The organism is Nonomuraea sp. NPDC047529 (assembly GCF_040642995.1).
Taxonomy (GTDB): domain Bacteria; phylum Actinomycetota; class Actinomycetes; order Streptosporangiales; family Streptosporangiaceae; genus Nonomuraea.
This window is the reverse complement of sequence record NZ_JBEYTJ010000028.1, coordinates 1-56,167: the sequence shown is the minus strand read 5'-3', so window position 1 is coordinate 56,167 and position 56,167 is coordinate 1. Positions and strand designations below refer to the sequence as shown.

The window sequence follows — 56,167 nt, the reverse complement described above, 5'->3', positions numbered from 1 at the left end:
GTGACGCCATAGTGACGTCATAGCGCGGTTGCGATGGCGTCACTCTGCATGTCATGATGGCGTCATGGACCTTGCGCCGTATGTGGACCAACTCCGGCGCGAGCTCATGCTCGCCGCCGGCACGGGCGGCGAGGAAGCTCGTGCGCTGGCCGAACACTTCTCCGCGACGCTGGCGTCGGCCGCCCGCCTCGCCCTGCTGGAGGCCCTGTCGGCCGCCGCGGACGAGATCACCCAGGACCTCGCGCCCGGGTCGGTCGAGGTGCGCCTGCGCGGGCGCGACCCCGCCTTCGTCGTGACGCCACCGCCCGCCGCCCATCCGTTCGCGGAGGAGGGCGAAGCCGCCACGGGTGGTGCCATGGGTGCGGCAGGGCCGGGCGCGCACCCGCCACCGCCACCGCCCGCGCCGCCGCCTTCCGACGCCGACGAGGGTGGTACGTCCCGGATCTCGCTCCGGGTCCCCGAGGCGCTCAAGCCGCGCATCGAGGAGGCCGCCGCGCGCGAAGGGCTGTCGGTCAACGCCTGGCTGGTCCGCGCCGTCTCGGCGGCCCTCGACCCCGGCGACGCCGCCCGCCGCACCCCCCGCGGCCCCGCCCGGCAGACCGGCAACCGCTACAGCGGCTGGGTGCGCTGATGACCATGCCGACCGACGACAAGGAGTCCGGAATGCCGGCCTTCGACACGCCCCGACCCATCGTCGTCCTCCTCGACCTGGGGACCGCCGCCGTCCGCGTCGTCGCGGGCGACCGTGCGGACACCGTGGTCGAGGTCCGCCCGAGCGACGAGCACAACGACGCCGACGTGCAGGCGGCCCGGCACGTCCAGGTCCATCACGCCGACGGCAGGCTCACGGTGGCCGCCGACAAGGAGCAGGGAGCGCCGGTCCTCGGCTGGGGGCTCTCGCTCGGCAAGCTCGTCGAGTCGCCCGCCGACTGGGCGCGTTCGCTGCTGCTCGGCACGGGCTCGGTGGACGTCACGATCGAGCTGCCGGCCGGATCCCGCCTCGACGCCAAGACGCCCGGCGGCGTCTCCTGCCGCGGCCTGCTCGGCGAGGTGACCGTCACCACCACGTACGGCGACATCCGCGTCGAGGAGGCGGGCCGGCTGCGCCTGAAGAGCGCCCACGGCAACGTCTCCGTCACCCGCGCCCGCGGGCACGCCGAGATCACCACGAACCACGGCGACATCCGGGTCGGCGAGATCGACGGCGCCGCCGCGGTCAAGACCGCCCACGGCGAGGTGCGCCTCGGCGTGGTGACCGGCGAGCTGCGGCTCAACAGCGCCCACGGCGACATCACCGTCGACCGCCCGCTGGCCGGCGTCGTCGCCAAGACCGCCTACGCCGGCGTGCAGATCCACGAGATGTCCTCCGGCGCGGTCGTCATGGAGACCACCGGCGGCGGCCTCGACCTCGGCGTCCGGGCGGGCACCGCCGCCTGGCTGGACGTCAGCTCCAGGTACGGCACGGTCGACGTCACCCTCGACCCGGGCGACGACCCCGGCGACGGGGCGGCGATCGTCGAGGTCCGCGCCCACACCACCCATGGGGACATCGTCATCCACCGTTCCTGACGAGCTAGGAGACCGACATGCCTGACGCGATCGTGGCCGAAGGACTGACCAAGAGATACGGCGACGTGGCCGCCCTCGACGGGATGGACCTGACCGTCCCCGAAGGGACGGTGCTGGGCCTGCTGGGCCCCAACGGCGCCGGCAAGACCACCACGGTGAGGATCCTCACCACGCTCCTGCGACCGGACGCCGGCCACGCCACCGTGGCCGGGCTCGATGTCGTGCGCGACGCCCACCGGCTGCGCGCCCGCATCGGCGCCTCCGGCCAGTACGCCGCCGTCGACGACCACTTGACCGGCGCCGAGAACCTGGAGATGGTCGGCCGCCTCTACCACCTGGGCACCAGGCCCAGCCGCGAGCGCGCCCGCGAGCTGCTGGAGCGCTTCGACCTCACCGACGCCGCCGACCGCCCGGTGCGCGGCTACTCCGGCGGCATGCGCCGCCGCCTCGACCTGGCCGGCGCGCTGGTCGCCAACCCGCCCGTGCTCTTCCTGGACGAGCCCACCACCGGCCTCGACCCGCGCGCCCGGATCAGCCTGTGGGACGTCATCGCCGAGCTCGTCCGGGAGGGCACCACCGTCCTGCTGACCACCCAGTACCTGGAGGAGGCCGACCGGCTGGCCGACCGCATCGCGGTGGTCGACCAGGGGCGGGTGATCGCGCGAGGCACGGCCGAGGAGCTGAAGGACCAGGTCGGCGGCGACCGCATCCAGGTCTCGGTGACCAGCGCGGCGAACCTGGAGACCGCCGCCCGCGCCCTGGCGCCGCTGGCCCTGGGGGACGTGCAGATCGACGCCGCCGCGCTGCGGATGACCATCCCGGTGACCGGCGGCGCGGCCGCGCTGACCCAGGCGCTCGGCCACCTGGCCGCCGAGCGGATCGCCGTCCGCGACGCCGGGCTGCGCCGGCCCACCCTCGACGACGTGTTCCTCACCCTCACAGGACGCCAGGCCGACGAGAAGACCAAGGAGACCGTCCGATGAACGCCCTCCAGCTGGCCGCCGCCGACGGCCTGACCATCGCCAAGCGCAACGCGCTGAAGATCCGCAGAGCCCCCGACCTGCTGGGCGGCGTGATCATGCTGCCCATCGTGTTCGTGGTGCTGTTCACCTACGTCTTCGGCAGCATGATCGAGCTGCCCGGCATGTCCTACGGCGAGTACCTGCTCCCCGGGATCTTCGTCATGACGATCGTCACCAGCGCGCAGATCACCGGCTACACGCTGACCCAGGACCTGCAGAAGGGCATCTTCGACCGGTTCCGCACCCTGCCGATGTCCCCGACGGCGGTGCTCACCGGCCAGACCCTCAGCGACGTCATCATGAACGTCACCAGCATCGCCACCATGGCGCTCGTCGGCCTGCTGGTCGGCTGGCGCGTCCACAGCTCACCGGCGCAGGCGGCCCTCGGGTTCGCGATGCTGCTGCTGTTCGCCTACGCCTTCTCCTGGGTGACGGCCACGGTCGCGCTGGCCCTGCGCACGCCCGAGGTGTTCAACAACATCGCCACGCTGACGTCGTTGCCGCTGGTCTTCCTGTCCAACGCGTTCGCCGACAGCTCGCGCCTGCCCGGCCCGCTGCGGCCGATCGCCGAATGGAACCCGGTCTCCACGCTCGTCCAGGCCGCGCGTGAGCTGTTCGGCAACACCAGCGCCGCCCTGCCCCAGCCCGGCGCCTGGCCGCTGCGGCACGCCGTGCCGGTGTCGCTGCTGTGGTCGGTCCTGCTCCTGGTCGTGTTCGTGCCGCTGGCGACGCGGCTGTACAAGAGGGCCGTCAGCCGATGAACACAGTCTCGGGCGCTGACCGCGAGCGGGCGGTCGAGCTGGTCCAGCAGGCGTACGCGGACGGCCGGCTCGACCCCGCCGAGCTGGAACGCCGGCTCGAACTGGCGCTCACCGCCACCTCCTCCCACGAGCTGGCGCCGATCGTCGGCGACCTGCCGGACGAGGCGGTCCATCTGTCCTCCACCGGCGGCAGCGTCACACGCACCGGCGACTGGGCGGTCCCGCGACGGCTGCGCGTCGACTCCAAGTACGGCAAGGTGCGGCTCGACCTGTCGCGGGCCCACGTCCCGTACGCGCGGATCGACATCGAACTCCAGCTGGCCTACGGCAGCGCCACGATCATCCTGCCGGTGGGCGCCACGGCGAACACCGACGGGGTGCGTTCCGAATGGGGGCGCGTGACCTGCAAGGTCCCCGGCCGCCCGAACCCCGGTCATCCGCACGTCCAGGTGACCGGCGACCTGCCCCACGGCCGCCTCGTCATCCGCCCCGCCCGCCGATGACCCAGGCCGGGCGTCCGCCATGCCCGTCGCGGTGAGCATGGCGGACCGGCCGTGCCCGCCTCGGCCGTGGAAGCCGGCCGGGCCGGTCCGCCCGCCAGGGATGGGGCCGGGCCGGAACACGCGGGTCGTGGCCCGTCAATCGGATGGTGATCGTGCTGCCAGCCGGCCGGGTGAGTATGCCGGCATGACCAGGGGAACGTTGAAGATCATCTTCACCGGGGAGGACCTGGCCCGGGTACGCATCGCCTCCCGCGTCGACGAGCTGTGGGAGATGGCGATGAGCCTGCACGTGCTGCAGCGGCCCGGCGGCGGCCAGGACATGGCGGCCTGGCGGCGGCGGGCGCGTGCCGACCTGTCCGGATCGGGGCTGCTGCGGCCGGTGCGCGAGACGCTGGTCCCGCTGATGCCGATCAAGGCCTACTTCCCCGACTTCCTGACCCCGTACGAGGCCCAGGCGGGGTTGCGGAACGGCGTCGAGGTGCTGGCCGACACCCCGGCCGTCCGGGTGCGCCACGAGATCGACCGGCTGCGCCGGCACGTCAGCCTGCCCGCCGCCCTCGACGGCCTGGCCCGCGGCCACCGGCGTGCGCTCCGCCACCTGGCCCACCTGGCCGGCCGCTACTGCGAGGTCGCCTTCGACCCCCACCGCGCCACGATGGAACGCGCGCTCGGCCGCGAACGCGCCAGGCTCACCCGGCTGCTCACGGACCAGGGCGTGGACGCCATGCTCTCCGCTCTCACGCCGAGCACCCGCTGGCGGCCGCCCGTCCTGGAGACCGACTACGCCCCCGGCCGCTACGAGATCCACCTCGGCGGCCGGGGACTGACCCTGATCCCGTCCTACTTCTGCCGTTGCACCCCGGTCGCGCTGGCCGACCCCAGCCTGCCTCCCGTCCTGATCTTCCCGGCCCCGCGCCGCGCCCCCGAACCCGGCCCCGGCGACCCGCTGCCCGACCTCCTCGGGGCCAACCGGGCCCGCATCCTGCGCTGCGTCGCCGCCACCACCGGCTGCACCACCAGCGAGCTGGCCCGCCGTACCGGCACCTCGCTGTCGTCGGCCAGCGCCCACGCCCAGGTGCTGCACCGCGCGGGCCTGATCGCCAGCACCCGGCACGCCAACATGGTCATCCACCAGCTCACCCACCTGGGCGCGGGCCTGCTCACCGGCCGAACCCCCTCCTGACGGCACAGCCGGGCCGCTCAAAGCGGGGCTCGGCGGGCTACGGGGTCAGGTGCCGGCGCAGGAAGTCGAGCTGGAGGAGGAGCAGGCCCTCGAACACGTCCTCGTCGGAGGTCGGGGCGTGGGAGGCGCCGGACAGCGGAAGCACCTCGTGCGGGCGTCCCGCGGCCAGCAGTGCGGACGACAGGCGCAGCGTGCCCGCCGGGAACACGTTGTCGTCGGACAGGCCGTGGGCGAGTTGCAGGGGCCGGGACAGGGTGTGCGCCTCGACCAGCGTCGAGCAGGCGTCGTAGCGCTCGGGGTGGCGGTCGGGGTGGCCGAGGAAGCGTTCGCGCCAGTGGGTGTCGTACAGGCGCTGCTCGCTCGGGGCGGCCCCGGCGACGGCGGCGTGGAAGACGTCGGGACGGCGCAGCACCGCCATGACGGCCAGCGTGCCCGCGTACGACCAGCCGCGTATGGCGACCCGGCGCAGGTCCAGCCCGGGGTGGCGCTCGGCGACCGCGTGCAGGGCGGCCACCTGGTCCTCCAGCACGGGGCCGAACATGTCGCCGTGCACCTCGCGCTCCCAGTCGGGGCCGCGGCCCGGCGTGCCGGCCCCGTCGGTGACCAGGACGGCGAACCCCTGCTCGGCGAACCACTGCGAGACGAACATCATCGGCGCCTGCTCGTCGGTGACGCGGCGCGCGGCCGGCCCCGCGTACGGGTCCAGCAGGACGGGCAGCGCCGGGTCGCCGGGGCGGTGCCAGGAGGGCAGGTGCAGGTGGCTGCGCAGTTCGCGCCGGGTGGTGACGAGCGACAGGCGGCGCAGCGTCAACACGGGCCGCTGCGCCACGGACACAATCTCGACCCCGGCCTCGACCCCGGCCTCGACCCCGGCCTCGACCCCGGCCTCGGCCTGCGATGCCGCGCCGGGCGGGTCCTGGCGGATCACGTGGGTGCGTTCGCCCGGGTGCTGGGCGGTGCGGGTGACGTGGACGAGGGTGCCCGCTCGCCGCGTCCCGCCGTGCACGCCCGGTGCGACGCTGAGCCGCCGGACGCCCGTCGCCGGGGTGTGCAGCCACAGGTGGGTCTGGACGGGGTCGTCGGAGGCGGTGAAGAGCACGTCGTCGCCGTCCACGCCGAGGACCGCCTCCAGCTGCAGACCGGGCGGCGTGACCGGGACGCCGCCGACGGTGAGCCGCCGGGTGCCGTCCAGGTCGGCGTGGGTGACCAGGCGGCCGGAGCCCGTACGGGCGGGCGTGCCCGGGACGAGCTGGACCCAGCGCGCATCGTGCTGCTCGGCCAGCAGCCGGGTCCGGCCGGAGTCCGGGTCGGCGGCCAGCACCCGGACCGTCCGCTGGTCCCGGCTCTGCACCGACAGGTACGGGCCGTGGGTGTCCCAGCCGGCCGCCGTCACGTACTCGAAGGCGGTCCGGTCCCAGGAGACCTCCACGCGTTCCCCGTCCGGGCGGGCGATCCAGAGGGTGACGTCGGCGTTGGCGGTGCCGGCCGCCGGGTACCGCACGGCACGGGGCGGGCGCGCGGGGTCGGCGGGGTCGCCCACGTGCCAGAGCGCGACGCGGGACTCGTCCACCCGGGTCGTCAGCAGGCGGGCGCCGTCGGGGGACCACCAGTGGCCCCGGGAGCGTCCCATGGAGCCGGACGCGGCGTACTCGGCGACGCCGAACCGCACGTCCGGCCCGTCGGGCTCGGCCACGGCGCGGTCGTCCGCGCCGTCGGCGCCGATCACCCGCAGCGCGCCGCCGGAGAGGTAGGCGACCAGCCGCCCGGACGGGTCGGGGCGCGGGTCGCGGGCCCCGGCGGGCACCGGCAGCGCGCGGGCGACGCCGGTGGCGACGTCCACCGCCCACAGCCCGCCCGCCAGGGTGAACACCGCCAGGGACGCCGCGTCGTCCGTGGCGTAGGAGGCGAGCCCGTGGGCACGGCCGCCGGTCAGCGCGGCGGGGTCGGCGAGCAGCCGCTCCCGCCCGGAGGCGGCGTCCAGGGCCCACAGGCAGGTGACCGGGTCGTCGCCGGCGCGGCTGCGCAGGAACAGCACGAAGGAGCCGTCCGCGGAGACGGTGAAGGCCGAGGGGGCGCCCAGGGTGAACCGCCGGGTGCGGGCGAACTGCCGGGGCAGGCTGATCTTGTCGTCGTCGTGGTGCTGCATGTGTGCCTGGTTTCCTCTCACTGCGGTCCGGTTTTCGGGCACAGCAAAAAGCGCACACCATGGCGGTGCGCGCTTCGTCTGTGTCAGATGATCGGCGGGATGCTGTCGTGCGGCTCCCGCGGCCGCTTCCCGCTCGCCGGGACGATGCCTGCGGTCGAGCTCAGAGACATTCTACTGCATGATCATCGAGCGGGTGGATCCCCGGGAGGCCCCCACGTTTCCGCGAAATCGGCTCTGGTACTGTGACGGTCTCTGGCCGAGATCGTCCTTGGGAGGTGAGACCCATTACCGCTTCGTCAGGCTGGGGCTCCCTTCCGGCACACGTGCGGCCCGCCGGGGCCAGGTGACCGCGGGGAGCGCCCATCGGCATCCCGAAAGGCTCCCCATGCATCCCTCCCCGATCCCCATGCACTCCTCCCCGATCCCCATGTCCACCGTCGTCACCCGGCTGCGCGCCGCCGGCTGCGTCTTCGCCGAGGACGAGGCCGAACTGCTGGTCTCCACCGCGCGTACCGCCGCCGAGCTGGCGGAGATGGTCGAGCGCCGGGCCGGCGGGCTGCCGCTTGAGCACGTCCTGGGCTGGGCGCGGTTCTGCGGGCTGCGCGTCGCCGTCGAGCCCGGCGTGTTCGTGCCGCGTCCGCGCACCGAGTTCCTCATCCGTCAGGCCGTCGCGCTGGCCCGCCGGATCGGCCGTCCGCCCGTCGTCCTCGACCTGTGCTGCGGCACGGGCGCGATGGCGGCCGCGGTCGCGGCCGCGCTAGGGGAGGCCGAGGTGCACGCGGCCGACCTCGATTCCGCCGCCGTGCGCTGCGCCCGGCGCAACCTGCCCGGCGGCCACGTCCACCAGGGCGACCTGTACGACGCCCTGCCCGCCTCGCTGCGCGGCCGCGTCGGCATCCTGATCGCCAGTCCGCCCTACGTGCCCACCGAGTCGGTCGGCCTGCTGCCGCCCGAGGCCCGTCTGCACGAGCCGCTGATGGCGCTCGACGGCGGCGACGACGGGCTCGACGTCGTGCGCCGGGTGATCGCGGGGGCGTCCGGCTGGCTCGCGCCGGGCGGTCACCTGCTGGTGGAGACCAGCGAACGGCAGGCCGCGGCCACCGTCGAGGCCGCCGTGGCCGCCGGGCTCTCGGCGCGCGCCACGGTCTCGGAGGAGCTGGACGCCACCGCCGTCGTCGGCACCCGTCCCGCCTGAAGGGTCCTGGCGGGAAGTCGTCGGTACCCGTCCCGCCTGATGGGTCCTGGCGGGTGCTGGCGGGGAGACGTCGTCGCGGGCAGCGCGGTGCCCGGCGCGCCGGAGCGTGCCGGGCACCGCCCGCGTCCTTCCTTACGGACGCTGCGGGCGAGTGGGGTTGGCGGTGGTCCCCGTCGTGCCGGTGGTGCCGGTCGTGCCGGTGGTCCCCGTCGTGCCGGTGGTGCGGGTGGTGGTGGACATGTGCTCAGCCGTCCCCACCGGGTTGCGGCCCTTGCGCAGGCCGGCCAGCCCCAGCAGGCCGAGCAGCCCCAGCAGGCCCCACAGACCGCCGTTGCCGCCGCCCTCTTCGTGTCTGGTCTCGGTCGGTTGCGGGCTCGGCGTCGCCTGGCTCTGGACGACGGGCGTGTCCGCCACAGCGGTGGCGGCCGGGGCCAGCGCCAAGCAGAATGCCATCCCCAGGCCGGTGAGCGTCTTGCGCATGTGGGTTCCCCCGGATCCGGCGGCTCTCAAGGCGGAGAGGCCGCCTGTCGCGCCTCCCGGGCGACGGCCCGGAAGGTTCCCCCGAAATGGAGCGAGAACTCCATACTCGCCGGTAGACATACCCTCACCCGCGAAAACAATCCCCTTAAACCGGGGCATACCGCCGCATTCGGGACGCGAGGCGTCAGCCGATGGCCGCCAGGAGGCCGGTGAGCGCGTCGGCCTGCGCGAGCCCGCTGGAGGCCGCGATCTCGTCCAGGGTCTGCGCCGGGCGGACCTCGCTCAGCCGCACGTCGCCGTCCGCCGTGACGGTGAAGCCGTGCACGGCCGGATAGGGCAGGCTGTTGTAGGCCCACGGGGTGGAGAAGTAGTAGGCGCCGGTGTCGTACAGCACGACGATGTCGCCCTCGGCCAGCTCCGGCAGCTCCCTGGCGTGCGCGACCACGTCGCCGGCGAAGCAGCACGGGCCCGCGACGTCCTGGGCGAGGAGGGGGCCGTCCTTGGGGTCGCCCGCCGGGCCGTACGCGCCGACCCGCAGCGGCCAGGCGTCCGGCATGAGCACCGTGCGGGTGGCCACCTGCGCGCCCGCGTGGGTGATCGCCACCCGCCGCCCGCCCGCGTCCTTGGTGTACTCCACCAGCGCCGCGACGAAGCCGTTCTTGGCCAGCAGCGACCGGCCGAACTCGGTGACCAGCGCGTACCGGCCGTCGAACAGCCCGGGGACGGCCGCGCGCAGCGTGGCGACGTAGTCGGCGTAGGTGGGGGTCACCTCGTCGTCGTCGAAGTTCACCGGAAGGCCGCCGCCGATGTCGATGCTGGTGATCTGCCGCGCGCCGATCGTCGCGTTGATCTCCTCGGCCAGCCGGTACGTCTCGGCGATGCCCGCCGCGATCAGCTCCAGCGGGCACCCCTGGGAGCCGACGTGCGCGTGCAGGCGGGTCAGCCAGGGCCGTTCGGCGAAGGCGCGGACGACGGCCTCGCGCGCCCCGGGGTCGCGCAGCGCGACGCCGAACTTGGAGGTGGCGGTCGCGGTGCTCATCGCGCCGATCGTCCCGGTGCCGACCTGCGGGTTCACCCGAAGGCCCAGCACCGAGGAGGAGTCCGGCGCGCGCAGCTCGTCGATGCGGCGCAGCTCGTCGAGGCTGTCGGCGTTGACCGCGACGCCCAGCGAGAGGGCCTGGCGCAGCTCCTCGCGGGTCTTGGCGGGGGAGTCGAAGACGATCGTGCCCGGCGCGAACCCGGCGTCCAGCGCGATCCGCAGCTCGCCGGGGCTGGCGACCTCGCACCCCATGCCCGACGCGGCCAGCAGCCGCAGGACGGGGATCAGCGACGCGGCCTTGGCGGCGAAGGTGTGCAGCACGTCCGGAACCTCGCCGAACGCCTCGTGCAGGGCCCTGACCGAGTCCCGCACGCCGGCGGTGTCGAGGAACCCGGCGACGGGCTCGCCGGGGCCGAGCGCGCCGGCGCGCACGGCGTGGCGCAGCACGTGGGCGGCGCGTTCGGCGGTGGTGCCGCGGGCAGGGGCGGGCGCGAGCGTGGCACTGCTCTGGATCACGTCCAAGGCTCCTGGGTGCATCGGGAAAGAGGGAGTTTCGGAGGGGGGCCAGACGAGATTCGGGCATGACCGCAGGCTGAGTCTTCATCCGGTGGGCCAAAGCCCGCCTCCGGCTTTGTCCGTCCGGCCAAGGAAAAGCCGGAGCCCCAGGTCAGCCCGCCAGGCGGACGGCGAGGGTCAGCAGGAGGCGGGTGTCGGGATCGTCGAGGTCGACGCCGAAGCGCTCGCGGACGCGGCGCAGCCGGTAGCGCAGGGTGTTCGGGTGCAGGACCAGCCGGCGGGCGGCCCGGCCGACGTCCCCGGCGGCGTCGAGGTAGGCGGCGATCGAGCGGACCAGCTCGCCGCCCGCGGCCAGGTCGGTGCGCACCAGGTCGTACACCGGGCCGCTGCCGCGCTCCCACACCGGGCGGACGGCGTCCAGCACGCGCAGCACGTCCAGGGCGGGGCCGAGGTCGGCGGCCAGGGCGTGGCGCGGGCCGGCGACGCGGGCGCGCAGGACCCGGACGACCAGGTCGGCCTCCTCCCGCGAGCCCGAAGCGACCAGCGGCGAGGCGGCCACCGAGCCCGCCCCCGCCCACACCGGGGCGGCGCCCGGCGTCGAGGCGGCCAGCCCGTCCAGCTCGCGGGCCAGTCCGGGCACGTCCCGCTCGTCGCCGCCGCGCACCGGCACCAGCGCCAGCACCCGCCCGGTCTCCCGCAGCACCCGCACTCCCGGGCGGTAGGAGGCGGCGTGCAGCGCGAGCACCTCCAGCACCCGCTCACCGGCCGACCCCCGGGCCGCCGCGCCCTCGCCGTCGGGGCCGGCCTCGGCGATCACGACGGCGCAGCGCTGGTCGGGCGGCAGGCCGAGGGTCCAGGCGTGGGTGCTCATGTCGCCCTCGCCGGTCAGCAGGCCGCGCAGCGCGTGCTCCTCGCGCAGCCGCGCGCCGCTCTCCCGCAGCCGGTGCTGCACCAGGTACGGCACCGCCACCTCCGCTGCCCGGCTCAGCGCGCTGGCCGCGTTGGGCGACAGGCTGCGGCCGTCGGCGGCGGCCCAGATCGAGCCCAGCATCTCCCGGCCGCTCCGGATGGCGATGATCAGCCGCTCGGGGGTGCCGCCGTCGGCGGGCCGGTGGATCACCTCGCCGGAGGACCACAGGGTGCGCAGCAGGCCGCTGCGCCGCAGCTCGTCCACCCGCCAGTCGGGCACCCGGCCGCCCAGGATGGTGGAGCGGCGCAGTTCGTCGGCCTCCGGCCCGGTGGCCGAGTGCGCCAGCACGCGGAACTGGGTGTCCTCGATGGTGATCGAGCCGCCGGTGAACTCGGCGACCACCGACGCCAGCGCGGCCAGCCCGCCGCCCGCCGTGGCCTCGGCCATGCGGTCGCCGCGTCCCGCCTCGCCGTAGGCGGCGGCCGAGCGCAGCAGGGTCGCCACGTCGTCCCAGTCGGCCCACTCGGCGCGGGCCAGCAGGGCGATGCCGACCTGCTCGGCCGCGGCGAGCGCGTCGTCGGCCAGGTCCTCGCCGGCGCGCACGACCACCGCCGCGGCGCCGCGCCGGGCCGCCTCGCGGATGGAGGCCGTGGCCGCGCCGGTGGAGTGGAACAGCCCGGCGGCCAGCACGATCCGGCCCCCGTACGAGCGGGCGGGCCCCTCGTCGCCGATGATCATCCCGGACACGTGGACGTCCTGGCCCGAGGGCGCGAGCAGCAGCCGCAGGACGCCGCCCTCGTCGAAGGCGAGCAGCTCGCGGAGGGTGATTTGCCCCCGTTTGTTCATGACGGGGAGCATACGCAGGTGCCGCCACCTGGCAGGCTGGGGGCCATGCGATTCGGCGTACGCCAGTTCGAGCTGGCCCTGATGCACCGCATGCGCGACCTCAATCCGCAACGCGTGGAACAGGCGCTGGCCGACCTGGACGCCTCCCGCGCCGAGCTGCGCGCCGCCCACGCCCACTGGACCCGGCTGGCCCACTCCGCGACCGCGCCCAAGGGCCGGGCCGCGCTGCGGATGGCCCTCGGCCCGCCCGCGTACGCCGGCACGACCCCGTTCGGCAGCCTGACCTGCGACGTGACCCGCTGGCGGCTGCCGTCCTGGCCGGAGCTGGAGTTCGAGGCGCTGACCGGGCCCGGCGGCGAGGTGTGGAACCTGTGGTTCGTGCGGCCCGGCGGCGACCGGCGGCTGTCGTTCGCGGACCTGACCCCGTGGGAGTGCGTCGTGGCCGACGTCGGCGCGAGCTTCCCGGTGAGCGCCCAGGGCGAGGGGGCGGCCCCCCACCACTGGGCGGTCGACTTCACCTGCGCGGGGACGTCCCGCCGCGCCCTGTTCGTGTACGGCCTCTACCAGCGCCTGGCCTGACCTCCGTGCCACCCGGCCCCCGCCTTTGTGCCGGGTGGCACGTTCCAGGGACGGCCGGAGGTCAGGCGGTGACGAAGTCCGCGACGACGAGCGTGGCGTCGTCCTTCGGGGCCGCGGCGGCCACCTCGTCGTACAGCCGGTCCAGGCACGCGGCGGGGGACGGGCCGACGGCCAGCAATTCGGTCAGGCGGTGCTCGCCCAGCGCCTTGAGCACGCCGTCGGTGACGACGGCCACGCGGTCTCCCGGCCGCAGCGGCACGGTGCCGAGCTCGGGGTTCAGCGTGGAGGCCAGGCCGATCCCGCGCAGCAGCGGGCCGTCGTCGAAGGAGTGCGACGTGGTGAGCCGGCGCGGCTTGCCGCCCTTGGCGCAGTGCCAGATCGCGCCGTTGCCGACGTGGGCGAAGCGCAGGCACGGCGTCTCGCCGGGGACGAGCACCAGCAGGTCCATCGTCGTGACCAGCGCCGGCCTGGACGGCGTGCGCACCGCCGCCCGCCGCACGGCCCGGTGGGCGGCCTGGGCGCACTCGTCCATGTCCTCGTCCCACCGGACGGTGTGCTGCGGGCGGGCGGCGACCACGGCGCCCAGGGCCAGGGCCGCCGCCGTGTGCGCGACCTCCGTGCCGCCCTGGCCGTCGGCCAGCGCGATCAGCCGCTCCTGGACGACGTAGGCGTCGGAGGGGTGGCCGTGCGAGCCGTCGTACGTGCCGCCCACGGTCACCAGGCGGGGCCGCGCCGCGGGCATGCCGGGCGGCCAGCCCCCGCGACGACCGCGTACCGCCATCACGGAGAGGCAGCCGAGCAGAATCGAGATCGAGAAAACAGTCATGATCGTCCCTCCGGTCGCGCGCGACGACACCTGTCCAGTACATCCCTTGTGCGGCGGATGCGACTGACGGCTGATCGGCCGTCGTGGCGGCACGACGGCCGATCAGCCGTCATGTCCGCCGCGGGCCGCGCGGCCCACAGTGAGGCAGGCGGCGAACGTGCCCGGAGAGCCGCCGGCCCCCGAGGAAGAGCCATGGAAACAGCTGACCGTCATAACGGGAACAAGCCTGTTCAAAGTCGATATTGTGAGATCCGTCCTGTGCTCTCTTCGCGGGCGGATCGCACATGGCTCACCCCGGTTCCACGGGTCTCCTCAAGTGGCTCCCCAAGTGGCCGCTCAAGAGGCTCGACACGAGATACGACTCCGCGACCCGGCAGCTGGACAAGGCCGTCGCGCGTACCGCCGCGGGCGCGCGCGGCGCCGTCGGCCTGGTGTCGGTGGTCTCGGCCGCGCTCGGCGCGGTCCCGCCGGTCTCGGCCGCGTGGCTGGCGCCCGTCCTGGCGGCCGGCCTGGTGTGGACCGGCCTGTACCTGCGCCGGTTGCGCCGCGAGGAGCCGCTGCCGCACTGGCTGGTGGCCGGGGACGCGGCGACCACCGTGGCGGCCTGCCTGGCCCAAGGGCACCTCGTGCCCGTCCAGGCGTTCGACGCCGGGTCGAGCTGGATCGCGGGGATGGTCACCATGACGATCATCGTCACCGGGGTCACCTGGCGGCCCCGGGTCGCCGTGCCCGCCGGGCTGGCCGTGGCGGGGGCGTACCTGGCCGGGGTGCGGCTCGCGGCGCCGTCCCAGGACGTGGCCGGCACGCTGGGCATCCACCTCGTCCAGCTCCTGGCCATCGTGATGCTGATGACGCTGTTGCGCCGCTCGGCCGCCTCCGCCGACGCGTTCCTGCGCGGGAGCGCGCGGGCCGAGATCGCCCTCATGGTCGAACGCCTGCGCCGCGAGGACGAGCTGCGCCAGGTCGCCAGCATCCACGAGACCGCCCTGCACACCCTGACCATGGTCGGCCTCGGCACCTACGACGAGCCCTCGTCCACCCTGCGCGCCCAGGTGCGCACCGACCTCGCCGCCCTGGAGAAGCTGCGCGACCGGCCGCGCCCCGAGGCCGCCCCCATCGCCCTGGACAGCCTGCTCGACGAGGTGGCCGGCCGCGTGCCCGGTCTGGACGTACGCCGCCGGCTGACCCCGCAGACCGTCCCCGGCGACGTCGCCGAGCACTTCGCCCGCGCCGTCACCGAGGCCCTGGCCAACGTGGCGCGGCACGCCGGCGTGGCCGAGGCCGTCCTGGTCTCCAGCGGGCACGACGGCGAGGTCCGGGTGGAGGTGGCCGACGCGGGCCACGGGTTCGACCAGGACCGCCTGCCGCCCGACCGGTTCGGTGTGCGCGGCTCGATCCTCGACACGATGAACGCGCTGCGCGGCGGCGGCGCCCGGATCTCCTCCGGCGACACCGGTACGCGGGTGAGCATGTGGTGGCGGCCGTGACCGACGACATCGAGCAGGTCGCCCAGCGCTACGCCCGCTACACCGCGCTCGGCGCGGCCGTCATCGCCGGGTTCTGGCACACCGGCTACGACCTCACCGTCACCGTCACCGGCTGGAGTTCCTTCCGCTGGCCGCCGCTCGCCGGGGCCGCCTGGGTCGTCTACACGGTGGTCGGCGTGATCGCGGGGCTGTCGCTCGCGCGCACCTCGCGCGGCCCGGACCGCATCCTCGGCCTGGCCGTCGCGGCGCTGGCCGCCGACGTCGCGGTGATCGTGGCCTGCCGCCCCCAGGGCCTGCTCGGCATCAGCGACTGGGGATGGGGGTCGGTCGGCTGGCTGGGCGTCATGCTGGCCTGGAACCGGCCGCGCTGGCGGGCGGAGCTGGGCGCGTTCCTCGCCGTCAACGCCGCCGTCATGCTGGCCGCGATGGCCGTGGCCGGGACGCTCGACCGGGTCTCGGTCGCCAAGTACCTGGTGGTCATCGTCGGCGGCGTCACCATGCAGCTCGGCTACACCGCCGGCTGCGCCCTGCTGCGCGCCCGCGCCGAGGACGCCGTGCTGCTGGCCCGCAGGCTCGCCGCCGACGACGCCTGGCGGGAGTCGGCCAGGAGCATCCACGCCGACCGCATCCGCAGGTACGCCGCCATCAGGGACGTGGCCGAGTCGCTGCTCCAGCGCCTCGCCGACGGCGCCGACCCCGGCGACCCCCGGGTCCGCGAGGACTGCACGGCCGGCGCCATGCGGCTGCGCCGCCTGATCACCGAACGCGAGGACGTGCCCGACGCGCTGGTGGCCGCCCTGCGCGAGCGCATCGACGCGGCCGAGCGGCGCCAGGTGCTGGTGACCGCGCCGCCGTTCGGCGAGAATCTGCCCGCGCTGCCCGAGGGCGTGCGGGAGGATCTGCTCAGGGCGCCCGTCCTGGCGCTGGACGGCGCCCGCTCGCGGGCCAGGGTCACCGTGTCGGCGATGTCGGCCATGGTGAGCGTGGCCGTCGTCGCCGACAACGACGACCTGCCGGTCAGCCCCACCCCGGTGCGCGAGCCCAGCGGGGTCGTGGTCACCTACCAGCGCCAGGGAGGGGAGGTATGGGTCAACAGCATCTGGCAGCGCCCGTGACGGTCGCCCTGGTCGAGGACCACCAGGTCGTGGTGGACGGCGTGCGCTCCTGGTTCGGGCCGGGCAGCGGCGTGGAGCTGGTCGCCCAGGGGCCCACGATCGAGTCGGTCCGCGGCGTGCCCGCCGACGTGCTGCTGCTCGACCTCAACCTCAACGGCACGATGGTCGCCGACCGGGTGGGCGGGCTGTGCGCGGACGGCCAGCGCGTGATCGTCTTCTCCGAGCACGAGGAGCCCGAGATCGTCCGCGCGGTGCTGGACGCGGGCGCGTCGGCGTTCATCGGCAAGGGACGCGCCACCCGTGAGTCCTGCCTGGAGACGATCATGGAGGTGGCCGCCGACCGGCCGTCCGTGACGTTGCCCATGGCCCAGGCCATCGCCACGGACGAGGGCCCGCACCGCCCCCAGCTCTCGGACAAGGAGCGGGCGGCGCTGCTGTTCTGGTTCCAGTCGATGTCGAAGGCGTCGGTCGCGGCCCGCATGGGCATCAAGGAACGCACCGTGCGCCAGTACATCGACCGGGCCAGGGTCAAGTACGCGGCGGCCGGCCGGCCCGCGCCGACGAAGGAGAAACTGCTCATCTGCGCCATCCAGGACGGCCTGATCCGCCCCGACGAGGTCGGGATCTACACCTCCCACGCCCGCCAGGGCCCGCCCTCCTGACGCTCGGGCCCCTTCACCGGTCCCCTTCCTCGGGCGCTGTACGATGTCGCTCGCCCGGAACCCCGAGGAGTCCCTGAGGAGGATCGTGGACCTGGCCGAGCTGGGCGAGGCGTTCGCCGCGTTCTGGCGGGAGCGGCACCTGTGCACGCTCGCCACCGCCCGCGACGGAGGCCCGCCGCACGTGGTGCCCGTGGGCGTGACGCTCGACCTGGACACCGCGACCGCCCGCGTGATCACCTCCGGGTCCTCCCACAAGGCCCGGCTGATCGGCACGGACGGCGCGCCGGTGTCGCTGTGCCAGGTCGACGGCCGCCGCTGGTCCACCCTGGAAGGACGGGCCGTCGTGCGCACGGCGCCCGAGCAGGTCGCCGACGCCGAACGCCGTTACGCCGTCCGCTACAAGCCGCCCCGGCCCAACCCGTCCAGGGTGGTGCTGGAGATCCAGGTGACGCGCGTGCTGGGCAACGTCTGATCAACGGCGGTTCGTCATGACTTCCGCGCGCCCGAGGCGGATGCTAGCTTTCGCCCGTGGAGTCTGAGTACGACCGGCCGCCCGCGGCGTTACCCGAGGGCCCGGGCTGACGTGCTCCTCGACGCCGTCTACCTGCTCGCGGCCCTCGCCCTGATCCTGGCCAACGGCGTCTTCGTCGCGGCCGAGTTCTCCCTCGTCACCGTCGAACGCGGCCAGGTCCGCCAGCTCGCCGAGGACGGCGACCGGGGCGCCCAGGGCGTCGAGGCCGCGTTGCGACGGCTGTCGTTCCACCTGTCGGGCGCCCAGCTCGGCATCACCGTCACCTCCCTGCTGCTCGGCGTCGTGGCCGAGCCCGCCATCGCCGACCTGCTCGACCCGCTGCTCGGCGGCGTCCCGGTCGTGCCGGTCGTGCTGGCGATCGCGCTGTCCACGGTGGCGCAGATGGTGCTGGGCGAGCTGGTGCCCAAGAACGCCGCCCTGTCCAGGCCGCTCGCGGTGGCCCGGCTGGCGACGCCGCCGCAGCGGGCGTTCTCGGCGGCGTGCGGGCCGCTGATCCGGCTGTGCAACGCGGTGGCCGACGCGATCGTCCGCCGGCTCGGCGCCGAGCCGCAGGAGGAGCTGGCCTCCGCCCGCTCGCCCGAGGAACTGGGCCTGCTGGTACGCCTGTCCGCCGAGGCCGGCGTGCTCCAGCCCGGCACCGCCGCCATGCTCCAGCGGGCCCTGCGCTTCGGCGGCAAGACCGCCGGCGAGGCCATGACACCCCGTACGGACTGCGTGACCGTGCCGGGCACCACCAGCGTCACCGAGTTCCTCAAGCTGGCCAGGAGCCGCCGCCACCTGCGCATCCCCGTCTGCGGCGCGGAACGCGACGACATCCTCGGCATCGCCAGCGTCCCCGGCGCCTGCGCGGTGCCGCCGTCCGAACGCGACACCACCCAGGTGGCCGCGATCGCCAGGCCCGCCCTCCAGGTGCCCGAGACGCTGCGGCTGGAGGTCGTGCAGGAGCGCCTGGCCACGGCCCGCGCCGAGATGGCCGTCGTGATCGACGAGTACGGCGGCCTGGCCGGCGTCGTCACCGTCGAGGACCTGGCCGAGGAGCTGATCGGCGACATCGCCGACGAGTACGACCTGCCCGAGGAGCAGTCCGACGAGCCCTCGCCGGTGCTGCTCCCGCCGGGCGCCTCGGTGGGCCTGCCCGCGCTGCTGCGCGCCGACGAGGTCGAGGAACGCACCGGCTTCCGCATGCCGCCGGGCCCGTACGAGACGCTCGCCGGGCTGGTGATGGCCGCGCTCGGCCGCATCCCCGACCCGGGGGACGAGGTGGCGGTGCGCGACTGGGTCCTGCGGGTGGAGGCCATGCGGGGCCGCCGGATCGAGCAGGTCACGCTGACCGCGCCGCGCCAGGCGGGGGAGCGGCCGTGAGCCTCGCCCAAGGGCTGGTCATCGTGGTGCTGCTGGCCGTCAACGGCTTCTTCGTGGGCGCGGAGTTCGCGCTCATCTCCGCCCGCCGCACCCTGATCGAGCCGCGGGCGCGCGAGGGCTCGCGGCGGGCGCAGGCCGTGCTCGCCGCCATGAACGCCGTCCCCACCATGCTGGCGGCGGCGCAGCTCGGCGTGACGCTGGCCTCGCTCGTGCTCGGCGCGGTGGGGGAGCCGGTGGTGGCCGAGGCCGTACGGCCGCCGCTGGCCGCCCTGGGGCTGCCCGAGCGCCTGGCCCATCCGGCCGCCTTCGCGCTGGCGCTGCTGCTGGTGGTCGCCGCGCACGTGATCATCGGCGAGATGGTGCCGAAGAACCTGGCGCTGTCGGCGCCCGACGTGGCCGCGCTGTGGCTGGTGCCGCCGCTGTTCGTGCTGGCCAGGGCGACGCGGCCGGTGCTGACGCTGGTCAAGGCCATGGCGGGGGTGGTGCTGCGGCTGCTGCGCGTCCCGTCCGCCGAGGAGGTCCGTACGGTCTACACCTCCGGCGAGCTGCCCGTGCTCATCGAGGAGTCGCGCCGCCACCGCCTGCTCCGCCAGGACGAACGCGACCGCCTGATCGCCACCCTCGCCCTGCACGCCCGCCCGGTCGGCTCGGTGATGGTGCCGATGAGCGAGGTCGTCAGCGTGCCGGAGACCATCGACAGCGCCGGCCTGCAACGGTACGCCGGCCGCCACGGCCACTCCCGCTTCCCCGTGCACGGCGACGACCCCGCCGAGCTGCGCGGCTACCTGCACGTCCTGGACGCCCTGAACGGCCACGGGGCCCGCGAGCCGCTGCCCCTGCGCGCCCTGCCGCAGGTGCCCGCCACCGCCACCCTGGCCCAGGTGCTGGCCGTCATGCGCGCCCGGCGCGCCCAGCTCGCCGCCGTCGCCGACGACTCCGGCCAGGTGCTCGGCGTCGTCACCCTGGACGACGTGCTCGGCGGCATCCTGACTGGCTGACGACGGGGTCTCTGCGAGATCATGGAGGAGGGCCGCCGCGCGGCCGGGGAACTCGCCGAAGGGCAACGCTCGTGACGAGGATTTCGCTGATCGTGCCGTGCTACAACGCGGCCAGGACCCTGCGCCTGTGCCTGGAGTCGGTGCTGGCCCAGACCCGGCTGCCCGACGAGATCGTGGTCGTGGACGACGCCGGCTCCGACGGCTCGGCGGCCATCGCCGAGGAGCTGGGCTGCCGGGTCGTCCGCCTGCCGGAGAACCGCGGCGTGTCGGCGGCCAGGAACGCCGGTGTCGAGCACACGACCGGCGACGTGATCTTCTTCCTGGACAGCGACGTGGCGCTGCGGCCCGACGCGGTCGCCAACGCCGTCGCCGTCCTGGAGGCCGATCCGGGCGTCGGCTGCGTGCACGGCGTCTACGACACCGAGCCGCTCATCGACGACGGCCCGGTGGAGTGGTACCGGCTGCTGCACCAGGTCCACTGGCGGCGCCGGCACCTCGGCGAGGTCAACAGCGTCGTGTTCGCCCTGGCCGCCATCCGCCGCGAGGTGCTGACCGGGGCCGGGCGGCTCGACGAGAGCCTGCGCGACTGCGAGGACGTCGAGTACAGCAGCCGCCTGGCCGTCCGCACCCGGATCGTGCTGACCGACACCGTGGTCGGCCGGCACGACGAGGGCCATCGGTTCCTGCCCGTGCTGTCGGAGCAGTGGCGGCGGGCGCTGCCGCTGATCCCGCTCGCGCTGGCCACGGCCAGGCGGGGCGCGGCCAAGCCGGAGAACGCCAACAGCCGCGCCGGCATCCTCGCCTGCGCGCTGGCGCTGGCCTGCCTGCCGCTCGGCCTGTTCGCGCCGGTGCTGTTCGCGGTGCCCGCCGTGCTGGTCGGGTGGTTCGTGGTGGCCGACCCGGAGCTGCTGCGGTTCGTCCACCGGCAGCGCGGCACCGCCTTCACCGCCTACTTCATGGCCGTGCACCTGGCCGTGCACGTGGTGCTGGTCACCGGCCTCGCCGTCGGCTCGCTGCGCGTCCTGCGGGGCAGCCCGGCCTGACGCTCAGGAGGCGGGCGGCTTGAGAGCCGCCCGGTAGACCCCCGCCGTCGCCGCCGCCGCCCGTTCCCAGCTCAGGCCCTCCCGGACGAACCGCTCGCCGCGTTCGCCCAGCGACCGCCGCAGCCCCTCGTCCGACATGACCTCGATCACCCCGCGGGCGATGTCGGACGGCTCCGCGGCCCGCACGAACCGCACGGCGGGCCGTCCGGGCTCGTCCCCGAGGAAGATCCGGGAGAAGCCGTCGCCCAGGACGGTCGCCCGTCCCAGCGCCATCGCCTCGGTCGCCACCAGCCCGAACGGCTCGAACAACGAGGGGAACACGCACGCGTCGGCCAGCTCGTAGTACTCCAGCAACTCGCGGCCCGTGACGAAGCGGCCCGAGGTCAGCACCCGCGCCCGCAGCCCGGTCGCCTCCACGATGCGCCGGACGCCGGCCTCGTCACCCTCCCCGACGATCAGCAGCCGCAGCCCCGGGACGGCGGCCGACGCCGCGCGCATCGCCTCCAGGAGCTGGTAGACGCCCTTCTGGCGTTCGATCCGGCCCACGAACAGCAGCACCCGGTCGCGCTCGGACAGGCCCAGCCGCTCCCGCAGCGCCGCCGCGCCCCTCCGCAGCGCGTCCCGGTCGAAGGCCGGATCGGCGACGACCCGCTCGTACGTCCCGCCGAGCGGCACCACGTCGATCGGCGTGTGCCGCCACCCGGCGGCGAGCAGCTGCGCGCGCACCTCCGGCGTGGCCACCACCACCCGCCGGGAGATCCGGGCCAGCCGGCGTTCCAGCGCCGCGAACAGGTTCAGCGGGTCGCGGATGGTGCGCTGCGCGGCCACGCCGTACTCGGTGGTGTGCACGTGCAGGACCACCGGCAGGCGCAGCAGGTAGTGGCAGAGCAGGCCGGCCAGGAAGTTCGTCGAGTCGTGCACGGCGACCAGGTCCGGACGCCCGCCGCGGCGCAGCCGCCGCACGTACCGCCAGTTGCTGGCCACGACCTGCGCCGTCAGCAGCAGGAACTCGGCCCGGCGGGTGCGGTTGAGCCGCCGCCCACGGGTCCCGGGCAGCCGGACGCGCGGCCGGTGCACGGTGACGCCGTCCACCCGCTCGTCCACGGGCAGGCCGCCGACGTTGAGGGTGTGGACGGTCACCTCGTGGTCGCGGGCCAGGTACGGGGTGATCAGCTCGACGTACCGGCCGAGCCCCGCCGTGACGTTGGGCGGGAACTGGTTGACGACGCAGGCGATTCTCATGACAGGTCCTTGAGGTAGACCCGCGCGGCCGACACGGCCACGACGGCCAGCAGGAGAAGGTTGGCCAGCGCGAACCCGGCCAGGCCCCCGGCCAGCCCGTGCCACCGGATACACCAGGCCGGCACGGCCAGCGCCACCGGCGTGCCCGCGAGCAGGCAGCCGATCAGCACGCGGGCGCCGCGCACCCCGTCCATGGACAGCGCCACCGAGTACAGGTTGAACGCCGTGTGCGCCCCGATGCCCAGCGCCGACAGCGCCGTCAGCCCCGTCGAGTACGGGTACTCGCCGCCCATGAGCAGGAAGAACACCGTGCTCGCGGCGAAGGAGAAGACCGCCGTCACCCCCGCCACGGCCGGGACCAGCCGGGCGATCCGCCGCATCAGCACCGGTTTGTCGGCGGTGGCCATCCTGGGCAGCAGCACCAGCAGCACCCCGTCGGTGAACACCACGCCGAGCAGCCGCTTGGGGAAGCCGTTGTAGACCGAGTACACGCCGACGTCGGCCGGGGCCGCCCAGTGGTTGAGGAAGATCACGTCCACGCCGAACAGCAGGCCGGTCAGCGCGGCGACGGCCGTCACGTACGCGCCGTGCCGGTAGAGCGAGCGGGCCAGCCGCACCGAGAACGCCCGCGGGCGCACCCCCGCCCCCGCCGTCGCCACCACCGCGAACGCCGCGTTCGTCACGATCAGCGCGACCAGGTACGGCTCGGCGTCCCTGATCCCCAGCACCAGCAGGCAGAAGCAGGCCGCGCCCAGGTAGGCGACCGCGACCGCCAGCTTGAGCCGGGCCACCAGCGCGAACCGGCCCAGCCCCCGCAGGAAGCCGTCCGCGAGCTGGTTGACCGTCATCGACACCGCCAGCGCCAGCCCGTAGGCCAGCGTCGGGACGTCCACGTTCAGCGCCGACGTCAGCAGGGGAGCGGCCGCCAGGCCCAGCGCGGCCAGCCCGGCGCTCACCGCCAGCGTCGCCGCCAGCGCCGTGGTGACCAGCGCCGGACGCTCGCCCGGCACGGCCCTCGGCAGCTCCTGGAGCATGACGTAGTGCAGGCTCGTCAGCATGGCCACGGTGACGATCAGCGCGATCGACAACACCACCGTGAAGTGCCCGAACGCGCTCGCCCCCGCCCCGCGCGCGACGACCAGCGTGGTGGCCGCCGCGATGCCGCTGGCCGCCGTGCTCACCAGCGTCGGCCCGGCCGCCCACCGGTGGCCCCGGACGAGGCCCGCCGCGCGCCCCCTCAGCCCGAGCACCGCGCGTACGCCCGCCGGGCGAACTCCAGGTCGTCGGCCGTGTTGACGCCGCGCGCCTCGGCCGGGTCGTCCACCGGCACGACCGTCACCGGCCAGCCCTCGGCCCGCGACAGATGCGTCAGGAACGGGAGGAAGTTCACCTCGCCGGTGGCCGCGCCGCGCGCCGCGCCCGCCGCGTACCGCTCCCACGCCTCCCGCAGGCCCGCGGTGGCCAGGCAGAACACGCCGATGTCGCTGAGCCCGCCCGGACGGCACTCCTCGCCCTCGCGCGACTGCCGCACCCGGACGAGCTCCCCGCCGGCCAGCTCGTACTCCACGTACGGGTCGTCCATCGGCACCAGCGGCAGGGTCAGCCCCTCGCCCGGATGGGCGGCGACGACCCGGCGCACGGTCCGCGCCGACAGGTTCGCCTGGTCGCCCCAGACCACGAGGATCGTCTCGTACCCGGCCCAGTGCCCGGCCGCGCCGAAGATCGCCGCGCCCATCCCGGTCGGCCGCTCCTGCACGCTCACCGACACCCCGGGCGTCCCCGCCACCAGCTCGCCGAACGGGCCCGCGCCGGCCGGGGACACCACGACGTGCACGTGCCCGGCCGGCGGGCGCAGCCGCCGGTGCAGCACGTCCCACACGGTGACGCCGTCGGCCAGGCCGATCATGATCTTCGGCAGGTCGTGGCCGAGCCGCGTCCCGCGCCCCGCGGCCGGGATCACCGCGCACAGCCGCCGTTCGCTCACCTCGCCGACCACCTCTCCAGCAGGGACACGATGTGGTCCAGGTCCGGCGCCGCGACCGCGCCGGGCGCGGCCTCGGCGGTGTGCACGTGCAGCGTCGCCAGGCCCGCGCCGACGGCCGAGGCCACGCCGTGCGCGGAGTCCTCCAGCGCGACGGCCGCGGCCGGACGCACCCCCCAGCGGCGGCAGGCCGCACGGTAGAACCCCGGGTCGGGCTTGCTCACCGGCACGTCGTCGGCGGTCAGCACGTCGCGCACCGGCAGCGGGCACGCGGCCAGCGCCCGCTCCACCGAGGCCCGGCTGCCGCCGGTGACCAGGTAGGCCGCCCGGCCCGCCGCGCCCAGCGCGTCCAGCAGGCGGTGCGCGCCCGGGAACGGCCGGACCAGGCCCGCCTCGACGTAGGCGCGGTAGAGCCGCTGCTTGTGCCGCGCCAGCCGGGCGGCCGCCGCCGGGCCGCCGGTCAGCCGGGCGGCCACCGCGGCGGTGCTCGCGCCCGCGTGGTCGGCGTAGCGGAAGGTCTCCAGCGCGGCGGGCGCGTGCTCGGCCAGGGCGTGGCGGAAGGCGGCCTCGTGCGCGGGGGCCGAGTCCACCAGCGTGCCGTCGAGGTCGCACAGCCAGACCGTCCAGGGAAGCATCCGGCTCACCCGGCCCGCGCCAGCGACGCCTCGCCGAGCACCGCGAGCAGCGCCTCGGCCGTACGCGGGCCGCGGTGGGCGCCGGGCCTGGCCGGGTCCTCCAGGTCGGCGCTGATCCAGCGCGCCCCCGCCCACGAGCCCCGGTCCAGCACGCAGGCCGGTACGGCGGGCCCGGCCGTGCCCCGGCCGCTCAGCACATGCGTGATCGTGGCCCGCTCGTTGCCCGGGTCACCCAGGTAGGCCAGCGTGCGGTCCACCAGGTCGGTGGCCGTCAGTCCCTGGACGTCGTGGTCGCCGCCGACGTTCACGACGAACACCCGGGCCGCGGCCCGACTCCCGGACACGGCCTCGGCCAGGCCCGGGGTCAGGTAGCTGGGCAGCAGCGAGGAGTGGGGGGTGCCGGGGCCGAACACGACGAGGTCGGCCTCGGCCAGGGCCCGCAGCGCCTCGGGGTTGGGCGTGACGTCCGCGGACCGGCGGGCCAGCAGCTCGCGCACCCGCTCGGCGGGACGGCCCGCCAGCGCGGCGCGGTCGGCGGCGGTCAGCGGCTCGCGCAGCAGGAACAGCCCGGTGATGGCCCCGGCGTCCTGCGGCGCGACGATGTCGGCCTCGTCGGCCAGTACCCGGCCGTCCTGCTTGAGCGCGACGAGGAAGGCGTTCTCGCCGCCGGTCACGTTCAGCAGCCGCACCGGCGAGCCGAACGTGCGCGCGCACGCCATTACCGCCGCGTTGAAGTCCTCGCCCAGCCGCAGGTACGCCCCGGCGAACACGAGGTTGCCCAGCGCGCAGTCGGCCAGGTCGAGCCCGCCGGGCCGGGCGGCCAGGCGTTCGGCGACCACCCGCAGGTCCCGTGCCGCCGCCGCGAGGCCCGCCGCGGCGATGTCGTCGGTCAGCGCGTCCAGGGCGGCCGGGGTGGTGCCAGGAGGGAGCCGGCGTTCCAGCAGCGTGTGGCGCGGGTCGCCGGGGTCGAGGTGCAGCAGGAGGTTCTTGCGGAAGTCCGACGGGCCCAGCATGCCCGGCAGCCAGCGGCGCAGCGCGCCCGTGGACAGCCCGTTGTCGTACCCGTTCACCAGCAGGGACAGGCTCGTCCCGGAGGTGCGCAGCAGCGCGCGGGCGATGCCGGCCGCGCCGCGCCCGCCGCCGAACAGGGCCACCGACACCGGGCTCATCGCACCTCCTCCAGCGAGGAGCGGCCCAGCGGGAACGGTGCGAGCGGCGCCCGCAGCACGCCCCGGCGCAGCAGCCAGCGGCGCAGCCCGAGATAGCCGACGAACAACGCCCGGTCGCGCGCGCCGCGCCAGAACCGCCAGCCCCGGCTGCCGCCGCCGCGCTCGCGGTGCTCGATCGGCAGCTCCTCCCACGCGTGCCCCAGCTCGGCGACGCGGGCGGTGATCTCGGTCGAGCAGTTCATGCCCGCCGACTCCAGCGGCAGCGCCCTGAACAGCGGGCCGCGCACCACCTTGAAGATCGAGTTGAAGTCGCGGTAGCGGGTGTGGTGCAGCAGGTTGCTGACCGCGCCGCTGGCCGCCGACCCCCACCGGTACGGCAGGCTGTCGGCCTTCCTGACCCGCGCGCCCGAGAAGGCGGGCCCGCCGCCGTCCCGGATGCGTTCCAGGAACGCGTCGAGGTTGGCGATCGGGAACTGGCCGTCGGAGTCGAGCAGCACCACCCAGTCCAGCCGGGTGCGCGCGACGGCCGCGGCGATGGCGGCCCCGGCCCCCCGGTTGCGCCCGAAGGTGACGACGACGAGCTGCGGGCAGCCCTCCCGCAGCTCCCGCAGGATCTGCCCGGTCGCGTCGGAGCTGCCGTCGTCGCACACGACGATCTCCCACGCGCCCACCCCCGGGTGGCGCTCCAGGTACTCCCGCCATTCCGTCACCGCCGCCGCGATGTTGTCCGCCTCGTTGTACGCGGGTGCCGCCACGGAGACGTCGACGGCCGGCCTGTTCGGCAAGGGGGTCACCTCCTCGGGGTGGCGTCCGTGCCGGCGCCGGCCCCGGTCAGGCGTGCGATCCAGCGATCCAGCGGAAGCAGGTTGATCCCGGCGATCACCGGGACGTGCGCCAGCGTGAACACGATCGCCCCCCAGAACGGGATCGGCCCGCCGGTGAACAGGTTGATGTGCGGGGCGTCGATCCGGTCGGGGAGCTCGACCGGGTTGACCACCTGCCACATCACGTCGAGGAAGCCGGAGAACACGATCAGCACCCCGGTGGCCATGATCTTCAGGCACCGGCCCGGCGAGCCGCCCCCGATCCGGTACGCGGCGGCGACCGTCAGCACGATCCCCGGGTAGAGCAGCAGGTACAGGTGCGTGTAGAAGTTGTCGCCCTGGGCCCGCGCGCCGTCGCCGTAGTAGAACCAGCTGATCCTCGGGATGAGGTAGCCGGTCAGGAACACGAACGGCACGTACAGCAGCCAGTGCAGGCGCGGCGACACCCAGGGGAAGAACGCGATCGCGCAGCACAGGCAGGCGAAGGCGAGCAGCTTGGCGGCGAGCTGCCAGGCCGCGTCGATCTCGCGGGCGTGCGGGGTGGCCAGCCAGACGAAGGCGAAGCCGGCCGTGCCGACGGCCAGGGCGATCCACCAGATGTGGGCGGCCCAGGGGCGCGGGGCGTCGAGCAGGGGGTCGGGATGGTTCACTACCGGTCCTCGTGGGCTCATCGAAGGGTCACGGGAGCGCTCCCAACGCAGTATGTCACCTGTCCCCGTGACGGCCACCGCAATATCAGATAACGGACGCACCGGAACTTGCGGACCGGCTGACTGGTTGTAGTGCGTGCCTGAAAGACCAGCTCAGTGCCCATATGGCAGATGGTGGAACGATTCACGGCCGGAGTGACCACAAAGGGCCTGCCTGCGATGTCAAGGCCCGGCGTCGGAATCGTCTGAACGAGGTTCCGTCCGGCTCCTTTTGTGTGAAACTTGAACTGTATTCGGAAAGCAGCAGTTCAGGGGGCTGTTCGAGGCTGTGGGAGCGCTCCCGCGACCTGTCATCTTTCGGGCCCGTAATTCGGTTTTCGGGCCTGTTGAAACGGCTCGGGCGTCAGGCGACCACGCCCCGCGCGCGCAGTTCCGCCACCTCCGACGCCGACATCGACAGCAGCTCGCCCAGCACCTCGTCGGTGTGCTCGCCCAGCTCGGGAGCGGGCGACGGCGGGACCTGGCGGCCGTCCACGAGAAGGGGGCCGCCGGGGGCCAGGTGGGGGCCGACGCCCGGCTGGTCGAGCGGGGACATCAGCGGCTCGGCCCGCAACGCCGCCGCCCCGCCCGCGGCCAGCTCCTCGAACGTCCGGTACCGCGACCACAACACCGACGTGCCCGTCAGCGCCTCCTCGGCCTCGGCCGCCGTCCGCGCGGCGAACCACGGCGCGAGCAGCCCGCCCAGCGCCTCCCGGTGGGCGTACCGGTCGGACTCGGAGCCGAAGTCGGCGGGCAGCGCCTCCTCCAGCGCCGACACCACGCGTCCCAGCCCGGTCGCGACGACCAGGTCGCGCCAGTGGCGTCCGGTGAGGACCAGGACCATGAGCCGCCGCCCGTCGGCGGTGACGAAGTCGCGGCCGAAGTCGCCGTAGAGGTCGTTGCCGATGCGTGGACGGCCGGCGCCGCGGAGCTGGGCCTCGGCCAGGAGGCCCAGGTTGCCCATGGTCGCCAGGGCGACGTCGTGCAGGGCCACGTCGATGCGGCGTCCCCGGCCGGTCGCGGCCCGCCGGCGGTCGGCCGCGAGCAGGCCCACGGCCAGGTAGAGGCCGCAGGCGACGTCCCAGGCGGGCAGCACGTGGTTGACCGGGCCGTCGTGGTGGGCGGGACCCGTCACGTACGGCAGGCCGAGCCCGGCGTTGACCGTGTAGTCCACGGCGGGACGGCCGTCGCGGTGGCCGAGCAGCCGCGCGTACACCAGGTCGGGGCGGCGCGCGGCCAGCTCCTCGTACGACAGCCCGGCCCGCGGCGGCGCGTTGGTGAGCACCGTGCCCGCCGCGACGGCCAGGTCGGCGACCAGCTCCCGCCCGCGGTCCGAACGCAGGTCCACGGTGACCGAGCGCTTGCCCTTGTTCAGCCCCGCCCAGTAGAGGCTGCGGCCGGAGGGCGCGAGCGGCCAGCGCCGCGCGTCGGGCCCGCCGCCGACCGGATCGACGCGGACGACCTCCGCCCCGAGCTGGGCCAGCGTCATCCCGCCGAGCGGCGCGGCGACGAAGCTGGACAACTCGACGATCCGCATCCCGGCCAGCGGCGCTGCATGATCCTCCGGCACGGCCACCTCCACCTCGACCCCGCCGATCCTACGCGCGGACGCCGTCCAAATGATCTCGCCGGAAGTTCTGGTAACAAACATTTCCCGAAATAACCGGTCTGCCCCATTGTCATTAACTGGAATTGTTGGAACATATGGTCTGAGTCACGAGTGAAGTCCAAAGATCGCCTACCGCAAGAAGGTGGCGGCGAGGGGAAAGGGGCAACGCTCATGCGCCAGCGTGCTGTCCGTAATTTGGCCAGGCTTGGCACGGCGCACGCCAGGATCACCCGGATCCTGGATGCCGCCGCCGGTGGGAAGAACAACTTCCTCGCCGACAGAGACCTGGTTCGGCATTTCGATCAAGTGACTCCTGTCGCCACCACCGCGGCCCGTGCTGTCCTTGAATACCTGTCGCGGGTGATCCGTCATTTGGCCGCTGTCGAAGGCGTGGACCAGTTCATGATCGTGGGAAGCGGGGTGCCGAACGGCCCGTCGGCCGGCAGTCGCCTGCACGACGTGGCCCGCCTGACCTCCGCCGGCCCGGACGTCCGCGTGGTGTACGTCGAGAGCGACCCGATGGCCCTGACGCTGGCCCAGGCCACCATCGAGCCCTTCTGCGACCTGGTGCGCGTGGTCGACGGTGACGTGCGGGAGATGGACGAGATGCTCGGCGACCCGGTGGTGCAGACGTTCCTCGACTGGGACCGGCCGATCGCGGTGCTGCTGCTGTCGGCCCACAGCCTGGACGACGAGTGCGCCCGTACCGTCATCAAGCGCCTGCGGCACGCCGCCCCCGAGGGCAGCTTCCTCGGCCTGCTGCACATCACCTTCGACGGCGTGCCCGGAGAGCTGGCCCCGGCCGTGCGGGGCATGCTCGCCATGACGTTGCCCGGCCTGACCGTGCGCACCCGGGACGAGGTCGCGGACCTGCTGGATGGTCTCGACCTGCTGGAGCCCGGCCTGGTCTGGGTCCCCGAGTGGCGTCCGGACGGGGACGAGCCCACCTGCGCCGACGCGCCCGGCTCGTCCGGCAACTACGGAGCCGTGGCCCGCATCCCCTGACCCTCCCTGTGCGACCTCCGCTCCCGTCGTCCCGCGTGTCCCCTGTGACGGGCGGGGCCGATCGGTGTCACTGAGGCTTGAGGGGCCATCCGCAATTCATCACCATTTGAAAACCTCCGGGGAAAACCTCTGTAATGGGTGGTGAACACCGTCGCTCAGCCGGACGGGCGGTGTCGTCCACGCTCATACCGGTCGGGGGGTGCGTCACGGGCCGGCCGCTGCTAGGAATTTCCTTTTCCGGTCGTCGGCGCAGTGATGAACAGGTGGCCCGTTATGTGGAAAAATGTCGGACGAGCGGCTTCAGTTTTCCCGGGCCGCTCCACGACACCGCGTGAAGGTGCGGTCATGGACGACTCGGCCTGGCACATCGAGGAGGCGTCCCTGGTGCTGGTGGAGGCGACGCTCGACGCCATGGCCGCGCTGGGCGACCTGTCGGTGCCCCGGCTGCGGGTGCTGCTGGCGGTCGACCGGCACGGCCCGATGAACCTCCGCTCCCTGGCCGAACGCCTGGACATGTCGTTGTCGGCGGCCGGCCGGGTCGTCGACCGCCTGGACACCGCCGGCCTGCTGAGCAGGGCCCCGGCCGCCCACAGCCGCCGGGAGATCCGCATCAGCGCGACCCCGGCCGGCCGGGAGGTGCTGGAGCGGTTGCGCGCCGCGCGGCGGCAGCGCATCGGCCAGGCGCTGGAGAAGCTGGCCCCGGACGACCGTACGACGCTCGTCCACGTGCTGCGGCGGCTGACCGAGGCGGCCGACTCCTGAACGCCTGATCCGCCGACATTTCCCCTTTATCGCGTTATTTCGGTCGATAGACCTAATGGTGTTTTCGGGGGCGGCGAAACGTTCTCGGGGAACTAACACATTCCATATGGACACTGTCGCATGCTTGAAACAGTCGTCTGACTGCACGCATCACTTTCGGTCGATTCGCTGGTTTCCGCGGTTACGGGAAGCGTCGTCCCAGCCGCACCGGCGCGGATACCCACAGCGTCATCTCCACGTAAGGGGGTCATGTGTCGTGCCTGGCGGAATACGCATGCATCTGACACGAGCCGAACGCGCCGCCGACACGGCGGCCGCGCGATTGCTGGCGGCGGGCACCCAGTTGCTGCGCGCCGACACCACGCCCGACCGGCGGGCGGTGTACCGCGGCGAGGACAAGGTCAACGACTCCCCGTACCGGCGCCGATGGGCGCACGACAAGGTGGTGCGCTCCACCCACGGGGTCAACTGCACCGGCTCGTGCTCCTGGAAGGTCTACGTCAAGGACGGCCTGATCACCTGGGAGACCCAGCAGACCGACTACCCCAGCGTCGGCCCCGACCGCCCCGAGTACGAACCGCGCGGCTGCCCCCGCGGCGCCGCCTTCTCCTGGTACACCTACTCGCCCACCCGGGTGCGCTACCCGCACGCCCGCGGCGTCCTGGTCGGGCTGTACCGCGAGGCCAGGGCCCGCCTGGGCGACCCGGTCGCGGCCTGGGCCGAGATCACCACCGATCCCCGCAAACGACACCGGTACCAGTCGGCCCGCGGCCAGGGCGGCCTGGTCAGGATCGAATGGGACGAGGCGCTGGAGATCGCGGCGGCGGCCCACGTCCACACGCTCATGACGTACGGGCCCGACCGGGTCGCCGGGTTCTCGCCGATCCCGGCCATGTCGATGGCCTCGCACGCGGTGGGCGCCCGGTTCATGTCGCTGATCGGCGCGCCGATGTTGTCCTTCTACGACTGGTACGCCGACCTGCCCGTCGCCTCGCCGCAGGTGTTCGGCGACCAGACCGACGTGCCGGAGTCGGGCGACTGGTGGGACGCGGCCTACCTCATCCTGTGGGGGGCCAACGTCCCGGTCACCCGCACCCCCGACGCCCACTGGGTCACCGAGGCCCGCTACCGGGGCCAGAAGGTGATCGTGGTCTCGCCCGACTACTCCGACGCCACCAAGTTCGCCGACGAGTGGCTGCACCCGCATCCCGGCACCGACGGCGCGCTCGCCGTCGCGATGGGGCACGTCATCCTGCGCGAGTTCTTCGCCGACCGGCAGACCCCGCACTTCACCGGCTACGTCAGGCGCTTCACCGACCTGCCCTTCCTGGTGGGCCTGGAGGAGCACGACGACGGCGGGCTGCGTCCGGGCAAGTTCCTGACCTCGGCCGACCTGGGCGGCCAGGAAGAGGAGGACCGGTGGCGGCCGATGATCCTCGACGCCGCCTCCGGCCGCCCGGTCGCGCCCAACGGCACGCTCGGCGACCGCTGGAGCGCCGAGCAGGGACGCTGGAACCTCGACCTGGGCGACCTCGACCCGCTGCTCACCCTGCACGCGCCCGGCTGCGACAGCGCCGAGGTGGTCCTGCCGCGCTTCGACGAGCCCGGGGTCGTCCGCAGGGGCGTGCCGGTCCGGCGCGTCGGCGACCGGCTCGTCACCACCGTCTTCGACCTGCTCATGGCCCAGTACGGCGTCGCCCGCCCCGGCCTGCCGGGCCACTGGCCCACCGGCTACGACGACCCCGACGCCCCCGGCACCCCCGCCTGGCAGGAGCGCATCACCTCCACCCCGGCCGCGCAGGCGATCAGGATCGCCAGGGAGTTCGCCGCCACCGCCGAACGCACCGACGGCCGGGCGATGATCGTGATGGGCGCGGGCACCAACCACTGGTTCCACTCCGACACCATCTACCGCTCCTTCCTGACGCTGCTGCTGCTCACCGGCTGCCAGGGCGTCAACGGCGGCGGCTGGGCCCATTACGTGGGGCAGGAGAAGGTCCGACCGCTGGCGGGCTGGCAGCAGCTGTCCACCGCGGCCGACTGGGTGCGCCCCTCCCGCCAGATGGCCGGCACGCCGTACTGGTACGTCCACACCGGCCAATGGCGCTACGAACGGTTCTCGGCGGGAACGTTGTCCAGCCCGGCCGGGCCCCGCCGGTTCGCCGGGCGGCACACCGCCGACCTGGTGGCGCAGTCGGCCCGGCTGGGCTGGATGCCGAGCTACCCCACCTTCGCGGCCAACCCCCTCGACCTGGGCCGCCGCATCCACGACGGCGGCGAGGACCCGGCCCGCTGGATCGCCGGCGAGGTCGGGGCCGGACGGCTGGCGTTCGCCTGCGAGGACCCCGACGCGCCGGAGAACTGGCCGCGGGTGCTCACCGTCTGGCGGGCCAACCTGATCGGCTCCTCGGCCAAGGGCAACGAGTACTTCCTGCGCCACCTGCTGGGCGCGCCCGACAACGCCACCGCCGAGGAGGCGCCGCCGCGCGACCGTCCCCGGGAGGTCACCTGGCGGGAGGGGCCGCGCGGCAAGCTCGACCTGCTGCTCGCCCTCGACTTCCGGATGACCTCCACGACGCTCTTCGCCGACATGGTGCTGCCCGCCGCCACCTGGTACGAGAAGCACGACCTGTCCAGCACCGACCTGCACCCGTTCGTGCACGCCTTCACCCCGGCGATCAACCCGCCCTGGCAGGCCCGCACCGACTTCGACATCTTCCACTCCCTGGCCCGCAAGCTGAGCGAGCTGGCCGCCGGCCGCCTCGACGTCGCCCACGACCTGGTGAGCACCGCCCTCCAGCACGACACGCCCGGCGAGATCGCCCAGCCCGGCGGCGGCGTCCCCGACTGGCGGGAGAGCGGCGTCGCGCCCGTACCCGGCCGCACCATGCCCGCCGTGACGCTGGTCGAGCGGGACTACACCGCGATCGCCGACAAGCTGGCCGCCTTCGGCCCGCTGGCCGAGCGTCAGGGCATGACCGTCAAGGGCGTCACCGTGCGGCCCGTCCCCGAGTCGGCCTGGCTCGCCGCGCGCTGCGGCACGGCCGCCGGAGGCCCGGCCGAGGGCCGTCCGCTGCTGGACAGCGACGTCAAGCTGTGCGAGGCGGTGCTGGCGCTGTCGGGCACCACCAACGGCAGGATCGCCGCCGAGGGCTTCGACCGGCTCGCCGAACGCTGCGGCCCCGGCTCGGGGCTGTCGGAGCTGGGCGCGTCGGTCGCCGGGCACCGCACGGTGTTCTCCGACACCCAGGACCGGCCGGTGCCCGCCGGGGCCAGCTTCGAGTGGTCGGGCGCGGAGGGGCACGACCGCCGGTACGCGCCGTTCACCATCAACACCGAGCACCGCAAGCCCTGGCACACGCTCACCGGCCGCCAGCACTTCTACCTCGACCACGACTGGATGGCCGAGCTGGGCGAGCAGCTCCCCGTCTACCGGCCGCCGCTGGACCTCGACGCGCTGGGCGAGAGCCTGCCCGCCGCACCCGACGGCGGCAAGGCGGTGAACGTCCGCTACCTCACGCCGCACTCCAAATGGTCGATCCACTCCGAGTACCAGGAGAACCTGCTCATGCAGACCCTGGCCAGAGGCGGCCCGGTCATCTGGATCAGCGTCGAGGACGCCGCCGCCATCGGCGTGGCCGACAACGACTGGATCGAGGCGCTCAACGTCAACGGCGTCGTGGTGGCCCGCGCCGTCGTCTCCCACCGCATGCCGGCCGGCACCGTGTTCATGTACCACGTCCAGGAACGCCTGGTGAACGTGCCCAAGTCGCAGGCCACCGGCCGGCGCGGCGGCGTGCACAACGCGCTCACCAAGCTCCTGGTCAAGCCGACCCACCTGATCGGCGGGTACGGCCAGCTCTCCTTCGCCCCCAACTACTACGGCCCCACCGGCAACCAGCGCGACGCGGTGACCGTCATCCGCCGCAGGGATCAGGAGGTGCGTTACTGATGCGACCTATGGCCCAGATCGCCATGGTGATGAACCTGGACAAGTGCATCGGCTGCCACACCTGCTCGGTGACCTGCAAGCAGACGTGGACCAACCGGCCGGGCACCGAGTACGTCTGGTTCAACAACGTCGAGACCCGCCCCGGCCAGGGCTATCCCCGGGGCTGGCAGGACCAGGACCGGTGGCGCGGTGGCTGGCGGCTGCGCCACGGCCGCCTGGTGCCCCGCGCCGGCGGCCGGCTGCGCCGCCTGACCACGCTCTTCGCCAACCCCGACTTCCCCGGCCTCGACGACTACTACGAGCCGTGGACCTACGACTACGACAACCTCATCAGCGCGCCGCTCGGCGACGACGTGCCGACCGCGCCGCCCCGCTCGCTGATCGACGGACGGCCCACCGCCGTCACCTGGGGCCCGAACTGGGACGACGACCTGGGCGGCGGCCCGGAGCAGCTCGCCGCCGACGTCGTCCTGCGCAAGGTGAGCGACACCGTGCGCCTGGACTACGAGCGGGCGTTCATGTTCCACCTGCCGCGCATCTGCGAGCACTGCCTCAACCCCTCCTGCGTGGCCGCCTGCCCGTCGGGGGCGATGTACAAGCGCATGGAGGACGGCATCGTCCTGGTCGACCAGGACCGGTGCCGGGGGTGGCGGATGTGTGTGTCCGGCTGCCCGTACAAGAAGGTGTACTTCAACCACCAGACCGGCAAGGCCGAGAAGTGCACGTTCTGCTACCCGCGCATCGAGGCGGGTGAGCCGACGGTCTGCTCCGAGACGTGCGTCGGCCGCCTGCGCTACCTCGGGGTCATGCTCTACGACGCCGACCGCGTCGGGGAGGCCGCGGCCGTGCCCGAGGAACGTGACCTGTACCAGGCGCAGCTCGACTGCTTCCTCGACCCCGCCGACCCCGGGGTGGTCGCCGCCGCCGAGGCGGCGGGCATCCCGCACGACTGGCTGGAGGCCGCCCGCTGCTCGCCCGTGCACCGGCTCATCACCGAGTTCCGGATCGCGCTGCCCCTGCACCCGGAGTACCGCACGATGCCCATGGTCTGGTACGTCCCGCCGCTGTCGCCCATCGTCGACGCGCTGGCCGAGACCGGCCACGACGGCGAGGACGCGGGCAACCTGTTCGGCGCCATCGGCTCGCTGCGCATCCCGGTCGGCTACCTGGCCGAGCTGTTCACCGCGGGCGACCCGGCCCCGGTGGAGGCCGCGCTGTGCCGCCTGGCCGCCATGCGCTCCCACATGCGGGCCCGCAACCTCGGCGACGAGCCGGACCCCGGCATCGCCGCCGGGACCGGCCTGGAGGCCGCCGACCTGGAACGTATGTACCGCCTGCTCGCCCTCGCCAAGTACGACGAGCGGTACGTCATCCCCACCGCCTACGTCACCTCCGACCACGTCGGGGAGGCGGGATGCAGCCTGGACGCCCCCGGCGGCCCCGGCATGCTCGCCGAGGGCTTCCACAGCCCGCCGGTCACCAAGGACGAACGGCTGCGCGGCCGGGTCAACCTCCTCAACTGGGACGGCAAGGGCACACCCGACGGCCTGTTCCCGTCAAAGGGTGAGGCGGGCGAGTGAACCGGTACGAGTCCCGCCTGATCCACCAGGCCGCCTCCCTCCTGCTGAGCTACCCGGGGGACGACTGGGCCGCCCGCCTCGACCTGGTGCGCACCGCGCTGGACACGGGGGGCGGCGCCGCCACCGAGCGCCTGCGCGGCTTCTGCGCCGAGGCCATGGCCCAGCCCGCGCTCGACGCCGGCGCCGCGTACGTGGCCACCTTCGACCGCAGCGGCCGCCGCACGCTCCACATGACCTACTACGGCGACGGCGACACCCGCAGGCGCGGCGAGTCCCTCCTGGAGCTCAAGACGCTCTACCGCGACCACGGCTGGCAGCCCGGCGCCGGGGAGCTGCCCGACTTCCTGCCGGTGATGCTGGAGTTCGCCGCCCGCGTGCCCGGCCCCGGCGGCCGGCTGCTGCGGGCCCACCGGCCCGGCCTCGACCTGCTGCGCACCGGCCTGACCGCGCGCCGCAGCCACTACGCCGCCGTCGTGGAGGCCGTGCTGATGACGTTGCCCCGCGCCACGTCCGCCGACCGCCGGACCGTGCGGGAGCGGGTGGCGCTCGGCCCGCCCGCCGAGCGGGTCGGCCGTACCGTTCTGCCCGAGGTTCCCGGAGGGGTCCGCTGATGAGACATCTGGAGATCGCCCTGTGGGGCGTGCTGCCGTACGTCGTCCTGGTGCTGTTCGCGGCCGGGGTGGCCTGGCGTTACCGCTACGACCGGTTCGGGCTGACCACCCGTTCCAGCCAGCTCCACGAGAGCCGCCTGCTGCGGGTGGGCGGGCCGCTGTTCCACTTCGGGCTGCTGTTCGTGATCGGCGGGCACCTGGTCGGCCTGCTCGTCCCCGAGCGGTTCACCGAGGCCGTGCACGTGACCGAGCCCATGTACCGGCTCAACGCCCTGGTCGTCGGCGGGCTGGCCGGGCTGGCCACGGTGGCCGGGCTCGGCGTGCTGCTGTGGCGGCGGCTGCGCGTGCGGGCCGTGCGGCGGGCGTCCGGGCGCTCCGACCGCGTCCTGTACCCGGTGCTGGCCACCGTGCTGCTCGCCGGGCTGATCGCCACCCTGCTCGGGCCGTTCGGCCACTACGACTACCGGCTCGGCGTGTCGGTGTGGTTCCGCAGCCTGCTCGAACTGGAGCCGGACGTGGACGCCATGGCGTCGGCGCCGTTCGTCTTCCAGGCGCACACGCTGCTCGGGCTGGCGCTGTTCGCGCTGTGGCCGTTCAGCCGCCTGGTGCACGCCTTCGCCGCCCCCGTCGCGTACCTGGCCAGGCCGTACATCGTCTACCGCTCGCGCGGTGGCGCCCTGCCCCGATGAGCGCCGAAGCCGCCGCGACCACGCTGATCGTGGCGCTGGGCTTCCTGCGCACCCCGCTGCACCTGGCCGTCCTGCTGACCGCCGTGGTGCTCACGACCCTCGTCCCGCTCGCGCTGGGACGGCTGCGCGCCTCCCACGTGGTAACTTCACAGAAGAAGTTACTTCTTGGAGGATTTATCTTCTCCAGGAGGGAGAACAGGAAGTGAGGATCGTGTGCCGAACACCCCGGACCCGTCCGACGCCGGCCGGCTCTACCGCCGTTACCTGAGCGCGGTGATGCTGCACGGCCACGCCGGCGCCAAAGCCTGCGGCCTGGGCGCCACCGACCTGTACGCCCTGAACGTCCTCGAACTCGCCGGCCCGATGACCCCCGGCGAGCTCGGCACCCGCACCGGCCTGACCACCGGCCCGACCACCCGGCTGATCGACCGGCTGGAACAGGCCGGGTACGTCCGCCGCGTCCCCGCCCCCGACGACCGCCGCAAGGTGATCGTCGAGCCGGTCGGCAAGCCCGCCGAGCTCGACGAGGTCATGGCCCCCGTCCGGCGGAAGATCGGCGACATCCTCGCGGAGTACCCGGCCGAGCACCGCGACGTGCTCTTCGACTACTTCGACCGGGCCGCCCGCGCCTACCAGGAGGCCGCCGAGCAACTGCGCTCCGGCTCCTGACCCGGCTCCTGACCCGGCTCCTGACCCGGCTCCTGACCCGGCTCCTGAACCGGCTTCGCGGTCAGCGGAAGTCGGAGATGCGCAGCACCGCCAGCATGTCCGTCGCCCGCGAGCCGGTCGAGAAGGACGCCTCCACCCCGACCCAGCCGCGGAAGGCCCCCGTGTCGTCGATGATCTGCATCAGCGGCTTGACGTGGGAGTTGCCCGTGTAGCAGAACTCGCCGCGTTCCATCGCCAGGCACGTGCACCAGTGCCACAGCGTGTCGCGGCGGTCGGACTTGGAGATCGTCGTCAGGTAGTACTGGATCGAGCTGACGTTGGGCCGCGTCCCGCCGCCGAACTTGGGGCAGCCGCCCGACTTCTGGCACGCTCCCCGCGAGGACGGCTGCAGGTAGGTCAGGCACGAGGTGGTCGACTTGCAGGCGCGGAAGGAGGAGAGGCCGAACGGCTGGTCGCCGGCCTTGACCAGCGTGCCGCTCGCCCAGCTCGTCAGGTCCTGCCGGAGCGAGCCGGGGAAGGCCCGCACCGAGCTCATCGCGCGCCGGGTGCCGACCGCGGCGTTGCTGCCGTAACCGTAGCCGTGCGTGGCCAGGCTGCTGGCCTTGAGGTCGAGGCGGGCCAGCTTGCCGTCGGGCGAGGTGCGGACGTACCACTGCTCGGTCCAGGTCTGGGCGATCTTCCACCGGATGGTGAGCACGTTGCCCGCCAGCGTGTACGTCCCCGTACGGGTCTCGCTCGGCCCGCCGGTGTAGCCGCCCGCGGTGAGCACCTCGCAGCCGCGCGGGCGGGTGGCGACGCCGCCGGCCTTCGTCGTGCAGCTCGGGTCGGGCACGGTGCCGGTGCGCTGCCTGGCCTTGGGGAAGCGCTGCCACCACAGGTACAGGGCGGCGTTCACCGTGCCGTTCGCGGCGAAGCGGTAGGTGCCCAGACGCACCCAGTTCTGCCGGGAGGCGGCCTGGAGATGGCCCTGCGAGACGACGAAGGTGGACTTGCCGCCCGGCAGCGACGCCGCGGCGGCCGAGGAGGTCGCGGTGGACGTGGTGGACGTGGTGGACGCGGTGGACGCGGTGGACGCGCCGGTGACGGCGGTCACCGGCTGGACGGGCAGGAGGGCGAGGGCGAGCACGAAGGAGAGGACTGCCGCTGCGGTACGCATGGAGATGCTCCGTAGGCTTGCGGGCGTGGCCGATCGTCAACGGCCCACCGTATTCCGGCCTGACCGGATCTGTCCGGGAAAGCGGTCAAGAGGATCCTGACAACGCTCGACGCGCGCCCGTGAGGGCCACCCCCTAGGATGAGGGGGTTCCCGATCCCACGAGGAGGTTGATCATGTCGTTCCCACCGCCCGGCATGGTTCTCGGCGACGCCCCGGCGCGCACTTCCTCGCGGGAGGCCGCCACAGGCTGATCCACCGCGTCGAAGTGCTCTTCATGACCATCACTGGTTCGATCATGAGGAGCCCTGAGTGCTCGAGATCCGCTGGACCGAAGACGGCGAGGCCCGGTCGGCCCGCTGGCGTTCCGAGAACGGCTCGCCGCCGCCCGCGCGCGTGGTGATCGCCGACGACCGGCTGGCCGCCGCCACCGCGTACCGCCTGGCCTGCGAGGGCACGGCACTGCTGTGGCGCGGCGACTTCCACGCCGCCCGCCGGCTGTTGCGCGCCATGGCACGGCGCGCCGACCACCACCCACCCCCGCCCGCTCCCTCGCTCGCGCGTGCCTTCCACCAGCAGCGCCAGGCCCGTTCCCAGCGGGCCGTCGTGCTGGGCCGGCTGCTGGTGCCGCTCGACCCGGACCACGCCGTCCCCCTGCGGCGTGCCCCCGACGTGCGGCGCGCCTGCGCGGAGGTCTACGGCCCCGGGACGGAGGCGTCGGTGACCTCGCTGCGCGAGCTGCTGGGCATCGTCGGGGCCTACGAGTGGCGCAGGAGAGGCGTCGAAGTGCCCGCCCTGAACGACCGCGTCCATCCCCACTACGGCGTCTTCTCACCGGTACGCGGCGAGTACGTCGACCTGGTGGCCAGGGCGCCGCTGGTCTCGCGCGCCGGGGCGTTCGACATCGGCACCGGGACCGGCGTGCTCGCCGCCGTCCTGGCCCGCAGGGGCGTCCGGCGGGTCGTGGCCACCGACCGCGACCCGCGCGCCGTGGCCTGCGCCCGCGACAACCTGCGGCGGCTGGGCCTGGACGGCCGGGTCGACGTCCTGGACGCCGACCTCTTCCCGCCCGGACGCGCGCCGCTCGTCGTCTGCAACCCCCCGTGGTTGCCGGCCAAGCCGGCCTCGCCCCTCGACCACGCGGTCTACGACCCCGGAAGCCGCATGCTGCGCGGCTTCCTCGACGGCCTGGACGAGCACCTGGAACCGGCGGGCGAGGGCTGGCTGATCCTGTCGGACCTGGCCGAACGCCTGGGGCTGCGGACCCGAGCCGAGCTCCTGTCCGCCTTCGCGACGGCGGGCCTGCGAGTCGTGGGCCGCCTCCAGGCCAGGCCCCGGCACCCGCGCGCCTTCGACGCGTCCGACCCCTTGCACGCGGCCCGCGCGAGCGAGATCACCTCCCTGTGGCGCCTCCGCCGCACCTGACCCACTCTGCCCGGTCCGCACCGCGCCGAGCCGCAACCGGACCGGCCCACCCGCTGCGCCCTGCCCACCCCTGGGCGGGCGGGGCTGCACGGAACCTTCACCTGGTGTGCCGGGGATCTGCGCACTCGTCTGGTTGGCTGGGTTCATGATCGACATTGACCCCGACTCCCGCCCCGACCCGATCGCCTACCTCGACCACGTCGCCTCGACCGACGTCGGCAAGGGTTACAAGCGGCAGGTCCTGGACCTGCTGGACCTGCGGCCCGGCCAGACCGTGCTCGACCTCGGCTGCGGCCCGGGGACGGACCTCGCGGCCATGGCCGACGCCGTCGCCCCCGCCGGACGGGTGATCGGCCTCGACCGCGACCCGGTGATGGTCGCCGAGGCCCGCGCCCGCCTGGCCGGACGGCCGCTGGTCGAGGTGCGCCCCGGGGACGTGCACGCGCTGCCGGTCGCGGACGGGAGCATCGACCGGGCCCGTACCGACCGGGTGTTGCAGCACGTGGACGACCCGGCGCGGGTGCTGGCGGAGTTCCGCCGGGTGGCCCGTCCCGGGGCGCGGATCGTCATGGCCGAGCCCGACTGGGAGGGCCTGCTGATCGACTCGCCGCGCCCGGACGTGGGCCGCACGCTGACCCGGTTCATCGCCACCGAGATGATCCGCCACGGCACGCTCGGCCGGCGTCTGGCCCGGTTGTGCGCTGAGGCGGGCCTCGCGGTGCGGTCGGTGGTGACGGTCGCGCCGGTCTTCCGCGACCTGGCCGCCGCCGACCAGGTCCTCGGCCTGCGCCGCAACGTGGTCAGGGCCGTCGGCGCCGGGTACCTCGAACCCGGCGCCGAGGAGTGGTTCGACGACCTCGCCTCCCGCCCCTTCCTGGCCTCGGCCCTGCTGTTCCTGGTCACGGCCGAGGTGGGTTGAGCGTCGGGCGGATCAGCCGATGCGCAGCGGCAGGGTTCGGGGACCGCGTACCTGGCTGGCGGCCCAGGTGACGGCGTCGGGGTCGGCGAGGGTGAAGGTGGGGATGCGTTGGAGCCAGACGTCGAGTGCGGTGCGGAGTTCCATGCGAGCCAGGTGGGAGCCGACGCAGCGGTGGATGCCGAGTCCGAAGGCGGCGTGGCGGTTGATCTCGCGGTCGATGCGGATGTCGGTGGGGTGGTCGAAGTGGGCGGGGTCGCGGTTGGCGGCGGGGAAGGAGAGCAGGATCCAGTCGTCGGCTTTCATGTCGACGCCGTTCCAGTGCATGTCGTGTTTGACGAGCCGGGCCATGGTGACGGGGGCGTAGGCGCGCAGGAACTCTTCCATGGCGGTGGGGAGCAGGGTGGGTTCGGCGACCAGGCGTTCGCGGTCTGCGGGGGTTTTGGCCAGGTGCCACAGGGAGGCGCCGATGGCGCTCCAGGTGGTGTCGATGCCCGCGATCAGCAGCAGGGCGATCGTGCCCGCCACGTGCCCGGCCTCCAGCTTGTGGCCGTACAGCTCGGCCTCGACGAGGTAGGTCGTGAGGTCGTCGCGCGGGTGTTCCACGTGGTCGCGGATCTGGTCCAGCAGGTAGTCGAAGAGCCGGCCCATGTTGGCGGTCCGCTGCTCGGGCGGCAGGTTGACGCCTTCGAGGGCGTTCTCGATGAACTCGCGGAAGCGCGGGCCGTCCTCGGGCGGGAAGCCCAGCATGTCGGCGATCACCCGCATCGGGATGTGCTGGGCGTAGTCGCGGGCCGCGTCCACGACGTCCTGGCCCCCCAGGCCGTCGATCAGCTCGTGGCACAGCGCCCGCGTCGACTCCTCCCGCCTGGCGACGGCCGTCTTGGTGAAGGCGGGCAGCAGCAGCTTGCGGGCGTCGTGGTGGAAGGGCGGGTCGGACGAGATCGGCGGCGTGCCGCCCACGGGCGCGCTCTCGCGCGGCGGACGGAAGTTGCTCATGATGATCGAGCGCGAGGAGAACCGCTCGGTGTCGTAGGCGACGGCGGCGACGTCCTCGTAGCGGGTGGGCAGCCAGCCGCCGCCGAACCGGTCGGTGTGCGCGATCGGACAGCGCTGCCGCAGGTCGTCCTGGATGGGGTACGGGTCGGCGGCCCACTCCGGCTCCAGGTGCGAGAAGTCGGTGGCCCAGTCCGAGACCGGCCCGGTGACGATCTCGCTGCGGGTGCCGATCTCCTCGTCGTCGCCCGGCTCGCCGAAGTTCTTGACGAAGCGCTCGTCCACGCTCATGTCACGCCTCCCCGAGGAGGTCGATCGCCCGCTCGGGGCAGTTGGAGACGGCCAGCCGCGCCGTGCGCTCGTGGTCCGGCGTCACCGCGCCGTCGCCGAGGACCGTTCCGTAACCTTCGTCGTCCTCGCCGAACAGGTCGGGGGCGAGGTCGTAGCAGCGGCCATGTCCCTGGCAGCGCCCGGGGTCGATCTGTGCTCTCACGGCGTTCCTTCGTGCGGTGGGGCGGGGGAGAGGGCGGCGACGACGCGGATGAGCAGCCTGGCCCACTCCTCCTCGTCCACCTGGTGGGGGTCCGGGGCGATGAGCGCGCTGCCCATCGCGAGCAGGAGGCAGAAGTGGGCGACGGCCTCCGGTGACAGGGCGTGGTCGAGCTCGCCGCCGTCCTGGCCGGCGCGGACCAGGCCGGCCAGCCAGTGGGCGCGCTCGCCGACGTAGTCGCGCATGGGCAGGGCCACGTCCTCGTCGCGGCGGGCGGCGACCAGCGCTTCGACGATGAGGTCGCCGCCGGCGTCCCGGGGACGGGGGAGCCGGCGGCCGGCGGCGACGAGCAGGTCGGCGACCGGACGATCGGGGTCGTCGGCGAACAGTCCGGCCAGCAGCCGCCGGCCGTGCGCGCCCAGCGCGGCCACGAGCAGGCCGGCCTTGGAGCCGAAGTGGGCGTACAGGGCGCCGTTGCTCACCCCCGCCGCGGCGGCGATGTCGGCGACGCGGGTGCCGTCGTAGCCGCGCCTGGCGAAGACGTCCGCGGCGGCGCGCAGCAGGCGTTCCCGCGTCTCGGCGGCGGTGACGCCGGCGATACGTCCCATGGACGAATTAAAAGATCGTTCATTTCATTCGTCAAGAGTCGGGCGTCTTCATCCCGTGATGGGCGCCTTGACCACCAGCACCTCCTCTCCCGCCGCGCCGTTCAGCCGGACCGACAGCTCCCACACCCCGGCCATCGGGAACAGCTCGCCCTCGGCCACGTAGCGGCCCGGCCCCCGCGCGTCGGCGACGATCTCCGGGGTCGAGTGGCCCATGCCGGGCATCACCGTCGACAGCGTCACCGTCCGCGGCTCGCCGGAGGTCACCTGGACCTCGGCCGTGACGCGGCCCGCCGTCGGCCTCGGGACGACGACCGTGACGGCGTACCGCGTGCCCGCGCTGGTGAGGGTGAGCGGGCCGGGCGCCGAGCCGCGCACGTACAGGAACACCGCCAGGGCCGCCGCGAGCAGGACGGCGACGGCCAGGATCCGCCTCATCCGAGAGCCTCCGCGACCTCGACGGTGAAGGGCACGGTGACGATCCGGTCGCCGGCCGCGTACTGGGCCCAGGCCAGGTAGCGGCCCGGGGCGGGGAAGCTGAAGGTGAAGCGCAGCCGGGGCGCGGGCACGCCCATCTCGTGCACGTGGCCGAAGAACGTGCCGTCCTGGCTGCGCACGATCAGGTGCCCGGACATGCCCAGCCACTGCCGCGGCGTGACCCCGATGCCCACCTCGATCGCCGTCGGACGCCCCGCGACCGGCACGGACGGCCGCAGCACCGGCGTGATCCCCGTGGCGGGCGGCGTGGGCAGCACGGCAGGCGCGTGCCCGGCGACCCGGAACGCGCCGTCGAGCAGCTGGCCGCCGGAGTCCTCGCGTTCCAGCTCCGCGTAGGCCAGGAACCGGCCCGGCCGGTCGGCGCGCAGCCGGACCTCCAGCCGTCCCGGCGCGGTGCGCAGCGGGTGCAGGTGCCGGAAGTACGCGCCGTCCTCGCTGGTGACGACCAGGTGGGCGAGCGCCTCGTGGTGCAGGACGAGATCGTCCACCGGGTGCCCGGTCGAGCCGTCGGTGAGGTCGAGGCGCAGCGTGAACTCCTCGCCGGGGGCCGGGCTGGCCGGGAGGGTCGTCACCCGTCCCCGCGCGAAGGGCCGTCCGGCCGCCGGCGCCCCCACCGCCCGCGTGTCCACCGTCGGGACGGCGCCGTCGGGCGGCGGAGGCGGCAGCGCGGGCTCGAACACGACGACCATCGCGGCCACCGTCACCGCGGCCGCCGCGCCCCCGGCCAGCAGCATCGCCGGGGTCCTGCGCGACAGCGCCCCGGTCAGCAGGCCGCCCACCAGCAGCAGCCCGGCCACGAGCAGGCCGCCGTAGATCAGGAACTCGCCGGCGGAGCCCCGGTCCACCAGGACGCGGAACGGCAGCACGGCGACCTCGCCCCCCGCCGTCAGCCTGAGCTCGTGCGGCCCGGTGCGCTCGACCGGGAGCTTGACGTACCGCGGGGTGGCGGACGGCTGCGCGGTGGCCGTCACCTTGTGGCCGTCCTCGACCGAGCGCACCTCCAGGCCGACCGGCGGCCCGGTCGCCGGCTCGTAGGCGATCACGCCGATCAGCAGCGGCCCCGGCACCCGCGACGTGCCCTTGATCACGACCGTCAGCTCGGCGCCGGCGATCGTCTGGGCGAAGCGCAGGTCCGCACCGGCCGTGACGTTGTGAGCCGCGGCCGGTGCGGCCCCCGCGAGCAGGAGTACGGCGACGAGACACAGGACCCGGAGCGGCCGGATCATGCCCGTCCGGCGTCGGCCGCGTCCGCGGGGAGCGCGTTCGGCAGGAACAGCGCACCGAGCGCCAGGCCGATCAGCCCGGCCACCACCGGCGCGCCGGTCCACAGCTCGGGCACCGCGGGCAGGCCGCCACCGGCCGCCGAGGCGACCCCGATGTAGAGCGACCAGGTGACGAAGGCCGACAGCCCGGCGAAGGCCCAGTAGGCGCCCCGCCGCGCGCCGGACGGGCGCAGCAGCCGGATCAGCACGTCGCTCGCCAGGCCCGCGGCGACGAACGTGAGCAGCGTCGGCACGTTCTCGAACGCCGTCTGCGCCCCGGGCATCAGGACGGCGACCGTGTACATGACGGTCACCGCGCCGAAGGGCAGGTTCCACCGCCGGACCAGCAGCAGCACCGGGGTGAGCAGGATGACGTTGCTGATGACCATCGCGGTGGCCAGACGGTCGGCGCCCGCGTCCTCGACGCCGGAGAACGCCTCGACGATGTGTGCGGACCGGTACTGCAGGGCGTCGCCGTACGACAGGAACAGCGACACCAGCGTGGCCGCGAACGCGAGCCCGGCCAGCGCCGGGAACAGCCGCCGGAGCGAGGGCCGCACGCCCGTGTCGGGGGCGTTCCAGGCCGAGCGCAGCGGCGTGGTGATGATGAGCAGCATGGTCACGATCAGCCCCAGGTGGGACGGGCTGAACAGGATGTCGACGCTCGTCTCGATGCCGAGCACGGTGTGCCAGGTCATGTCGGCCAGCCCGAAGAGGGCGAACGCCGGGATGGCGACCAGCCCGGCCAGATAGCCCTGGGGAACGGCGGCCAGCCCCTGGCGGCCGAGCCGCACGTTGCGGAACACCTGCCAGATGATCCAGCCGGACACCGCCGCGAACCCCGAGTAGAAGGCCGCGTGCCACGGCGTGAAGAACGTCTCCAGGTCGCTGCGGTTGCTGTGCGCCCACGCGTCGATCATCAGCCCGACGCCGAACCAGACCCCCAGCAGCGCGGTGACGAGATCCGTCCGGAGCGGGACCCAGCCACGCGGCTCCCCAGAGTCCGCAAGTAATCGCCGAATGCCCGTGTTGCTCTCTGCCACTTCGCGTCTCCCTTCTTCCATGATCGAATACTTGCAGAAGCCGCGAAGTGGCGGGAAGACCAAGATCGCCATCACCGAGCGGCCCGGGCCCCCGCCCGTGGCCGCCAGTCTCGTCGACGGACGCCGGACGCGCGCGACGGCGAAGGGCTCACGCGGGGGCTCATCCCGTGGCGGGGCGCTGCCTGGCCACCACCAGATGCAGCCCGTGGGGGAGCGGATCGGTGCGGGCGACATGCAGCCCCGCGGCCCCCAGCAGGTTCCCGACCTGGGTCAGCGTGCGTTCCTGGCCGCCGCTGAACAGCGTGAGCATCTTCATGTCCAGCGCCACCGCCGACGTCGGCGAGCGGCGCGGGTCGTCGTCGAGGACGGCGTCCACGATCCACAGCTCGGCGTGGCCGTCCATCAGGGCGGCGAGCCGCGCCAGCAGCTTGGCGGCCTGCTCGTCGGGGTAGTTGTGCAGGATGTTGCCCAGCAGGTACAGGCCCGCCCGGGGCAGCGGGTCGGCGAACATGTCGCCCTCGGCCACGGTGATGCCCGCCCGGCCGTCCAGGTGACTCCGCGCCTGGGCCGCCACCTCGGGCAGCTCGAACAGCACGCCGCGCAGCCGCGGGTGGGCCGCCAGGATCGTGGCCAGGACGATGCCGGTGCCGCCGCCGATGTCGGCCACCGCGTCCACGCCGGTCAGGTCCTGCCCGGCCAGCGCGCGGGCCACGGTGACGCTGCGGGTGGCCATGAACTCGTTGAACAGGGCGCCGGCCGCGGGGCGGGTGCCCAGCCAGGCGTAGGGGGAGTCCACCTGGTGGAGCTCCAGGGCGGCGGGCTCACCTGTGGTGATCGTCCGGTGCAGCAGGTCGGCCGAGTCGCGCCACAGCTCCTCGCCCCACATCAGCGCGGCGGGGGCCAGGGAGTCGTCCCGGCCGCTGGTGAGCAGGTCGCCCTCGCCGGTGAGCAGGTAGCGGCCGCGGGCGTCCCGCTCGACCAGCCGCAGGTGGTCCAGCGTGCGCAGCAGGCGGCCCAGCAGCGTCTCGTCGGGACGCCCGGTCCCGCCCGCGGCGATCTCGTCGGCCAGCTCGTCCACGGCGCACGGCCCGGCGGCCAGCAGGTCGAAGACCGACAGCCGCAGGGCGGCCCGGACGGCGGCGTACAGGATGAAGTCGTCGACCAGGCGCAGCACCCGCGCCCGCTCCGGCGTCTCGCTCATGGGTTCCCCTTCCCCGGCTCCCAGGCCGGCCGGACGATCATGCTCTCCGCCCGCAGCGGCGCGGGCAGGTAACCGAACCTCACCATGGTGTCCACCACCGACTGCAGCCCTTCGGGCTCCAGCGCGGCGGGGAACGTGCCGAGCGTGATCGTCGGCAGGACCTCGCGCGGGATCTTCGTGTACGTCCCCAGCACCCCGGTGACCAGCGTCCGGTCCCGGGCGTCGAGCTGGGCGTGGGCCATGGCCCGCTGGAACCCGGCCACGGCCCGGGGACGGGCGCTCGCGTACGACGCGGTCGTGGCCCACCCGGCGATCGGCCACCCGGCGGGGACGTTCGCCATGGCGTCGCCCAGCGACCTGCCGCCCTGCCGGGCGTAGGCGGTGATGAACGGCTCGGTCATCCAGGCCACGTCCACCGTGCCCGCGGCCAGCGCGGCCGGCATGTCGGGCAGGGGGAGCTCCTTGAACGCGACGTCGTTCGCCGACAGCCCGGCCGCGGCGAGCACGGTCTCGGCGCTCAGCGTGCCGACCGACCGCAGCGTGGCCACCGCGACGCTCCTCTTCACGCCGCCCGACGGCCGCAGGTCGCGCACGCTCCTGATCGGGCTGCCGGGCGCCACGAAGAGCTGGAACGCGCCCGGCGCGGCGTGGTAGGCGTCGGCGACCAGCTTCAGCCGCCCCGGCTCCCGCCGCTGGTACAGAACCGCGGTGACGTAGTTGACCAGCCCGAACTCCAGGGCGCCGCCCTTCATCCTGTCGATCGCCGGGCCGCCGCCCTGCACGACCACCGGCTCGGCCGACAGCCCCTCGGCGGCGAAGTAGCCGCGGTCGCGGGCGATGTAGACGAGCGCGCTGTCGGGGATCGGGATGACGCCGATCCTGATCTTCTCCAGCGGCGTGCCGGAGCCGGTGCCCCCCGGGGCGCCGGGCGCGGCCCCGCCGCAGCCCGTGGCCAGGGCGAGCAGCAGGAACAGCAGCAGCGGACGTAATCGTCTCACGGTTCTCCCTTCGAGGTCCGCCGCCGGCCCTCGATCCCGCCGGCGGCCTGGACGCAGGTCGGAACCAACGCCCTTGAGTGCACCACCGGGACGCCTGCCTTGCAACGTCCGGTCAGAACGGGAATGGCGCCGTGTCAGAAGCGGGCACCGCTGTTGACCCGGGTCCCGGCCCGGCATACCTTCCGAAAGAAATATTCGCTTCCTCGCCGAAACTTTCAGATCGTCCATGGGCAGGCCGACACCGCCCTGCGGCAGACCGTCCGCGTCTCGGCCGGCGGCAAACGTGTACGGGTGCGCTTCTCCAACGCCTTCGGCGGCGCGCCGCTGCCCATCACCCGGGCCTCCGTCGCGTTCCCGGAGGGCGAGGCGGCCGGGGTGAGCGCGATCCGGGCCGGCACCGCGCGGCCCCTGACCTTCCACGGCCGTCCGGCCACCGTCGTGCCGGCCGGGGCGCAGGTCGTGTCCGACCCGGTGGACCTCACGCTCGCTGCTGAACGACGGCCTCGGCCCGGCCGCCCTGGCCCGGCTGGACCGCGACGTGCTCGCCCGGAGCGGCCTGGCCTGGCTGATCGTCTTCGAGGGCGTCAACGACATCGGTACCGCCCCCGCCACCCAGGCCGCGCAACGCCAGGTCGCCGACGACCTGATCGCCGCCTACGACCAGATCGTCACCCGCGCCCACGCCCGGGACCTGCGGGTGTACGGCGCCACCCTCACCCCCTTCGGCGGCAACACCTCCTACGACGACCCCGGCGGCCACCGGGAGGCGGCCAGGCAGCAGCTCAACGAGTGGATCCGGACGAGCGGCACGTTCGACGCCGTGATCGACCTCGACCGCGCGGCCCGCGACCCGGCCGCCCCCCGCAACCTGCTGCCCGCCTACGACGTCGGCGACCACCTGCACCTGAACCCGGCGGGGTACAAGGCGCTGGCCGAGGCCGTGCCGCCCGGGCTGCTGCGCCGCTGAGGATCAGCGGTAGGCGGCGGCCTGAAGGGTGTAGAGGTCGGCGTAGAGGCCGTTGAGCGCCATCAGGGCCTGGTGGTCGCCCTGCTCGGTGACCTTGCCGTGGTCGAGGACGTAGATGCGGTCGGCGTACCGCACGCTGGCCAGGCGGTGGGTGATGAGCAGGACCGTGCGGCCCTCGGAGTGGTCGCGGATGCGCTCGAACAGGGCGTGCTCCGCGCGGGCGTCGAGGGCCGCCGTGGGCTCGTCGCAGATGAGCAGGTCGGCGTCGCGGTGGAAGCCCCGGGCCACGGCGACGCGCTGCCACTGGCCGCCGGACAGCTCCTGGCCGTCCTTGAACCGGCGGTCGAGCAGCGTGCGGTAGCCGTGGGGCAGGCCCGCGACCACCTCGTCGGCGCCGGCGACCGAGGCCGCCGCGACCAGGGCGGCCTCGCCCTTGTCGGTGCCCATGGTGATGTTGTAGCGGGCGGTGAGCGGCCAGCGGGTGTGGTCCTGGGCGATGACGGCCGTGCGCAGGCGCAGCTCGTCGGGGGGCACGTCGGCCAGGTCGACGTCGTCCCAGGAGACGCCGCCGGAGTCGGGCTCGTACAGGCCGGACAGGATCTTGGCCAGGGTGGTCTTGCCGGAGCCGTTCTCGCCCACGAACGCGATGATCTCGCCGCGCTTGATCTCGACCGTCACCCCGCGCAGCGCCGGCTGCTCGGCGCCCGGATAGGTGAACGTCACGTCGTCGGCCACGATGCGCTCGAACCTCTCGGGCACGGCCGCCGGGCGGGCGCCGGGCACGCGGCGTTCGGCGTCGGCGCAGAACTGGAGGAAGTCGGTGAAGTAGAGGCCGTCCTCGTAGAGGCGGTTGGTGGCGTAGAGGAGGTTGGCCAGCGACGTCTGGCCGGTCCTGATGGCCAGCACCGCGGTGCCGGCGACCGCCAGCGGGATCGCGGCCAGGGCCAGCAGCAGGCCGAGCGCGACGTAGACCAGGGCGGTGCCGAGGCCGCCCAGGGCCTCGCCGACCAGGCGGGCCAGGGTCTGGCGTCTGGCCAGGACGAGCAGGACGTCCTGCTCGGCCTTGGCGACCGCGTCGTACATGCGCAGCAGGAAGCCGCGCATGGTGAACGAGCGCACCTCGGCGGCGGGCTCGCGGTCGGCCAGCAGCTCGGCGATGATCCACTTGCGGCGGCGGGCGGGGATGAGGGAGTACATCGTCGAGTAGCGCATGCGGGCGCCGCGCACGGTGGCCCACGCGTCGGGCAGCACGGCCAGCAGGAGCAGCGGCAGCAGGACCGGGTGCAGCACGCCCAGCACGCCCGCCGCCGCCGCGATGCCGACGGCCGCGGTGACGACGTTGATGGCCGAGCTGACCACCGAGCTGGCCACGGTGACACCGCGCTGGTTGGCGCGTTCGAGGCTGTCGTGGAACTCCGGGTCGTCGTAGGCGACCAGCTCCACCTGGCTGGTCAGGCCGTAGAGGCGTTCCTCGGTGTGGCGGGAGATCTGCGGGGTGAGGCGTGACTGGGCCCAGCCCGCGCCGGCCTGGACCGCCGTGCGCAGCACGGCGGCCGCGCCGACCAGGACGAGGCTGGGCAGGGCGGCCAGCACGCGGTCGGGGGTGGGGCCCTCGCTGAACAGGGCGCTCAGCACGCCGGTCGTGGCCAGCAGGCCGAAGGCGGTGAACAGGCCGCCGAGGAGGTTGAGCGCGATGGTGGCCACGGTGTCGCGTGGGCCGGCCCGCCAGGACATGCTCATCGCCTGGGCGACGAGCGAGGGCAGGCGTCTGGCGATGGTCAGGAAGCCGACCTCGGCCATCTTGTCGTTGTGGGCGTACCAGTCGGAGATGGTGATCTCACCGAGTTCCAGAGGCTCATCGGGCATGCGCTGAGTGTGCGGGCGGCCACCGACGGTTTCCGCCTCCGCGGCCGGCGGGGTGACAGGACGGTGGCCCGGACGCCAGCCGCCTGTCCACGACCCGCCAGACAAGGACGCGTCACGCGGGCAGCCCGCGAGAATATATACGAAGTGGAATATTTTCCAACGAAAGCATTCTGGCTAGGCTCGACAGCCATGACGCTCATGAAGCCCGCCCGCCGAGTGGCCGCCGCGCTCGCGCTCGCCCTCGCCGCCGGGTTAACCGCGGCCGCCCCCGCGCACGCGCGCGAGGCGGCCCCTATCCCTGCCGTCGCCGGTACCGTCCTGCGCGGCCTGGACCTCGACCGCGCCACCGTGCTCGACCTGCAGCGCGCCATGGACCGCGGCCGCTTCGACGCGGTGACGCTCACCCGCTTCTACCTCGACCGCATCCGCGCGGTGGACCCGCTGCTGCACGCGGTCATCCAGACCAACCCCGCCGCGCTGCGCGAGGCCGAGTCCAGCGACCGGCGTCGCCGCCGCGGCGCGCACGGACCGCTGGAAGGCGTCCCGGTCCTGCTCAAGGACAACATCGACACCGCCGCGCCGCTGCGCACGACCGCCGGCTCGCAGGCGCTGCTCGGCTCCCGGCCGGGCGCGGAGGCGTTCCTCGTCCAGCGGTTGCGCGCGGCCGGGGCGGTGATCCTGGGCAAGGCGAACCTGTCGGAATGGGCGAACTTCCGCTCCAGCCCGTCCTCCAGCGGGTGGAGCGCGGTCGGCGGGCAGACCAACAACCCCTACGTCCTGGACCGCAACCCCTGCGGGTCGAGCAGCGGCTCGGCGGTCGCCGCCGCCGCCACCCTGGCCGCGGTCACCATCGGCACCGAGACCGACGGCTCGATCGTCTGCCCGGCCGGGATCAACGGCGTGGTCGGCATCAAGCCCACGCTCGGGCTGGTCAGCCGGGCCGGAGTGGTGCCGCTGTCGTCCCGGCAGGACACCGCGGGCCCGATCACCAGGAACGTCACCGACGCCGCCGCCGTGCTCTCGGCCATCCAGGGGCCGGACCCGCGCGACCCCGCGACCGTCCCGGGCGGCGACCGCGACTACCTCAAGGCCCTGCGGCCCGGCGCGCTGAACGGCGCCCGCGTCGGCGTGTGGCGCTCGGTCGCGGGCGACAACCAGGAGGTGCGCGCCGCCCTGGACGCCACCGTCGCCACCCTCAGGGCCCGCGGCGCGACCGTCGTGGACGTCGAGCTGGAAGGCATGGACGAAGCCGGCGAGGCCGAGTTCCCCGCGCTGCTGACCGAGTTCAAGCACGACCTGAACGCCTACCTGGCCGCCACCCCCGGACGGCACCCCGCCGACCTGGCCGGGCTGATCGACTTCAACCGGCGGCACGCCGGGACCGAACTGCGCTACTTCGGGCAGGAGATCTTCGAGCAGGCGCAGGCCACCACCGGCGACCTGGACGACCCCGCCTACCGCGCCCTCCGGGACAAGGCCACCACCCTGGCCCGCCGCGCGATCGACTCCGCGATGGCCGCCGGCCGCCTGGACGCGCTGCTCGCCCCCACCAACCACGCGGCCTGGCTGACCGACCTGACCAAGGGCGACGACTTCACCGGGTTCGTCGCCTCCTCCGCGCCCTCGGCGATCTCCGGGTATCCGGCGGTCACCGTCCCGGCCGGTTACGCCAGGGACGTCCTGCCGCTCGGCGTCACCTTCTTCGGCGGGCGCCTGTCCGAGCCGTCCCTGATCGCCCTCGCGTACGCCTTCGAGCAGGCCGCTCAGGTCCGCAGGCCGCCGACGTACTTGCGCACCCTGCCCTGAGCGGCCCGGCGGCGGGCTACGGTAGGGACGACGACGGCCACGACGGCCACGACGACGGCCACCACGACGGGAAGGAGGCGACGTGCGCACCAGGCTGCCCGCCGCCCTTCTTCTCGTCCTGTCGTGGCTGCTTCCCACGATCGGCCAGGCGGCCGGTCACGGGACCGGGCCCGGGATCGGGCACAGCCAGGTCGCCCCGCAGGTCGCGGCGATCCGGGCGGCGATCGACCAGGCCGCCGCCGTCCAGCTCGGCTCCACGCCGCCGCCGCCCCCGCTCGCGCAGATCAGGCACGGCGGGCACGACCAGGCGGGGCCGGGCGGCCCGGCGCTGCCCGCGGCCGCCCCGGCCCGCCTGCCGCAGGTCTGGTCGGCCGTCGTACGGCGGCCCGGCTCCCGCGCCGCCGCCGACCGCCCCCAGGGCGCGGCGGCGGCCCGCGCGCCTCCCTCCACGGTGCTCTGAAGATCCCCTCTTCCGCACACCTGAGCCTGTGGAGGCTTCATGTCACGTGCGCCCATGTGGCGCGCGCTGGCGGCGCTGGCCGTCATCGCGACCTCGATCATCCTGTCCCTCACCGCCACGCCACGCCTCGGCCTCGACCTGCGCGGCGGTACCCAGCTCGTCTTCGAGGCCAGAGACTCCCCGACGGTCCAGGCCGACTCCTCGGCCACCGACCGCGCCCTCGACGTGCTCCGCCGCCGGGCGGACGCGCTGGGGGTCGTCGATCCCACCCTGGTCCGCTCCGGCGAGAAGCGGATCATCGTCGAGCTGCCCGGCGTGCTCGACCCCAGCAAGGCGGCCGAGGTCATCGGCCGTACCGCACAGCTCGCCTTCCACCCGGTCACCGGCCCGGCGAAGGACGGCGACGCCACCGCGCTGCCCGACGAGAGCGGCCGCCCGCTCGCGCTCGGCCCGGCGGCGATCAGCGGCGACGGCGTCAGCGACGCCGCCGAGCGCAGCGACCCGCAGCAGGGGCCCGGCTGGTGGGTCACGGTGGACTTCCGCGACGCCGACGCCTGGCAGCAGATGACCGGCGCGGCCGCCTGCCAGCCGGAGGGCGACCCGAGGCGGCGCGTCGCCATCGTGCTCGACAAGAAGATCATCTCCTCGCCGCAGCTCGACCCGTCCGTCGCGTGCGGGACCGGCATCCCCGGCGGCAGCACCCAGATCACCGGGTCCTTCACCCACGAGGAGGCCCGCGACCTGGCCGTGCTGATCAAGGGCGGCGCGCTGCCCGTGCCGCTCGACCTGGTCGAGCAGCGGACGGTCGGCCCCACGCTGGGCGAGGCCGCCGTCGAGGCCAGCGTCAAGGCCGCGATCGTCGGGCTGGTGCTGACCGCCCTGTTCATCATCGCGGTCTACCGCCTGTCCGGCCTGCTGGCCGCCATCGCGCTGATGTGCTACGGCCTGATCTCCTACGCCGCGCTGGTCGCGATGGGCGCGACCTTCACGCTGCCCGGACTGGCCGGGTTCGTGCTGGCGATCGGCATGGCGGTCGACGCCAACGTGCTCGTCTTCGAACGCGCCAGGGAGGAGTACGGCCTGGCCCCGGCACGCGGGCTCGCGCCGGCGCTCAACCGGGGGTTCAAGAACGCCTGGAGCGCCATCGCCGACTCCAACGCCACCACGCTCATCGCCGCCGGGCTGCTGTTCTGGCTGGCCTCCGGGCCGGTCAAGGGGTTCGGCGTGACGCTGGCGATCGGCGTACTGGCCTCGCTGGTGTCGGCCATGCTGATCACCCGCGTGCTCACCCAGGCCGTCGCCGCGCGGATCGGGCCGCGCCTGTCGGGCCTCGCCTCACCCGGCGCCGTCAGGACGTGGCTGGCCCGCCGGAACCCGCAGCTCATGAAGGCCAGGAAGGTGTGGCTGGCGGTCGCGGGCGGCCTGGCCGTCGCGGCGCTGGCCGGGCTGTTCACCCGCGGGCTGGACTTCGGGGTCGAGTTCACCGGCGGCCGGCTCGTGGAGTTCGGCACGTCCAGGCCGGTCGAGGCCGACATGGCCCGGCGGCTGGTGAGCGAGGCCGGGTATCCGGGCGCGGTCGTGCAGGCCACCGGCGACGGCGTGGCCGTACGCGCGGGGCAGCTCGACCCGGCCAAGGTCCAGGCCGCGCTGGAGGGGCAGGTCGGCGAGGTGACCAAGCGGCGTGACGAGTTCATCGGCCCCACGCTGGGCGAGGAGCTGCGCCGCAACGCCGTCATCGCGCTCGGCGTGGCCGTGGCGGCCCAGCTCGTCTACCTGGCGGTGCGGTTCCGGTGGACGTTCGGCACGGCGACCGTGCTGGCGCTGCTGGTGGACCTGGCCGTGGTGATCGGGCTGTTCGCCTGGCTCGGCAAGCCGGTGGACGGCGTGTTCCTGGCCGCGATGCTGACCGTGGTCGGCTACTCGGTCAACGACAAGGTGGTGGTGTTCGACCGGGTGCGGGAGCTGTGGGCCGCCCGCCGTACCGCGCCGCTGGCCGAGGCGGTGAACACGGCGATCCTGCAGACCGTGCCGCGGACCGTCAACACCGGGCTCGGCGCGCTGTTCGTCCTGGTCGCGCTGGCTGTCTTCGGCGGCGACTCGCTGCGTGACTTCGCGATCGCGCTGGTCACCGGGATCGTCGTGGGCACGCTGACCTCGTCGTTCGTGGCGGGCCCGGCGGCCATCGGCCTGGCCAGGTACGACCGCCGTCCGGCACCCCAGCCGCCCGCGCCCAAGGCCGCCCGGCGGCCCCGCGAGGGCTCGGGAGCGGTGTTGTGACCGGCCGCGGGCC

54 protein-coding genes are annotated in these 56,167 nt (G+C 74.1%); 29 read left to right on the top strand and 25 right to left on the bottom strand.

Annotated features, from left to right (window positions below; translation table 11 throughout):
- Positions 1 to 64: 64 nt before the first annotated feature.
- The 6 genes from ABZ815_RS34945 to ABZ815_RS34920 all read left to right on the top strand — a co-directional run bounded on the left by ABZ815_RS34945 (position 65) and on the right by ABZ815_RS34920 (position 5,038).
- Entirely contained in the window at positions 65 to 631 is a 567-nt protein-coding gene (locus ABZ815_RS34945; RefSeq protein WP_357705474.1) for a toxin-antitoxin system HicB family antitoxin, read from the top strand.
- The gene (locus ABZ815_RS34940) at positions 631 to 1,569 is read left to right on the top strand and encodes a DUF4097 family beta strand repeat-containing protein (protein ID WP_357705473.1); all 939 of its coding nucleotides are present in this window, start codon (positions 631 to 633) and stop codon (positions 1,567 to 1,569) included. The genes ABZ815_RS34945 and ABZ815_RS34940 overlap by 1 nt, the downstream gene beginning before the upstream one ends.
- A 17-nt stretch (positions 1,570 to 1,586) precedes the next feature.
- On the top strand, positions 1,587 to 2,552 hold the full coding sequence (locus tag ABZ815_RS34935) for an ATP-binding cassette domain-containing protein (RefSeq protein WP_357705472.1): 966 nt from the start codon (positions 1,587 to 1,589) through the stop codon (positions 2,550 to 2,552).
- The gene (locus ABZ815_RS34930; RefSeq protein ID WP_357705471.1) at positions 2,549 to 3,352 is read left to right on the top strand and encodes an ABC transporter permease; all 804 of its coding nucleotides are present in this window, start codon (positions 2,549 to 2,551) and stop codon (positions 3,350 to 3,352) included. Before ABZ815_RS34935 ends, ABZ815_RS34930 begins: the two co-directional genes overlap by 4 nt.
- On the top strand, positions 3,349 to 3,855 hold the full coding sequence (locus ABZ815_RS34925) for a DUF1707 domain-containing protein (RefSeq protein ID WP_357705470.1): 507 nt from the start codon (positions 3,349 to 3,351) through the stop codon (positions 3,853 to 3,855). Before ABZ815_RS34930 ends, ABZ815_RS34925 begins: the two co-directional genes overlap by 4 nt.
- A gap of 184 nt (positions 3,856 to 4,039) precedes the next feature.
- Positions 4,040 to 5,038: a helix-turn-helix domain-containing protein gene (locus ABZ815_RS34920; RefSeq protein WP_357705469.1), complete on the top strand. Its 999-nt coding sequence runs from the start codon at positions 4,040 to 4,042 to the stop codon at positions 5,036 to 5,038.
- A gap of 37 nt (positions 5,039 to 5,075) precedes the next feature.
- On the opposite strand, the gene ABZ815_RS34915 is transcribed toward ABZ815_RS34920, so the two are convergent.
- Positions 5,076 to 7,184, bottom strand: coding sequence for a prolyl oligopeptidase family serine peptidase (locus ABZ815_RS34915; protein ID WP_357705468.1), 2,109 nt, complete (start codon positions 7,182 to 7,184; stop codon positions 5,076 to 5,078).
- A 406-nt stretch (positions 7,185 to 7,590) separates the two neighbouring features.
- On the opposite strand from ABZ815_RS34915, the gene ABZ815_RS34910 reads away from it, so the two are divergent.
- Positions 7,591 to 8,379, top strand: a complete 789-nt coding sequence (locus ABZ815_RS34910; protein ID WP_357705565.1) for a putative protein N(5)-glutamine methyltransferase — start codon at positions 7,591 to 7,593, stop codon at positions 8,377 to 8,379.
- A gap of 132 nt (positions 8,380 to 8,511) precedes the next feature.
- Here the strand turns inward: ABZ815_RS34910 and ABZ815_RS34905 are convergent, their stop codons facing one another.
- From ABZ815_RS34905 to ABZ815_RS34895, 3 genes are all read right to left on the bottom strand, one after another.
- The gene (locus ABZ815_RS34905; RefSeq protein ID WP_357705467.1) at positions 8,512 to 8,859 is read right to left on the bottom strand and encodes a WGxxGxxG family protein; all 348 of its coding nucleotides are present in this window, start codon (positions 8,857 to 8,859) and stop codon (positions 8,512 to 8,514) included.
- Between the two features lie 184 nt (positions 8,860 to 9,043).
- Positions 9,044 to 10,414: a diaminopimelate decarboxylase gene (locus ABZ815_RS34900; protein WP_357705466.1), complete on the bottom strand. Its 1,371-nt coding sequence runs from the start codon at positions 10,412 to 10,414 to the stop codon at positions 9,044 to 9,046.
- A gap of 151 nt (positions 10,415 to 10,565) precedes the next feature.
- A complete protein-coding gene (locus ABZ815_RS34895) occupies positions 10,566 to 12,170 on the bottom strand; it encodes a helix-turn-helix domain-containing protein (RefSeq protein ID WP_357705465.1) in 1,605 nt (534 codons plus the stop codon).
- Positions 12,171 to 12,215: 45 nt separating this feature from the next.
- Between ABZ815_RS34895 and ABZ815_RS34890 the strand changes: the two genes are divergently transcribed.
- A complete protein-coding gene (locus tag ABZ815_RS34890) occupies positions 12,216 to 12,749 on the top strand; it encodes a hypothetical protein (protein WP_357705464.1) in 534 nt (177 codons plus the stop codon).
- A gap of 61 nt (positions 12,750 to 12,810) precedes the next feature.
- Here the strand turns inward: ABZ815_RS34890 and ABZ815_RS34885 are convergent, their stop codons facing one another.
- The gene (locus ABZ815_RS34885) at positions 12,811 to 13,575 is read right to left on the bottom strand and encodes a SpoIIE family protein phosphatase (protein WP_357705463.1); all 765 of its coding nucleotides are present in this window, start codon (positions 13,573 to 13,575) and stop codon (positions 12,811 to 12,813) included.
- 284 nt (positions 13,576 to 13,859) lie between these two features.
- Here ABZ815_RS34885 and ABZ815_RS34880 point away from each other — a divergent pair, with 284 nt between their 5' ends.
- The 7 genes from ABZ815_RS34880 (at position 13,860) to ABZ815_RS34850 (ending at position 20,774) form a co-directional block, all read left to right on the top strand.
- Positions 13,860 to 15,062: a hypothetical protein gene (locus tag ABZ815_RS34880; RefSeq protein WP_357705462.1), complete on the top strand. Its 1,203-nt coding sequence runs from the start codon at positions 13,860 to 13,862 to the stop codon at positions 15,060 to 15,062.
- Positions 15,059 to 16,177, top strand: coding sequence for a hypothetical protein (locus tag ABZ815_RS34875; protein WP_357705461.1), 1,119 nt, complete (start codon positions 15,059 to 15,061; stop codon positions 16,175 to 16,177). The genes ABZ815_RS34880 and ABZ815_RS34875 overlap by 4 nt, the downstream gene beginning before the upstream one ends.
- Positions 16,147 to 16,839 (top strand): sigma factor-like helix-turn-helix DNA-binding protein, encoded by a 693-nt coding sequence (locus tag ABZ815_RS34870; protein ID WP_357705460.1) that lies wholly within the window; start codon positions 16,147 to 16,149, stop codon positions 16,837 to 16,839. The genes ABZ815_RS34875 and ABZ815_RS34870 overlap by 31 nt, the downstream gene beginning before the upstream one ends.
- Positions 16,840 to 16,882: 43 nt before the next feature.
- Positions 16,883 to 17,311, top strand: coding sequence for a pyridoxamine 5'-phosphate oxidase family protein (locus ABZ815_RS34865; RefSeq protein WP_357705459.1), 429 nt, complete (start codon positions 16,883 to 16,885; stop codon positions 17,309 to 17,311).
- 111 nt (positions 17,312 to 17,422) lie between these two features.
- Entirely contained in the window at positions 17,423 to 18,733 is a 1,311-nt protein-coding gene (locus ABZ815_RS34860) for a hemolysin family protein (RefSeq protein ID WP_357705458.1), read from the top strand.
- Positions 18,730 to 19,731: a hemolysin family protein gene (locus ABZ815_RS34855; protein ID WP_357705457.1), complete on the top strand. Its 1,002-nt coding sequence runs from the start codon at positions 18,730 to 18,732 to the stop codon at positions 19,729 to 19,731. The genes ABZ815_RS34860 and ABZ815_RS34855 overlap by 4 nt, the downstream gene beginning before the upstream one ends.
- Before the next feature lie 71 nt (positions 19,732 to 19,802).
- Positions 19,803 to 20,774, top strand: coding sequence for a glycosyltransferase family 2 protein (locus ABZ815_RS34850; RefSeq protein WP_357705456.1), 972 nt, complete (start codon positions 19,803 to 19,805; stop codon positions 20,772 to 20,774).
- Positions 20,775 to 20,777: 3 nt separating this feature from the next.
- On the opposite strand, the gene ABZ815_RS34845 is transcribed toward ABZ815_RS34850, so the two are convergent.
- The 9 genes from ABZ815_RS34845 to ABZ815_RS34805 form a co-directional block, all read right to left on the bottom strand.
- On the bottom strand, positions 20,778 to 22,016 hold the full coding sequence (locus ABZ815_RS34845; RefSeq protein ID WP_357705455.1) for a glycosyltransferase family 4 protein: 1,239 nt from the start codon (positions 22,014 to 22,016) through the stop codon (positions 20,778 to 20,780).
- Positions 22,013 to 23,266, bottom strand: coding sequence for a hypothetical protein (locus ABZ815_RS34840; protein WP_357705454.1), 1,254 nt, complete (start codon positions 23,264 to 23,266; stop codon positions 22,013 to 22,015). The genes ABZ815_RS34845 and ABZ815_RS34840 overlap by 4 nt, the downstream gene beginning before the upstream one ends.
- Positions 23,254 to 24,000, bottom strand: a complete 747-nt coding sequence (locus tag ABZ815_RS34835; protein ID WP_357705453.1) for an NTP transferase domain-containing protein — start codon at positions 23,998 to 24,000, stop codon at positions 23,254 to 23,256. Before ABZ815_RS34835 ends, ABZ815_RS34840 begins: the two co-directional genes overlap by 13 nt.
- On the bottom strand, positions 23,997 to 24,632 hold the full coding sequence (locus ABZ815_RS34830; RefSeq protein WP_357705452.1) for an HAD family phosphatase: 636 nt from the start codon (positions 24,630 to 24,632) through the stop codon (positions 23,997 to 23,999). Before ABZ815_RS34830 ends, ABZ815_RS34835 begins: the two co-directional genes overlap by 4 nt.
- Positions 24,633 to 24,637: 5 nt before the next feature.
- On the bottom strand, positions 24,638 to 25,801 hold the full coding sequence (locus tag ABZ815_RS34825) for a 2-phospho-L-lactate transferase CofD family protein (RefSeq protein WP_357705451.1): 1,164 nt from the start codon (positions 25,799 to 25,801) through the stop codon (positions 24,638 to 24,640).
- Positions 25,798 to 26,586: a glycosyltransferase family 2 protein gene (locus ABZ815_RS34820; protein ID WP_357705450.1), complete on the bottom strand. Its 789-nt coding sequence runs from the start codon at positions 26,584 to 26,586 to the stop codon at positions 25,798 to 25,800. Before ABZ815_RS34820 ends, ABZ815_RS34825 begins: the two co-directional genes overlap by 4 nt.
- 5 nt (positions 26,587 to 26,591) lie before the next feature.
- The gene (locus tag ABZ815_RS34815; RefSeq protein ID WP_357705449.1) at positions 26,592 to 27,275 is read right to left on the bottom strand and encodes a hypothetical protein; all 684 of its coding nucleotides are present in this window, start codon (positions 27,273 to 27,275) and stop codon (positions 26,592 to 26,594) included.
- A 403-nt stretch (positions 27,276 to 27,678) separates the two neighbouring features.
- Complete coding sequence (locus ABZ815_RS34810) at positions 27,679 to 28,884, bottom strand: CoA transferase (RefSeq protein ID WP_357705448.1); 1,206 nt, start codon at positions 28,882 to 28,884, stop codon at positions 27,679 to 27,681.
- A gap of 168 nt (positions 28,885 to 29,052) precedes the next feature.
- Positions 29,053 to 29,229 carry a hypothetical protein gene (locus ABZ815_RS34805; RefSeq protein ID WP_357705571.1) on the bottom strand — a complete coding sequence of 59 codons (177 nt, stop codon included), beginning with the start codon at positions 29,227 to 29,229 and terminating at the stop codon, positions 29,053 to 29,055.
- Between ABZ815_RS34805 and ABZ815_RS34800 the strand changes: the two genes are divergently transcribed.
- The 8 genes from ABZ815_RS34800 (at position 29,149) to ABZ815_RS34765 (ending at position 38,191) form a co-directional block, all read left to right on the top strand.
- Entirely contained in the window at positions 29,149 to 29,928 is a 780-nt protein-coding gene (locus ABZ815_RS34800) for an SAM-dependent methyltransferase (RefSeq protein WP_357705564.1), read from the top strand. The genes ABZ815_RS34805 and ABZ815_RS34800 overlap by 81 nt on opposite strands.
- 345 nt (positions 29,929 to 30,273) lie before the next feature.
- Complete coding sequence (locus ABZ815_RS34795; RefSeq protein WP_357705447.1) at positions 30,274 to 30,690, top strand: MarR family transcriptional regulator; 417 nt, start codon at positions 30,274 to 30,276, stop codon at positions 30,688 to 30,690.
- Positions 30,691 to 30,964: 274 nt separating this feature from the next.
- Entirely contained in the window at positions 30,965 to 34,642 is a 3,678-nt protein-coding gene (locus ABZ815_RS34790) for a nitrate reductase subunit alpha (protein WP_357705446.1), read from the top strand.
- The gene (gene narH, locus ABZ815_RS34785) at positions 34,642 to 36,222 is read left to right on the top strand and encodes a nitrate reductase subunit beta (RefSeq protein WP_357705445.1); all 1,581 of its coding nucleotides are present in this window, start codon (positions 34,642 to 34,644) and stop codon (positions 36,220 to 36,222) included. Before ABZ815_RS34790 ends, narH begins: the two co-directional genes overlap by 1 nt.
- Positions 36,219 to 36,833 carry a nitrate reductase molybdenum cofactor assembly chaperone gene (gene narJ / locus ABZ815_RS34780; protein ID WP_357705444.1) on the top strand — a complete coding sequence of 205 codons (615 nt, stop codon included), beginning with the start codon at positions 36,219 to 36,221 and terminating at the stop codon, positions 36,831 to 36,833. Before narH ends, narJ begins: the two co-directional genes overlap by 4 nt.
- On the top strand, positions 36,833 to 37,522 hold the full coding sequence (gene narI, locus ABZ815_RS34775) for a respiratory nitrate reductase subunit gamma (protein ID WP_357705443.1): 690 nt from the start codon (positions 36,833 to 36,835) through the stop codon (positions 37,520 to 37,522). The genes narJ and narI overlap by 1 nt, the downstream gene beginning before the upstream one ends.
- Positions 37,519 to 37,728 carry a hypothetical protein gene (locus ABZ815_RS34770; protein WP_357705442.1) on the top strand — a complete coding sequence of 70 codons (210 nt, stop codon included), beginning with the start codon at positions 37,519 to 37,521 and terminating at the stop codon, positions 37,726 to 37,728. The genes narI and ABZ815_RS34770 overlap by 4 nt, the downstream gene beginning before the upstream one ends.
- 7 nt (positions 37,729 to 37,735) lie before the next feature.
- Positions 37,736 to 38,191 (top strand): MarR family transcriptional regulator, encoded by a 456-nt coding sequence (locus tag ABZ815_RS34765; RefSeq protein ID WP_357705441.1) that lies wholly within the window; start codon positions 37,736 to 37,738, stop codon positions 38,189 to 38,191.
- A 61-nt stretch (positions 38,192 to 38,252) separates the two neighbouring features.
- Here the strand turns inward: ABZ815_RS34765 and ABZ815_RS34760 are convergent, their stop codons facing one another.
- Entirely contained in the window at positions 38,253 to 39,347 is a 1,095-nt protein-coding gene (locus tag ABZ815_RS34760) for a hypothetical protein (RefSeq protein ID WP_357705440.1), read from the bottom strand.
- A 309-nt stretch (positions 39,348 to 39,656) separates the two neighbouring features.
- Here ABZ815_RS34760 and ABZ815_RS34755 point away from each other — a divergent pair, with 309 nt between their 5' ends.
- Together ABZ815_RS34755 and ABZ815_RS34750 are read left to right on the top strand one after the other, a co-directional pair.
- Positions 39,657 to 40,769, top strand: coding sequence for a class I SAM-dependent methyltransferase (locus ABZ815_RS34755; RefSeq protein WP_357705439.1), 1,113 nt, complete (start codon positions 39,657 to 39,659; stop codon positions 40,767 to 40,769).
- Positions 40,770 to 40,914: 145 nt separating this feature from the next.
- Positions 40,915 to 41,688: a methyltransferase domain-containing protein gene (locus ABZ815_RS34750; protein WP_357705438.1), complete on the top strand. Its 774-nt coding sequence runs from the start codon at positions 40,915 to 40,917 to the stop codon at positions 41,686 to 41,688.
- A gap of 12 nt (positions 41,689 to 41,700) precedes the next feature.
- Here ABZ815_RS34750 and ABZ815_RS34745 read toward each other — a convergent pair whose 3' ends face one another.
- From ABZ815_RS34745 to ABZ815_RS34705, 9 genes are all read right to left on the bottom strand, one after another.
- A complete protein-coding gene (locus ABZ815_RS34745) occupies positions 41,701 to 42,972 on the bottom strand; it encodes a cytochrome P450 (RefSeq protein ID WP_357705437.1) in 1,272 nt (423 codons plus the stop codon).
- Between the two features lies 1 nt (position 42,973).
- Positions 42,974 to 43,174: a ferredoxin gene (locus tag ABZ815_RS34740; protein ID WP_357705436.1), complete on the bottom strand. Its 201-nt coding sequence runs from the start codon at positions 43,172 to 43,174 to the stop codon at positions 42,974 to 42,976.
- Complete coding sequence (locus ABZ815_RS34735) at positions 43,171 to 43,779, bottom strand: helix-turn-helix domain-containing protein (protein WP_357705435.1); 609 nt, start codon at positions 43,777 to 43,779, stop codon at positions 43,171 to 43,173. The genes ABZ815_RS34740 and ABZ815_RS34735 overlap by 4 nt, the downstream gene beginning before the upstream one ends.
- Before the next feature lie 48 nt (positions 43,780 to 43,827).
- Positions 43,828 to 44,214: a FixH family protein gene (locus ABZ815_RS34730; protein ID WP_357705434.1), complete on the bottom strand. Its 387-nt coding sequence runs from the start codon at positions 44,212 to 44,214 to the stop codon at positions 43,828 to 43,830.
- Complete coding sequence (locus ABZ815_RS34725) at positions 44,211 to 45,500, bottom strand: hypothetical protein (protein ID WP_357705433.1); 1,290 nt, start codon at positions 45,498 to 45,500, stop codon at positions 44,211 to 44,213. The genes ABZ815_RS34730 and ABZ815_RS34725 overlap by 4 nt, the downstream gene beginning before the upstream one ends.
- Positions 45,497 to 46,579: a hypothetical protein gene (locus ABZ815_RS34720; RefSeq protein WP_357705432.1), complete on the bottom strand. Its 1,083-nt coding sequence runs from the start codon at positions 46,577 to 46,579 to the stop codon at positions 45,497 to 45,499. The genes ABZ815_RS34725 and ABZ815_RS34720 overlap by 4 nt, the downstream gene beginning before the upstream one ends.
- Positions 46,580 to 46,739: 160 nt before the next feature.
- Positions 46,740 to 47,780, bottom strand: a complete 1,041-nt coding sequence (locus ABZ815_RS34715) for a methyltransferase (RefSeq protein ID WP_357705431.1) — start codon at positions 47,778 to 47,780, stop codon at positions 46,740 to 46,742.
- Positions 47,777 to 48,778 carry an ABC transporter substrate-binding protein gene (locus ABZ815_RS34710; RefSeq protein ID WP_357705430.1) on the bottom strand — a complete coding sequence of 334 codons (1,002 nt, stop codon included), beginning with the start codon at positions 48,776 to 48,778 and terminating at the stop codon, positions 47,777 to 47,779. The genes ABZ815_RS34715 and ABZ815_RS34710 overlap by 4 nt, the downstream gene beginning before the upstream one ends.
- 215 nt (positions 48,779 to 48,993) lie before the next feature.
- Positions 48,994 to 49,260 carry a hypothetical protein gene (locus ABZ815_RS34705; RefSeq protein ID WP_357705429.1) on the bottom strand — a complete coding sequence of 89 codons (267 nt, stop codon included), beginning with the start codon at positions 49,258 to 49,260 and terminating at the stop codon, positions 48,994 to 48,996.
- Positions 49,261 to 49,316: 56 nt separating this feature from the next.
- On the opposite strand from ABZ815_RS34705, the gene ABZ815_RS34700 reads away from it, so the two are divergent.
- Positions 49,317 to 49,745, top strand: coding sequence for a GDSL-type esterase/lipase family protein (locus ABZ815_RS34700; RefSeq protein WP_357705428.1), 429 nt, complete (start codon positions 49,317 to 49,319; stop codon positions 49,743 to 49,745).
- 3 nt (positions 49,746 to 49,748) lie between these two features.
- Here ABZ815_RS34700 and ABZ815_RS34695 read toward each other — a convergent pair whose 3' ends face one another.
- Complete coding sequence (locus ABZ815_RS34695; protein WP_357705427.1) at positions 49,749 to 51,611, bottom strand: ABC transporter ATP-binding protein; 1,863 nt, start codon at positions 51,609 to 51,611, stop codon at positions 49,749 to 49,751.
- Positions 51,612 to 51,800: 189 nt separating this feature from the next.
- On the opposite strand from ABZ815_RS34695, the gene ABZ815_RS34690 reads away from it, so the two are divergent.
- From ABZ815_RS34690 to secD, 3 genes are all read left to right on the top strand, one after another.
- Positions 51,801 to 53,417 (top strand): amidase, encoded by a 1,617-nt coding sequence (locus tag ABZ815_RS34690; RefSeq protein ID WP_357705426.1) that lies wholly within the window; start codon positions 51,801 to 51,803, stop codon positions 53,415 to 53,417.
- Positions 53,418 to 53,499: 82 nt separating this feature from the next.
- Complete coding sequence (locus tag ABZ815_RS34685; RefSeq protein ID WP_357705425.1) at positions 53,500 to 53,877, top strand: hypothetical protein; 378 nt, start codon at positions 53,500 to 53,502, stop codon at positions 53,875 to 53,877.
- A gap of 39 nt (positions 53,878 to 53,916) precedes the next feature.
- Positions 53,917 to 56,154: a protein translocase subunit SecD gene (gene secD, locus ABZ815_RS34680; RefSeq protein WP_357705424.1), complete on the top strand. Its 2,238-nt coding sequence runs from the start codon at positions 53,917 to 53,919 to the stop codon at positions 56,152 to 56,154.
- The last annotated feature ends 13 nt before the right edge of the window (positions 56,155 to 56,167 follow it).

Coding starts and splice junctions, on each gene's coding strand:
- ABZ815_RS34945 (WP_357705474.1), top strand. CDS start 65: ATGGACCTTGCGCCGTATGTGGACCAACTCCGGCGCGAGCTCATGCTC.
- narH (WP_357705445.1), top strand. CDS start 34,642: ATGCGACCTATGGCCCAGATCGCCATGGTGATGAACCTGGACAAGTGC.
- ABZ815_RS34895 (WP_357705465.1), bottom strand. CDS start 12,170: ATGAACAAACGGGGGCAAATCACCCTCCGCGAGCTGCTCGCCTTCGAC.
- ABZ815_RS34795 (WP_357705447.1), top strand. CDS start 30,274: ATGGACGACTCGGCCTGGCACATCGAGGAGGCGTCCCTGGTGCTGGTG.
- ABZ815_RS34790 (WP_357705446.1), top strand. CDS start 30,965: ATGCATCTGACACGAGCCGAACGCGCCGCCGACACGGCGGCCGCGCGA.
- ABZ815_RS34770 (WP_357705442.1), top strand. CDS start 37,519: ATGAGCGCCGAAGCCGCCGCGACCACGCTGATCGTGGCGCTGGGCTTC.
- ABZ815_RS34730 (WP_357705434.1), bottom strand. CDS start 44,214: ATGAGGCGGATCCTGGCCGTCGCCGTCCTGCTCGCGGCGGCCCTGGCG.
- ABZ815_RS34695 (WP_357705427.1), bottom strand. CDS start 51,611: ATGCCCGATGAGCCTCTGGAACTCGGTGAGATCACCATCTCCGACTGG.
- ABZ815_RS34915 (WP_357705468.1), bottom strand. CDS start 7,184: ATGCAGCACCACGACGACGACAAGATCAGCCTGCCCCGGCAGTTCGCC.
- ABZ815_RS34845 (WP_357705455.1), bottom strand. CDS start 22,016: ATGAGAATCGCCTGCGTCGTCAACCAGTTCCCGCCCAACGTCACGGCG.
- ABZ815_RS34905 (WP_357705467.1), bottom strand. CDS start 8,859: ATGCGCAAGACGCTCACCGGCCTGGGGATGGCATTCTGCTTGGCGCTG.
- ABZ815_RS34940 (WP_357705473.1), top strand. CDS start 631: ATGACCATGCCGACCGACGACAAGGAGTCCGGAATGCCGGCCTTCGAC.
- ABZ815_RS34870 (WP_357705460.1), top strand. CDS start 16,147: ATGGGTCAACAGCATCTGGCAGCGCCCGTGACGGTCGCCCTGGTCGAG.
- ABZ815_RS34825 (WP_357705451.1), bottom strand. CDS start 25,801: ATGAGCCCGGTGTCGGTGGCCCTGTTCGGCGGCGGGCGCGGCGCGGCC.
- ABZ815_RS34920 (WP_357705469.1), top strand. CDS start 4,040: ATGACCAGGGGAACGTTGAAGATCATCTTCACCGGGGAGGACCTGGCC.
- ABZ815_RS34925 (WP_357705470.1), top strand. CDS start 3,349: ATGAACACAGTCTCGGGCGCTGACCGCGAGCGGGCGGTCGAGCTGGTC.
- ABZ815_RS34930 (WP_357705471.1), top strand. CDS start 2,549: ATGAACGCCCTCCAGCTGGCCGCCGCCGACGGCCTGACCATCGCCAAG.
- secD (WP_357705424.1), top strand. CDS start 53,917: ATGTCACGTGCGCCCATGTGGCGCGCGCTGGCGGCGCTGGCCGTCATC.
- ABZ815_RS34760 (WP_357705440.1), bottom strand. CDS start 39,347: ATGCGTACCGCAGCGGCAGTCCTCTCCTTCGTGCTCGCCCTCGCCCTC.
- ABZ815_RS34935 (WP_357705472.1), top strand. CDS start 1,587: ATGCCTGACGCGATCGTGGCCGAAGGACTGACCAAGAGATACGGCGAC.
- ABZ815_RS34830 (WP_357705452.1), bottom strand. CDS start 24,632: ATGCTTCCCTGGACGGTCTGGCTGTGCGACCTCGACGGCACGCTGGTG.
- narI (WP_357705443.1), top strand. CDS start 36,833: ATGAGACATCTGGAGATCGCCCTGTGGGGCGTGCTGCCGTACGTCGTC.
- ABZ815_RS34725 (WP_357705433.1), bottom strand. CDS start 45,500: ATGATCCGGCCGCTCCGGGTCCTGTGTCTCGTCGCCGTACTCCTGCTC.
- ABZ815_RS34745 (WP_357705437.1), bottom strand. CDS start 42,972: ATGAGCGTGGACGAGCGCTTCGTCAAGAACTTCGGCGAGCCGGGCGAC.
- ABZ815_RS34750 (WP_357705438.1), top strand. CDS start 40,915: ATGATCGACATTGACCCCGACTCCCGCCCCGACCCGATCGCCTACCTC.
- ABZ815_RS34910 (WP_357705565.1), top strand. CDS start 7,591: ATGCACTCCTCCCCGATCCCCATGTCCACCGTCGTCACCCGGCTGCGC.
- ABZ815_RS34880 (WP_357705462.1), top strand. CDS start 13,860: ATGGCTCACCCCGGTTCCACGGGTCTCCTCAAGTGGCTCCCCAAGTGG.
- ABZ815_RS34735 (WP_357705435.1), bottom strand. CDS start 43,779: ATGGGACGTATCGCCGGCGTCACCGCCGCCGAGACGCGGGAACGCCTG.
- ABZ815_RS34690 (WP_357705426.1), top strand. CDS start 51,801: ATGACGCTCATGAAGCCCGCCCGCCGAGTGGCCGCCGCGCTCGCGCTC.
- ABZ815_RS34885 (WP_357705463.1), bottom strand. CDS start 13,575: ATGACTGTTTTCTCGATCTCGATTCTGCTCGGCTGCCTCTCCGTGATG.
- ABZ815_RS34865 (WP_357705459.1), top strand. CDS start 16,883: ATGTCGCTCGCCCGGAACCCCGAGGAGTCCCTGAGGAGGATCGTGGAC.
- ABZ815_RS34890 (WP_357705464.1), top strand. CDS start 12,216: ATGCGATTCGGCGTACGCCAGTTCGAGCTGGCCCTGATGCACCGCATG.
- ABZ815_RS34715 (WP_357705431.1), bottom strand. CDS start 47,780: ATGAGCGAGACGCCGGAGCGGGCGCGGGTGCTGCGCCTGGTCGACGAC.